Source organism: Xanthomonas prunicola (assembly GCF_025266575.1).
GTDB classification, from domain to species: domain Bacteria; phylum Pseudomonadota; class Gammaproteobacteria; order Xanthomonadales; family Xanthomonadaceae; genus Xanthomonas; species Xanthomonas prunicola.
Map to the genome: position 1 here is coordinate 4,484,494 of NZ_CP096142.1, position 56,229 is coordinate 4,540,722.

The 56,229-nt window shown below is 64.4% G+C and carries 52 protein-coding genes, 2 tRNA genes and 2 other RNA genes (1 of these 56 only partly in view); 44 read left to right on the forward strand and 12 right to left on the reverse strand.

Going from position 1 to position 56,229, the window contains the following annotated elements:
- Positions 1-396: 396 nt before the first annotated feature.
- Genes M0D43_RS19165 through M0D43_RS19175 form a run of 3 tightly spaced genes read right to left on the reverse strand, consistent with a single transcriptional unit; the run spans position 397 to position 1,685 of the window.
- Positions 397-564, reverse strand: coding sequence for a LiaI-LiaF-like domain-containing protein (locus M0D43_RS19165; protein ID WP_008577498.1), 168 nt, complete (start codon positions 562-564; stop codon positions 397-399).
- A gap of 27 nt (positions 565-591) precedes the next feature.
- Entirely contained in the window at positions 592-1,026 is a 435-nt protein-coding gene (locus M0D43_RS19170; protein ID WP_101361465.1) for an HIT domain-containing protein, read from the reverse strand.
- Positions 1,023-1,685, reverse strand: a complete 663-nt coding sequence (locus M0D43_RS19175) for a dienelactone hydrolase family protein (protein WP_252162628.1) — start codon at positions 1,683-1,685, stop codon at positions 1,023-1,025. Before M0D43_RS19175 ends, M0D43_RS19170 begins: the two co-directional genes overlap by 4 nt.
- 175 nt (positions 1,686-1,860) lie before the next feature.
- Here M0D43_RS19175 and rimO point away from each other — a divergent pair, with 175 nt between their 5' ends.
- On the forward strand, positions 1,861-3,234 hold the full coding sequence (gene rimO, locus M0D43_RS19180) for a 30S ribosomal protein S12 methylthiotransferase RimO (protein WP_252162629.1): 1,374 nt from the start codon (positions 1,861-1,863) through the stop codon (positions 3,232-3,234).
- A 149-nt stretch (positions 3,235-3,383) separates the two neighbouring features.
- Here rimO and greB read toward each other — a convergent pair whose 3' ends face one another.
- A complete protein-coding gene (gene greB, locus M0D43_RS19185) occupies positions 3,384-3,890 on the reverse strand; it encodes a transcription elongation factor GreB (RefSeq protein WP_101362407.1) in 507 nt (168 codons plus the stop codon).
- A gap of 110 nt (positions 3,891-4,000) precedes the next feature.
- Between greB and M0D43_RS19190 the strand changes: the two genes are divergently transcribed.
- Complete coding sequence (locus M0D43_RS19190) at positions 4,001-5,467, forward strand: rhomboid family intramembrane serine protease (protein WP_252162630.1); 1,467 nt, start codon at positions 4,001-4,003, stop codon at positions 5,465-5,467.
- A 278-nt stretch (positions 5,468-5,745) separates the two neighbouring features.
- Here the strand turns inward: M0D43_RS19190 and M0D43_RS19195 are convergent, their stop codons facing one another.
- A complete protein-coding gene (locus M0D43_RS19195) occupies positions 5,746-7,020 on the reverse strand; it encodes a hypothetical protein (RefSeq protein WP_252162631.1) in 1,275 nt (424 codons plus the stop codon).
- A gap of 437 nt (positions 7,021-7,457) precedes the next feature.
- Between M0D43_RS19195 and nudK the strand changes: the two genes are divergently transcribed.
- Positions 7,458-8,057 carry a GDP-mannose pyrophosphatase NudK gene (gene nudK / locus M0D43_RS19200; RefSeq protein WP_252162632.1) on the forward strand — a complete coding sequence of 200 codons (600 nt, stop codon included), beginning with the start codon at positions 7,458-7,460 and terminating at the stop codon, positions 8,055-8,057.
- Between the two features lie 75 nt (positions 8,058-8,132).
- Here nudK and M0D43_RS19205 read toward each other — a convergent pair whose 3' ends face one another.
- Both M0D43_RS19205 and M0D43_RS19210 read right to left on the reverse strand, forming a co-directional pair.
- Positions 8,133-8,405, reverse strand: a complete 273-nt coding sequence (locus M0D43_RS19205; RefSeq protein WP_252162633.1) for a hypothetical protein — start codon at positions 8,403-8,405, stop codon at positions 8,133-8,135.
- Positions 8,406-8,437: 32 nt separating this feature from the next.
- A complete protein-coding gene (locus tag M0D43_RS19210) occupies positions 8,438-9,943 on the reverse strand; it encodes a helicase HerA-like domain-containing protein (protein ID WP_252162634.1) in 1,506 nt (501 codons plus the stop codon).
- Between the two features lie 294 nt (positions 9,944-10,237).
- Here M0D43_RS19210 and M0D43_RS19215 point away from each other — a divergent pair, with 294 nt between their 5' ends.
- Positions 10,238-11,818: a transglycosylase SLT domain-containing protein gene (locus tag M0D43_RS19215; RefSeq protein WP_252162635.1), complete on the forward strand. Its 1,581-nt coding sequence runs from the start codon at positions 10,238-10,240 to the stop codon at positions 11,816-11,818.
- A 176-nt stretch (positions 11,819-11,994) separates the two neighbouring features.
- On the opposite strand, the gene asd is transcribed toward M0D43_RS19215, so the two are convergent.
- Both asd and M0D43_RS19225 read right to left on the reverse strand, forming a co-directional pair.
- The gene (asd, locus tag M0D43_RS19220) at positions 11,995-12,843 is read right to left on the reverse strand and encodes an archaetidylserine decarboxylase (RefSeq protein WP_252162636.1); all 849 of its coding nucleotides are present in this window, start codon (positions 12,841-12,843) and stop codon (positions 11,995-11,997) included.
- Entirely contained in the window at positions 12,840-13,490 is a 651-nt protein-coding gene (locus M0D43_RS19225; RefSeq protein ID WP_101361456.1) for an SCO family protein, read from the reverse strand. Before M0D43_RS19225 ends, asd begins: the two co-directional genes overlap by 4 nt.
- 80 nt (positions 13,491-13,570) lie before the next feature.
- On the opposite strand from M0D43_RS19225, the gene prmB reads away from it, so the two are divergent.
- The 9 genes from prmB (at position 13,571) to M0D43_RS19270 (ending at position 22,433) form a co-directional block, all read left to right on the forward strand.
- A complete protein-coding gene (prmB, locus tag M0D43_RS19230; RefSeq protein ID WP_252162637.1) occupies positions 13,571-14,497 on the forward strand; it encodes a 50S ribosomal protein L3 N(5)-glutamine methyltransferase in 927 nt (308 codons plus the stop codon).
- A 10-nt stretch (positions 14,498-14,507) separates the two neighbouring features.
- On the forward strand, positions 14,508-15,611 hold the full coding sequence (gene aroC, locus M0D43_RS19235; RefSeq protein ID WP_260807486.1) for a chorismate synthase: 1,104 nt from the start codon (positions 14,508-14,510) through the stop codon (positions 15,609-15,611).
- Entirely contained in the window at positions 15,604-16,677 is a 1,074-nt protein-coding gene (locus M0D43_RS19240; protein ID WP_260807487.1) for a 2-hydroxyacid dehydrogenase, read from the forward strand. The genes aroC and M0D43_RS19240 overlap by 8 nt, the downstream gene beginning before the upstream one ends.
- Positions 16,678-16,761: 84 nt before the next feature.
- Complete coding sequence (locus tag M0D43_RS19245; RefSeq protein WP_260807488.1) at positions 16,762-17,787, forward strand: aspartate-semialdehyde dehydrogenase; 1,026 nt, start codon at positions 16,762-16,764, stop codon at positions 17,785-17,787.
- A gap of 59 nt (positions 17,788-17,846) precedes the next feature.
- Positions 17,847-17,921: non-coding RNA, sX9 sRNA (locus M0D43_RS19250), on the forward strand.
- A gap of 549 nt (positions 17,922-18,470) precedes the next feature.
- Positions 18,471-20,417, forward strand: a complete 1,947-nt coding sequence (locus tag M0D43_RS19255; protein ID WP_484637006.1) for a type IV pilus assembly protein FimV — start codon at positions 18,471-18,473, stop codon at positions 20,415-20,417.
- Positions 20,414-20,821: a VOC family protein gene (locus M0D43_RS19260; RefSeq protein ID WP_252162641.1), complete on the forward strand. Its 408-nt coding sequence runs from the start codon at positions 20,414-20,416 to the stop codon at positions 20,819-20,821. Before M0D43_RS19255 ends, M0D43_RS19260 begins: the two co-directional genes overlap by 4 nt.
- A gap of 173 nt (positions 20,822-20,994) precedes the next feature.
- On the forward strand, positions 20,995-21,768 hold the full coding sequence (truA, locus tag M0D43_RS19265) for a tRNA pseudouridine(38-40) synthase TruA (RefSeq protein ID WP_252162642.1): 774 nt from the start codon (positions 20,995-20,997) through the stop codon (positions 21,766-21,768).
- On the forward strand, positions 21,765-22,433 hold the full coding sequence (locus M0D43_RS19270; RefSeq protein WP_101361449.1) for a phosphoribosylanthranilate isomerase: 669 nt from the start codon (positions 21,765-21,767) through the stop codon (positions 22,431-22,433). The genes truA and M0D43_RS19270 overlap by 4 nt, the downstream gene beginning before the upstream one ends.
- 231 nt (positions 22,434-22,664) lie before the next feature.
- On the opposite strand, the gene M0D43_RS19275 is transcribed toward M0D43_RS19270, so the two are convergent.
- Positions 22,665-22,739: non-coding RNA, sX9 sRNA (locus M0D43_RS19275), on the reverse strand.
- 113 nt (positions 22,740-22,852) lie between these two features.
- Positions 22,853-23,779, reverse strand: a complete 927-nt coding sequence (locus M0D43_RS19280; RefSeq protein ID WP_252162643.1) for a LysR family transcriptional regulator — start codon at positions 23,777-23,779, stop codon at positions 22,853-22,855.
- 105 nt (positions 23,780-23,884) lie between these two features.
- Between M0D43_RS19280 and trpB the strand changes: the two genes are divergently transcribed.
- From trpB to M0D43_RS19330, 10 genes are all read left to right on the forward strand, one after another.
- Positions 23,885-25,102, forward strand: a complete 1,218-nt coding sequence (gene trpB / locus M0D43_RS19285; protein ID WP_252162644.1) for a tryptophan synthase subunit beta — start codon at positions 23,885-23,887, stop codon at positions 25,100-25,102.
- 47 nt (positions 25,103-25,149) lie between these two features.
- The gene (locus tag M0D43_RS19290) at positions 25,150-25,617 is read left to right on the forward strand and encodes a hypothetical protein (protein WP_252162645.1); all 468 of its coding nucleotides are present in this window, start codon (positions 25,150-25,152) and stop codon (positions 25,615-25,617) included.
- Positions 25,614-26,432 carry a tryptophan synthase subunit alpha gene (gene trpA, locus M0D43_RS19295; RefSeq protein WP_252162646.1) on the forward strand — a complete coding sequence of 273 codons (819 nt, stop codon included), beginning with the start codon at positions 25,614-25,616 and terminating at the stop codon, positions 26,430-26,432. The genes M0D43_RS19290 and trpA overlap by 4 nt, the downstream gene beginning before the upstream one ends.
- A gap of 622 nt (positions 26,433-27,054) precedes the next feature.
- Entirely contained in the window at positions 27,055-27,942 is an 888-nt protein-coding gene (gene accD, locus M0D43_RS19300) for an acetyl-CoA carboxylase, carboxyltransferase subunit beta (protein ID WP_252162647.1), read from the forward strand.
- Positions 27,939-29,288 (forward strand): phosphoglucosamine mutase, encoded by a 1,350-nt coding sequence (gene glmM / locus M0D43_RS19305; RefSeq protein ID WP_252162648.1) that lies wholly within the window; start codon positions 27,939-27,941, stop codon positions 29,286-29,288. Before accD ends, glmM begins: the two co-directional genes overlap by 4 nt.
- A gap of 124 nt (positions 29,289-29,412) precedes the next feature.
- Positions 29,413-30,351, forward strand: a complete 939-nt coding sequence (locus M0D43_RS19310) for an isopenicillin N synthase family dioxygenase (protein WP_252162649.1) — start codon at positions 29,413-29,415, stop codon at positions 30,349-30,351.
- Between the two features lie 258 nt (positions 30,352-30,609).
- Positions 30,610-31,293: a methylamine utilization protein gene (locus M0D43_RS19315; protein WP_252165127.1), complete on the forward strand. Its 684-nt coding sequence runs from the start codon at positions 30,610-30,612 to the stop codon at positions 31,291-31,293.
- A complete protein-coding gene (locus tag M0D43_RS19320; RefSeq protein ID WP_252162650.1) occupies positions 31,290-33,656 on the forward strand; it encodes a putative bifunctional diguanylate cyclase/phosphodiesterase in 2,367 nt (788 codons plus the stop codon). Before M0D43_RS19315 ends, M0D43_RS19320 begins: the two co-directional genes overlap by 4 nt.
- Positions 33,653-34,525: a DUF3034 family protein gene (locus M0D43_RS19325; protein WP_252162651.1), complete on the forward strand. Its 873-nt coding sequence runs from the start codon at positions 33,653-33,655 to the stop codon at positions 34,523-34,525. Before M0D43_RS19320 ends, M0D43_RS19325 begins: the two co-directional genes overlap by 4 nt.
- Entirely contained in the window at positions 34,525-34,953 is a 429-nt protein-coding gene (locus M0D43_RS19330) for a group I truncated hemoglobin (RefSeq protein ID WP_252162652.1), read from the forward strand. The genes M0D43_RS19325 and M0D43_RS19330 overlap by 1 nt, the downstream gene beginning before the upstream one ends.
- 202 nt (positions 34,954-35,155) lie before the next feature.
- On the opposite strand, the gene M0D43_RS19335 is transcribed toward M0D43_RS19330, so the two are convergent.
- Positions 35,156-35,956 (reverse strand): SDR family NAD(P)-dependent oxidoreductase, encoded by an 801-nt coding sequence (locus M0D43_RS19335; RefSeq protein WP_252162653.1) that lies wholly within the window; start codon positions 35,954-35,956, stop codon positions 35,156-35,158.
- Positions 35,957-36,068: 112 nt separating this feature from the next.
- On the opposite strand from M0D43_RS19335, the gene tpiA reads away from it, so the two are divergent.
- The 21 genes from tpiA to infB all read left to right on the forward strand — a co-directional run.
- Positions 36,069-36,824 carry a triose-phosphate isomerase gene (gene tpiA / locus M0D43_RS19340; RefSeq protein ID WP_252165128.1) on the forward strand — a complete coding sequence of 252 codons (756 nt, stop codon included), beginning with the start codon at positions 36,069-36,071 and terminating at the stop codon, positions 36,822-36,824.
- A 33-nt stretch (positions 36,825-36,857) separates the two neighbouring features.
- Positions 36,858-37,331, forward strand: coding sequence for a preprotein translocase subunit SecG (gene secG / locus M0D43_RS19345; protein WP_252162654.1), 474 nt, complete (start codon positions 36,858-36,860; stop codon positions 37,329-37,331).
- 49 nt (positions 37,332-37,380) lie between these two features.
- Positions 37,381-37,465: transfer RNA gene (locus tag M0D43_RS19350), tRNA-Leu, on the forward strand.
- A 102-nt stretch (positions 37,466-37,567) separates the two neighbouring features.
- On the forward strand, positions 37,568-37,924 hold the full coding sequence (locus tag M0D43_RS19355; RefSeq protein WP_005991364.1) for an NADH-quinone oxidoreductase subunit A: 357 nt from the start codon (positions 37,568-37,570) through the stop codon (positions 37,922-37,924).
- The gene (locus M0D43_RS19360; RefSeq protein WP_039420570.1) at positions 37,915-38,469 is read left to right on the forward strand and encodes a NuoB/complex I 20 kDa subunit family protein; all 555 of its coding nucleotides are present in this window, start codon (positions 37,915-37,917) and stop codon (positions 38,467-38,469) included. The genes M0D43_RS19355 and M0D43_RS19360 overlap by 10 nt, the downstream gene beginning before the upstream one ends.
- A gap of 36 nt (positions 38,470-38,505) precedes the next feature.
- Positions 38,506-39,258, forward strand: coding sequence for an NADH-quinone oxidoreductase subunit C (locus M0D43_RS19365; RefSeq protein ID WP_252162655.1), 753 nt, complete (start codon positions 38,506-38,508; stop codon positions 39,256-39,258).
- Entirely contained in the window at positions 39,255-40,562 is a 1,308-nt protein-coding gene (locus M0D43_RS19370) for an NADH-quinone oxidoreductase subunit D (protein ID WP_252162656.1), read from the forward strand. Before M0D43_RS19365 ends, M0D43_RS19370 begins: the two co-directional genes overlap by 4 nt.
- On the forward strand, positions 40,559-41,086 hold the full coding sequence (gene nuoE, locus M0D43_RS19375; protein ID WP_005991372.1) for an NADH-quinone oxidoreductase subunit NuoE: 528 nt from the start codon (positions 40,559-40,561) through the stop codon (positions 41,084-41,086). The genes M0D43_RS19370 and nuoE overlap by 4 nt, the downstream gene beginning before the upstream one ends.
- Before the next feature lie 3 nt (positions 41,087-41,089).
- Positions 41,090-42,424 carry an NADH-quinone oxidoreductase subunit NuoF gene (gene nuoF / locus M0D43_RS19380; RefSeq protein ID WP_252162657.1) on the forward strand — a complete coding sequence of 445 codons (1,335 nt, stop codon included), beginning with the start codon at positions 41,090-41,092 and terminating at the stop codon, positions 42,422-42,424.
- The gene (gene nuoG, locus M0D43_RS19385) at positions 42,421-44,655 is read left to right on the forward strand and encodes an NADH-quinone oxidoreductase subunit NuoG (RefSeq protein WP_260807493.1); all 2,235 of its coding nucleotides are present in this window, start codon (positions 42,421-42,423) and stop codon (positions 44,653-44,655) included. The genes nuoF and nuoG overlap by 4 nt, the downstream gene beginning before the upstream one ends.
- Positions 44,652-45,743 carry an NADH-quinone oxidoreductase subunit NuoH gene (gene nuoH / locus M0D43_RS19390; protein WP_252162659.1) on the forward strand — a complete coding sequence of 364 codons (1,092 nt, stop codon included), beginning with the start codon at positions 44,652-44,654 and terminating at the stop codon, positions 45,741-45,743. The genes nuoG and nuoH overlap by 4 nt, the downstream gene beginning before the upstream one ends.
- A gap of 3 nt (positions 45,744-45,746) precedes the next feature.
- Complete coding sequence (nuoI, locus tag M0D43_RS19395) at positions 45,747-46,235, forward strand: NADH-quinone oxidoreductase subunit NuoI (RefSeq protein ID WP_101361428.1); 489 nt, start codon at positions 45,747-45,749, stop codon at positions 46,233-46,235.
- Between the two features lie 4 nt (positions 46,236-46,239).
- On the forward strand, positions 46,240-46,902 hold the full coding sequence (locus M0D43_RS19400) for an NADH-quinone oxidoreductase subunit J (RefSeq protein WP_207759582.1): 663 nt from the start codon (positions 46,240-46,242) through the stop codon (positions 46,900-46,902).
- The gene (gene nuoK / locus M0D43_RS19405) at positions 46,899-47,204 is read left to right on the forward strand and encodes an NADH-quinone oxidoreductase subunit NuoK (protein ID WP_005914274.1); all 306 of its coding nucleotides are present in this window, start codon (positions 46,899-46,901) and stop codon (positions 47,202-47,204) included. Before M0D43_RS19400 ends, nuoK begins: the two co-directional genes overlap by 4 nt.
- Before the next feature lie 7 nt (positions 47,205-47,211).
- On the forward strand, positions 47,212-49,371 hold the full coding sequence (gene nuoL, locus M0D43_RS19410) for an NADH-quinone oxidoreductase subunit L (RefSeq protein ID WP_260807494.1): 2,160 nt from the start codon (positions 47,212-47,214) through the stop codon (positions 49,369-49,371).
- Between the two features lie 20 nt (positions 49,372-49,391).
- Positions 49,392-50,894 (forward strand): NADH-quinone oxidoreductase subunit M, encoded by a 1,503-nt coding sequence (locus tag M0D43_RS19415; protein ID WP_252162661.1) that lies wholly within the window; start codon positions 49,392-49,394, stop codon positions 50,892-50,894.
- A 36-nt stretch (positions 50,895-50,930) separates the two neighbouring features.
- Positions 50,931-52,391, forward strand: coding sequence for an NADH-quinone oxidoreductase subunit NuoN (nuoN, locus tag M0D43_RS19420; RefSeq protein WP_003485567.1), 1,461 nt, complete (start codon positions 50,931-50,933; stop codon positions 52,389-52,391).
- A 163-nt stretch (positions 52,392-52,554) separates the two neighbouring features.
- A tRNA-Met gene (locus M0D43_RS19425) sits at positions 52,555-52,631 on the forward strand.
- Positions 52,632-52,828: 197 nt separating this feature from the next.
- A complete protein-coding gene (gene rimP, locus M0D43_RS19430; protein WP_260807495.1) occupies positions 52,829-53,419 on the forward strand; it encodes a ribosome maturation factor RimP in 591 nt (196 codons plus the stop codon).
- A gap of 4 nt (positions 53,420-53,423) precedes the next feature.
- On the forward strand, positions 53,424-54,935 hold the full coding sequence (gene nusA, locus M0D43_RS19435) for a transcription termination factor NusA (protein ID WP_101361424.1): 1,512 nt from the start codon (positions 53,424-53,426) through the stop codon (positions 54,933-54,935).
- Positions 54,936-55,030: 95 nt separating this feature from the next.
- A protein-coding gene (gene infB, locus M0D43_RS19440) for a translation initiation factor IF-2 (protein WP_260807496.1) crosses the window boundary here: on the forward strand, positions 55,031-56,229 show its 5' end (the start). It continues 1,516 nt past the right edge of the window; only the first 1,199 of its 2,715 coding nucleotides appear in the window; its start codon is at positions 55,031-55,033; its stop codon lies beyond the right edge, outside the window.

Genomic DNA, 56,229 nt, shown 5'->3' on the forward strand with positions numbered 1-56,229 from the left:
CCGTTGCCGACGCGACGGCCGATGCAGTCTGGTCGCAGACGTCAAGTTTCGAAGCGCAAGCGACAGCGTTCCAGGCGTTGCCCGTACCCTCATCCGCCCCTTCCGGGCACCTTCTCGCGATGCGAGAAGGGCGCTGCGGTGAGCGAAAGACTGCACTGGCTCTGCTCAGGACAGAGCTGAACCCGTCCAACCCTGCAGCAACCGATGCGTACGGAAAGCGTGGGTAAGAGATCGATCGTTGATTGAACTGCCACGAGCGCAATAGCAACGACGCGATCAAGCGTCGCGCCTGACCTCAACGCGCAAGCGCCAATCCTGCCCAGCCGCTGGAATATCAGCAGCGCCAGCAGCCCGCTCTAATCACTCACAATCTCAACTCCCCCCTCCCGGTCCCGCCTACTTTCCGCGCCCGAACAGCATGCCGATTCCGCAAGCAACCAAGGCGGCCGGCCACCAGGTAGCGATCAGACGACCAATACTCAGATTGGTCCAGCCCAGGTTGTTGGCCAGGAACAGCAGGCCGACGAGGATCAGGATCAGCGCGGCGACGACATTGGATTTCATGCGGGAGACTGGTTGAAAGACAGGCGCCTATCGTAGCCGCTGCGCCCACGCTGCGACATGGTGCTGCAACGTGTCGGGCGCAAAGCGCTGCGCACTGCCGCTGCCCCAGACGGGACCCGGCCAGGCCGCATCGCCGGGATGGCGACCGACCAGATGCACGTGCAGCTGCCGCACGATATTGCCCAGCGCGCCAATATTGAGCTTGCTGACCGCAGGTTCGACGCGCAGCAACTGCGAGAGCTGGTTGACTTCGGCCAGCAACAAACGCTGCTGGCCACCATCCAGATCGATCCACTCACTGACATCGGCCACCCGCGGAACGAGCACCAGCCACGGGAAGCGCGCATCGTCCATCAGCCGCACCTGCGACAGCGGTCCGTCGGCGACGAACACGCTGTCCGCCGCCAGGCGCGGATCGAGCTGAAAACCGCCCGCAGGCGCGCCTGGTGCGGTGTCGCTCATCCCAGGTGCGCTGCGAAGAAGCCCAGGGTGCGCTCCAATGCACGCTCGGCGCTGTCGGCATCGTAGTGGGTCGGGTCGATGCTGCGGTTGAAGGCGTGCCCGGTCGGATACACGAAGGTTTCCATCTGCGGCAGCTTCTCGCGATGGGCCTGGATCGCCTCGGGCGGGATGCTGGCATCGCGCTCGCCAAAGTGGAACATCACCGGTGCCTTGGGGGTTTCGTCCAGCAGCTGGGTGTTGCGGCCGCCGTAATAGCTCACCGACGGCAGGCCCAGGCGAATCGCCGACAGCAGTGCCACCGAGCCGCCCCAGCAATACCCCACCGTGCCGACCTTGCCGGCGCGGGTCAGCAGGGTCGCTGCGGATTTCACTACTTCCACCGCGCGCTCGAGGCCCACTGCATTGGCCAGCGCCAGGCCGCGCTGGACGCTTTCCTGGTCGTACGGCAGCTGCACGTCTTTTTCTTCGAGGTCGAAGAAGGCCGGTGCCAGCACTTCATAGCCGCGTGTGGCGTAATCATCGGCCACTGCGCGGATGTGTTCGTTGACGCCGAAGATCTCTTGAATCACCACCAGGCCGCCGCGCGGGCTGGAAGCAGGTGTGGCGTGCCAGGCGGCAACCTGGCCGTCGGGGGTGTCGAGCGTGGTCCAGTGACCCATGGAAACTCCTGCTGAAGGACGGGGGCGCATTATCGACCGGATTGGCGGCGCGGAAGGTGAGGGTTCCGCTAAGATGAACTCGCTTGCGCGGCATGCGGCTCAGAGCATTGCTCACGCACCGCTATAATTGGGCCGCTCAGGCCCCAGGCCGCTCCGTTCCCAGGCTCCTGCTTCCATGTCCCAGCTGAACCCCAAAGTCGGCTTCGTCAGCCTTGGCTGCCCGAAGGCGCTCGTCGATTCCGAACGTATCCTCACCCAGTTGCGCGTGGAGGGTTACGACATCGTGCCCAGTTACGACGCTGCCGATGTGGTGGTGGTCAACACCTGCGGTTTTATCGATTCTGCGGTGACCGAGTCGCTGGACGCGATTGGCGAGGCGATGAACGCCAACGGCAAGGTCATCGTCACCGGCTGCCTGGGCAAGCGCCCGGAGCAGATCCGTGAGGCGTACCCGCAGGTGCTGGCGGTGTCCGGCCCGCAGGACTACCAGAGTGTGATGGAGGCGGTGCACGCTGCCTTGCCGCCGCGTCACGACCCCTTCGTGGATTTGGTGCCGGACTACGGCATCAAGCTGACCCCGCGCCATTACGCGTATCTCAAAATTTCCGAAGGCTGCAATCACCGCTGCAGCTTCTGCATCATCCCGTCGATGCGTGGCGATCTCGTCTCGCGTCCGGTGGATGAAGTCTTGCGCGAGGCCGAACGGCTGGTCCGCGGTGGCGTCAAGGAATTGCTGGTGGTCTCTCAGGACACCTCGGCTTACGGCGTGGATCTGAAATATGCCGAGCGCCCGTGGCGCGACCGCATGTACCAGACCCGCATGAAGGCGCTGTGCGAGGGCCTGTCGGAGCTGGGCGTGTGGACGCGCCTGCATTACGTGTATCCGTATCCGCACGTGGACGACGTGATTCCGCTGATGGCCGACGGCAAGCTGCTGCCGTATCTGGACATCCCGTTCCAGCACGCCAGCCCGCGCATCCTCAAGTTGATGAAACGTCCGGGTGCAGTGGAAAAGACCCTGGAGCGCGTGCAGCGCTGGAAGGCGATGTGCCCGGAGATCACCGTGCGTTCGACCTTCATCGTCGGTTTCCCCGGCGAGACCGATGCCGAGTTCGAATCCTTGCTGGACTTCCTGGATCAGGCGCAGCTGGACCGCGTCGGTGCATTCGCGTATTCGCCGGTCGATGGCGCCAGCGCCAACGCCTTGCCGGACCCGGTTCCGGAAGAAGTGAAGCAGGAGCGCCTGGCACGCTTCATGGCCAAGCAGGCGGAGATCTCTGCGTTGCGTCTGGAAGCCAAGATCGGCAGCGTGCAGCAATGCCTGGTGGATCTGATCGAAGACGACATCGCCGTGGCGCGCTCACGCGCCGATGCGCCGGAGATTGATGGGCTGGTGCATATCCAGAACGGCGGCGAGCTCGGGTTGAAGGTGGGCGATCTGGTCGACGTGGAAATCACCGACAGCGATGAGCACGACCTGTTCGGTGATGCACTGCCGGCGAACGCCGCAATCCAGCAAGGGCGCCCGTTGAATCTGCAGATGGTGTGATCGGCGTGTGCTGCAACGCCGACGCGCTCCGGTTAAACCCAGAACGTGTTGCTCTGTAGGAGCGCGCTGGCGCGCGATGCAGGCTGACCGCTAAAGCCACATCGCGCGCAGGCGTTTCGATAGGTCAGCCATTTGCGGGCAGCTGCCGACTACGGAGTTGCGTAGTCCACCGACACCACCACAAAGGTGTGCTTGCCGGCCGGTAATTGCGCGTCGAATTCGTCGTCCACGCGCTTTTTCAGCAGCGCGCGCGCCAGCGGCGAATCGATGCTGATCCAGCCGCGTCCGGCATCGGTTTCGTCCGGGCCGACGATGCGGTAGCGCAGCAGCTCGCCGCTGTCGGCATCTTCCAGTTCCACCTGCGCGCCGAAGAACACCGCATTCGGGTCGGTGGGCGCCGTATCCACCACCCGCAGCGCTTCCAGGCGCTTGCTCAGATAGCGCACACGGCGGTCGATCTCGCCGAGCTGCTTCTTGCGATAGGTATATTCCGCATTTTCCGAGCGGTCGCCTTCTGCGGCTGCCGCCGCCAGTGCGCGAACCACCTCGGGCCGACGCACGCGCCACAAGTCGTCCAGCTCGGCCTTGAGGCGGGCATGGCCTTCGGGCGTGATCAGCGCGGTGCTTTTTTCGGCAGGTGGGCGCCAACGGCTCATGGGCTGGGTAGGTTCGGACGGCGGGGCCGCGATGCTAGCGCGCATGACGTGCTTGCGCATCTGCCGCCGCACAGCGAAGCTTTGCGCCATTCTCGGACACGGACGTCGTCATGTTGATCATGCCGCTGCACAAACCCTGGTCGCGCCAGAACATTCCCTGGGTGACGCTGCTGCTGGTGCTGATCAATGTGGCGGTCTACCTAGGCTACCAGCGCAAGGACGACAGCCTGGTCGAGAGTGCCGTGCACTATTACGTGCACTCCGGATTGGGCGCGCTGGAGGCCGATGCGCATACCCGTTACCTGCAGCAGACCGCTGACGCCAAGCTGCGCGCGGCACGCCAGGCAATGCTGGACACTGTTCCCGCGCAGCAGCGCAGCGCATATCTGGCGCACCTGACGATGCACGATGTCGCCTTCGAACAGGCGCTGCGCAGCGGTCGCTTGTTCCAGGATGACGAGCATCTGCGCGAATGGCGAGCCTTGCGTGCGCCTTACGACACGCGGCTGTCCAAGATATTCACGCTACGCCATTTGCAGCGCAGCTCCGAATGGTCGCCAGCGCGCATGCTGACCGCCACGTTCCTGCATGGCAGTTTCGACCATTTGTTGGGAAACATGCTGTTTCTGATTGCGCTAGGCACGTTGTTGGAAGGGGCGATTGGCAGTGGCTGGTTCCTGCTGCTGTATCTGCTTGGCGGATTCGGTGCCAGCCTGGCAAGCCTTTGGTGGCGTTGGGGCGAGCCGGGTGGCGGCTTGGGTGCTTCCGGTGCCATCGCCGCCTTGATGGGCGCGTTTTGCGTGGTCTGGGGACGGCGCAAGGTGCGCTTTTTCTATTGGTTTTTCGTGGTCTTCAACTACGCGCGTGGCCCGGCGATCCTGCTGCTGCCCCTATGGCTGGGCTGGGAGTTGTACAGCCTGGCATCCAGCGACAACGGTGCGGTTGCCTTCGAAGCGCATGCCGGCGGCCTGGTCAGCGGTGCACTGCTGGGCGCGTTGCTGGTGCTGCTGCGGCGAACCCGGCCGGCATTCATGGAGGAGGGCGATGCGGTAGAGGCGGACGATCGCTGGGAGCGTGCGCAGCGGCATCTGGGCCGGATGGAAAACGCCGAGGCCGAGTCTCTCTTGGCAGAGTTGGCCAGTGAGCAGCCGCACAATCGTGACGTTGCGCTTGCGCGCTATCGGGCCGCACGTCATGCAGGACGTCGCCAGGACAGCCTGCGCCATGCCGAGACTTTGCTGACACTGCAGACGCACAACGCGGAACAGACGCGTGTCCAACTGGCGGTCGCCGACGACCTCAGCAAGGCCAAGATCGCCTATGGTCTTCCGGCACGCAGGGCGCTGATCGCTGCGTGCATACGCAACGGACTGCTGGCCGATGCCGAGCGCTTGTTGAAGGAAGGCGCGCTGAGTGCGCCACGCGACGAACTGGCGCAACAGTGGTTTGTGCTTGCCTTGCGTCACGGCGAGCTGCAGGCAGGCGAGCAGCGCACGCGCCTGCTGCGTATGGTCGCAGAGCAGTTTCCCGAGCAAGGTCCGGCCACCAAGGCACGGTTTCTGCTCGACAATGGGTAATCCGTTTCAGCCTGCTGGCGTGCTGCACCAAGCCAAACATGCACCGCCATCGATCGTCTGTCGATAATAGAGCGGATGCTCTGTGGCTGGTTGCAGTGCCCGTGCGCCCCCATCGCAGCGAACGCTGCAACTACGTCCATGCACGCTCTTATGCGGCATCCATTCCGTCTAAAGCTTCGCGACGGCGAGCACGCAAGGATCCGTCGCGTTGGCTGGCCCCTGCGCGCAGTCTCGATGCGCGCTGTTTGATCAGAGCCCTCAACAGGTTTGACAGCCGCTTAAGCAGGTTGAATTGTCACAGCTTTCAACGCTGTATCCAGCTTCGCGCGGAGTGCATCGTCTTCGCAGCGATCCATTGCGTTCTGCAGCACGCCACGTGCCTCGTCATCGCGACCGAAGCGCTCGGCCAGCAGCAAACCGGCGTCCAGCGACCAGGTTGGCAACATCGGGTCGCGTGGCCATGCAGCGATGGCGGCCAGCAGGCCGTCGGTTGCCAATTGGAACTGTCCGGCCATCTTTGCGCGCTCGGTCAGCACATTGGCCTGCTCGGGCGTCAGCGGTGTAAATGTGGAGTCGATGTCCAGTGCCTCGCGCTGTAGTGCAAGCGCGCGCCGTTCCTGCTTTTCCTGCAGCAGGCGATGGATGTACTGGCGCGTGTGTTCGCGTAGCTCGTCGTTGCGGTGATGTTGGTGGAGCAGACGCTGATACAGCTCGTGCACCGCCAGACTCACCGCACGCGAGCGCACCGCACCACGCAAGGCCTGGAAGGCTTCATCGGAGTGGCCGTCGCGCACATACTGTTCCGCCTCGTCGAGCAGGCGCTGATCCGGGTCGCTGCGTGCGTGCGCCGCTCCGCTGCTGGGCTCGTAGCCGAGCTCCTCGTGGTACTGGTAGACCAGATAGCCCAGCAGGTGAAAGCTGGCGAACAGGGACCAGATCGAGGTCATGACCACCGTCGCTTCGCGCACCAGTGGGGGCAGATAGTGCATCGCGACGAAGATCGCTGCCGTGCCGCTGCCTTGGATGACATAGAGCAGGCCGTAGGCGGCCAGATACGGCCAGCCGATCCGCAGCGCCATGTCGATCGAGACGGCGGGATTGAGCGCGCGACGCAGGCTGCCGTCGATGGCAAGCGAGATCAGCATGCCGGGCAGCAGCAACATGGTGCCCAGATAGGCAATGGTCAGCCCGAACCGACCCGCGATGGCGGCAGCCACGCCGATCACGATGCCAAGTGCAATGGCCAGCAGGATCAAACGCAGCACGGCACTATCGAAGCTGTTGTAGCCCAGGCGGGGTGCGTCGGTCTCGCCATCGGCGGTATGGCGCAGGATGTCGAACGCATAGGTGTAGGTGGCCATGCCCAGCACGCCAGCAATCACCAGCGTCACGATGCCCGGCAGCACCAATAACGCGCTACATAACGTCAGTGCGATCAGCGCGTACAGCGCCGAGCCACGCAGCGGGTAGGTGGCGATGGAGGGAATGCGGGTCCAGAACGGTGCAGGCGCAGCCTGCGCGGCCACCTTGCGTGCGCGAAAACGGTCTTCCATGACGCTCCCCAGGCGTGTGATGTGAAGGGATTGTGAGGTGATGCGCGACCGGGCGCAATTGCGGCATCGCGTCTGGCGCGTTGAGGTCCGCTTGAGTGGGGTCGGGGGCGGCCGCCTCTCACCCGGCGGCTGCACCGCGCTCGGCGGTGGACTGCGTGACGCAGGCAGCTGGTGGAGACGGGCCTGCCCAGTCGACCGTGCGAACGCACACCGATGGTGCCGGCACACGCAGTGCTCACGACGATTGCGATCATCGCGATCATTGCAATGGGCGGGCCGTGGGCCATCATGCCCACCGGCCGCGCATGGACTTCTGCGCAGAACCTGTGGTCCGCTACCTGTCGGCCGCCCGCCATGTGGCGAGGTTGCCGCAGGCGGCATGCGCTTGCGCGCAATCGCGAAGGCGCGGCCCGTCCCTCTCTCGCAAGGAATCTCGCTTGAATCCATCCGTCGCCGACACCCCGCAGGTTCGCATTCGCAGCATCGATGTGCTGTCGGACAACTGGTATGTGCTACGCAAGGTCACCTTCGACTTTCAGCGCAAGGACGGCCGCTGGCAGACCTTGTCGCGCGAGGCGTATGACCGCGGCAATGGCGCCACCATCCTGCTCTACAGCCGCGCCAGGCAGACGGTGATGCTGACCCGGCAATTCCGCCTGCCGACGCTGCTCAACGGCAACCCGGATGGCATGTTGATCGAAGCCTGCGCCGGCCTGCTCGACCAGGACGATGCGCTGACCTGCATCCGCAAGGAAACCGAAGAAGAGACCGGTTACCGCATCGACAACGTGCGCAAGGTGTTCGAGGCCTTCATGAGCCCCGGCTCGGTCACCGAACGCCTGTACTTCTTCGTCGGCGAGTATTTCGACGGCGACAAGGTGAGCGCTGGCGGAGGCGTCGAAGAGGACGGCGAAGAGATCGAGGTACTGGAGCTGTCACTCGATGCCGCGCTGGCGATGATCGCGTCCGGTGAGATCGCCGACGCCAAGACCATCATGTTGCTGCAGTACGCCAAGTTGCATGGCGTGCTGGAATGACGGGCCGCGTTGCTCATTCCAGAGTTCGGCGCGAACGGACGGACACCGCCTGTTATCCGGGTGCAACTTGCCGGCCTAGTGGCCGGCGAGCAGATGTTGCCGGTTCAATGGCCAGTCGGTGGGGGCATCTTGATTTGCTCTCTTCTCAGCCTGTGCCGAGCTGACGCCGCTGACTAACAGGACGAACAATACGGAGCGGGCGATGGTCAGGTGCGCGTGCGCAACACGCAGCAGCCGGCGCGCACGATTGCGATCTGTCGATTCGGTGTGCCTGCCGCGCTCGTCCGACAAGCCCGCAGTCGGTTGGTTGGCGGTTTCAAGTGCGGCCACAGCTGCATCTGCCTGCATGTTGTAGTTCCCGTCACTGTGTGGCGCTGTACTCAGCGCCTCCCACCAAAAATACTGCCGAAAATGCCGCGCACGATCTGCTGGCCGATCTTGTTGCCCACCGTGCGCGAGGTCTGCTTGGCCATCGCCTCCAGCATGCCCTGGCGACGGCTGGTGCCGAAGACCGCGTCCTTGACCGCCTGGCCGAAGCCGCTGTCGTGCGCCTCGTCGTCTTCGCGGGTGCGGGCGGCTGGGGCTGCGCTGTGTTCGGCCACCTGTTCGACGCGGCGGGCGAGCAGTTCTGCGGCCGATTCGCGATTGATGGCGGTGTCGTAGCGCGTGCCGACCGGGCTGGTGGCGCGCACCTGCGCGCGTTCGGGTGCGGTGATCGATCCCATCCGGCAACGCGGTGGTGCAATCAGGGTTTGTTGCACCGGCGCAGGCACGCCTTTGCCCTGCAGCGGCGACACCAGCGCCTCGCCGGTGCCCAGGCTGGAGATGGCGGTGGCGACATCGAGCTTGGGGTTGCCCACGAAGGTCTGCGCGGCGGTCTTGACCGCCTTCTGGTCGCGCGGGGTGTAGGCGCGCAATGCGTGCTGCACGCGGTTGCCGAGCTGGCCGAGAATGTTGTCGGGAATGTCGTCGGGAAACTGCGAGCAGAAATACACGCCCACGCCCTTGGAACGAATCAAACGCACCACCTGTTCGATCCGCTGCACCAGCGCAGGCGGCGCATCGTCGAACAGCAGGTGCGCCTCATCGAACACGAACACCAGCTTGGGTTGTTCCAGATCGCCCACTTCCGGCAAGCGTTCGAACAATTCCGACAGGAGCCATAGCAGGAACGTGGAATACAGCTTCGGCTTGAGCACCAATTGGTTGGCAGCCAGGATGCCGATCACGCCGCGGCCATCGGGCGCAACGCGCATCAGCTCGGCCAACTCCAGTGCGGGCTCGCCGAAGAAGTGTTCGCCGCCATCGTGCGACAAACGCAGCAAGGCGCGCTGGATGGCAGCCACCGATTGGCTGGAGACCAGCCCGTAACTGGTCGAAAGCTCCTTGCGTTGCTCGATCACCAGTGCGAGCAGCGCGCGCAGGTCGTCCAGATCCAGCAGTAGCAAACCTCGGTCATCGGCCAGCTTGAAGACGATGTCGAGCACGCCGGACTGGGTGTCGTTGAGTTCCAGAATGCGGGCGAGCAGGGTGGGGCCCATTTCGCTGACGGTGGTACGCACCGGGTGCCCGAGCTGCCCGTACAGGTCCCAGAACACGACCGGGTTGGCGGCCGGGGCGTAGTCGGCAATGTCCATCTCTTTGGCGCGCTGCAGCACACCAGGCGCGCCATTGCCAGCCACGGCCAGGCCGGCGACATCGCCTTTCACATCGGCCAGGAACACCGGCACGCCCAGTCGCGAGAATCCTTCGGCCAGGGTCATCAGCGTCACGGTCTTGCCGGTGCCCGTGGCGCCGGCCACCAGCCCGTGGCGGTTGCCGAAGCGTCCTTCCAGCACAACCGGGATGTCGTCGGTGACGCCTTTGCCGAGCAGGAACGAGGCCATAGCGCAGATCCGGTGGGAAAGTGCGGATTCTAGCGGGCATTCCCGGCGGGCAATGCCCGTCTGCAGATCAGCGGCTTCTGGCCCGGCAGCCTGGATGGAACCGGCCGGTCACGCGCACGCCACGCTGTATCCGTGGGCTCAGTCACTCGTCGCCGCGGCGAGCCGGTTTGCAGGTGCCGCAAGCATCGATCACTCCCACCAAGCTAACGGCCCACTGACCCCGGCGACCCCGCCGCCTTGCCCCGGTGTCGCCCCGGCGGCTACCCTGCCTGCCTTTCCGCTGTACTGCCTACGATGCCGCTCGCTCATTTTGGTTTGCGCCCATGGCCGGTTCTGGTCGTGGTTGCGTTGATGTCTGTCGTCCCCGCCGCCCACGCTATCTCCAAACGCGACACGGAGAAGGCCGCCGCGCTTGACGCGCGCATGGCCGCCGCCGAAAAGCGCTATCGCGATGCGCTGGTGCTGGTGAACAACTCCGATCCCAAGGGCACCGCCGAAGGCGACGCCGCGCTGGAGGATATGGAAGACATCATCGACGCCTGCATCAAGCAGCGCGGCTGCCTGGTTTCCAATCAATTGGCCACCTACAAGCGCCTGCTCAAGGCGCGCGCCGATGCCGAAGCGCCGGCCGCTGAAGATCCGGAAGACGACGACACGCTGCTGCAGGCCGACCCTGACCATCTCGGCCCGGCGTCGAACGGCGTTCCCGAGGCCGCGCGTGCCGCCACGCTGCTCAACGACCAGCGCCACGACTTCGACAAGATGGTGCAGTACAACCCGGCCGTGCAGGCCGGCATCCGGCGCTGGCTCACCGATATGCGCCCGGCGCTGCTCACCAGCTACGAGAACTACGGCAACCTGCGCGGCGTGATGTGGCCGGAATGGCAGAAGCGCGGCCTTCCCGAGGCGCTGCTGTTCGGCATCATGGCCAAGGAATCCAATGGCAAGGTGCATGCCAGTTCGCGTGCGGGCGCAGCCGGGCTGATGCAGTTCATGCCGGCCACTGGGCGTCGCTTTGGACTGGGCCCGGACGGCACCGGTTTCGACACGCGCTTCGATGCACGCAGCGCCGCCGAAGCCAGCGCCGCCTATCTCAACGAGCGCATGGCCGAGCTCAACCGCAGCATCGAACTGGCGCTGGCCGCCTATAACGGCGGCGAAGGGCGTGCCGCGCGCGTGTTCTCGCAGAGCGGTGGGCGCGGCTTCTGGGATCAGGACGTCTACAACCAGTTCCCGGCCGAAACCAAGGACTACGTGCCGATGGTGATCGCGGCGGCGTGGATCTTCCTGCACCCGCGCCAGTACGGCGTGGACTTCCCCAAGCTCGATGCGCAGCCGGCCACGCTCAAGCTGGCCAAGTCGACCACCATCTACGAGCTCACCATCTGCCTGGGCAGCATGGGCACGCGCGACGGCTACATGCGTGCGCTGCGCAATCTCAACCCGCGCTACGAATCCGATGGCTGGATTCCGGCCGGTACCGTCATCAACGCCACCAACCGCATCGTCAGCCTGTACACGCGTTACTGCGTCAACGGCCCGCGCGCGGATCTGGCGCGGACCTTGATCACCGCCGACCTCAACAACGCAATCGTGCGCAGCAGCGCGCCTGAGTACGTGCCCAGCGTGGCGGTGGGCGATGTCAGTCAGATGGCCGGCGTGCCGACCACCGTGGCCACCGGCAAACCGGCAGTGGCCAAGCCCAAGGCCAAGCAGGTGCGCAGTTACACCATTGCCAAGGGCGATACGCTCGGGCGCGTCGCACAGAAGTACCAGTGCGAGATCAAGGAACTGGCGAAGGCCAACGGCTTGAAAGCGCCGTCGTACGCGCTGAAGCCGGGGCAGAGCATCAAGCTGGCGGGCTGCGATCGCTGATGCGACGCAATCGGTGCCGACGCAGCGAGCGATGCGTCGGCAAGCGCGTGCTGGCCGGGCTCTTGCAGCAGCCGGTTGCCCCGGTGGAGTTGTTACGGTAGCTCCCTGCAAGCCGCGCCTGCAGGGGGGCGCTAGGCCGCAGGCTAAGCCGATGCTGCTGCGCGCGCCGCTGCGCGTCAGCCAGGCTGACGACGTGCGAGTGCCTGGCCAAGGCGAACCGCTGTTTCGGCACGAAGTCCGCCATCGAGCTTGGCCACACCCGGCGGCAGCAGCACGATCACCGTCGAGCCGTAGTTGAAACGCGCCATCTCCGCGAACTTCTCCAGCACGATGCCCTTGCCGCGGTAATCCTTGCGCGTGATGCGGTCGCCATAGCGCGGAATCTCCACGCCGCTCCAGACCGTCTCCACCCCGGAAACCAGGAGCGCGCCCACCATCACCGAGGCCATCGGGCCGAAGTCGGTGTCGAAGTGGCACACCAGCCGCTCGTTGCGCGCGAACAGGCGTGGCACGTTGCGCACTGCATCCGGGCCCACGCTGAACAGCCGCCCGGGCACGTGCACGGTTTCGCGCAAGGTGCCGGTCCACGGCATATGCACGCGGTGGTAATCCTTGGGCGAGAGGTACACGGTGGCGAACAGGCCGTCGTTGAACGGCACTGCCGCTGCTGCGTCGCCGAGCAATTCGGCAGCGGTGAATGACTGCCCCTTGGCCTGGAAAATGCGGCCGTTCTCGATCGGGCCGAGCTGGCTGATGCGGCCGTCCGCCGGCATCAGCAACGCCTCCGGGTCGACATCCGGCACGCGGGCATCGGGCTTCAAGGCGCGGGTGAAGAACGCGTTGAAGCTGGGATAGGCGCGCGGATCCGGCTCCTGCGCTTCGCTCAGGTCCACGCCGAACTTGCGCGTCACCGTGTCGATCAACCACTGCTTGGTGGAGGGTGTCTCGGAATACGCCAGCGCGCGCGCCAGTGAAGACAGCAACCGGTGCGGCAGCACGTAGGTCAGGGAAGTGACGAGACTCACGGTGCGGTTACCTTGGTCAGTTGTTGGAGGTCGGCGGCAATCGCCTTGGGGTCGAGCGGGGGGCGAATCAGCCCGGCCAGGCGGCCTTGCGGATCGAGCACGGCGATGGCGGCCGAATGATCCATGCTGTAGTCATTGGGATTCTGTGCGTAGCCCTTGCCCGGCACCTTCTGGAACACGAAGCCCAGCGCGGTGGCAAAGCGTTCCAGTGCCGGCACGTCCGCGGTGGCGGCCAGGGTGTCCTTGTGGAAGGCGTGCGCGTACTCGCCCAGGCGCGCAGGCGGGTCGCGCTGCGGGTCTATCGAGACGAACAGTACGCGCGGGCGCAAGCCATCGGGAATGCTCTCCCATTGCTGCTGCGCCACTGCCAGGTCGGTCAAGGTGGTCGGGCAGACATCCGGGCAAAAGGTGAAGCCCAGAAACACCAACGTCCAATGCCCCTTGAGCTCGCCTGGCACCAACTGAGTGCCGTCGGACTGGCGCAGGCTGAATTGCGGCAAGGGGCGCGGCTGCGGGTAAAAGGTGATGGTCTGGGTGGGCGGCCAAGGCGAGCGGGGCGCCCCGCCGAAGAACTTCTGACCCAGCAACAACCCAAGACCGGCGGCCAGCGCCACCAGTAGCACGATGCCGGTATTGCGATTGAACATGGCGGTTTCCAGTGCAACGGACGCTCATGATACCGATCCGACCTCTATAATCGGGGGCCGATTCCTCTTTAGTTGTTGCCATGACTGCCGCCGCGGCCGACGAACTGCACACCATCATCGACCTGATCCGCTACGGCACCAGCCGTTTCAACGCAGCCGGTCTGACCTTCGGCCACAGCTACGACAATGCGCTGGACGAGGCCACCCAACTGGTTCTGCACAGCCTGCACCTGCCGCACGATCTGGGCCCGGCTTACGGCCAGGCGCGATTGCTGCGCTCGGAAAAAGAGCGGGTGCTTGGCTTGTTCGAGCGCCGCATCACCGAGCGTGTGCCGGCCGCTTACCTCACCGGCGAGGCCTGGTTTGCCGGCCTGAGTTTCAAGAGCGATGCACGCGCCCTGGTGCCGCGTTCGCCGATCGCCGAATTGATCGAAGCTGGCTTCGAGCCCTGGCTGGGCGGCCGCGAAGTGACGCGTGCGCTCGATCTGTGCACCGGCTCGGGCTGTATTGCCATTGCGATGGGTCACTACAACCCGCAGTGGGATGTGGATGGCGTGGACATCAGCGACGATGCGCTGGTGCTGGCTGCCGAAAACAAGGCGCGCCTGCATGCCGACAACGTCACCTTGCTCAAGTCGGACCTGTTCGCCGGGCTGGGCAGTCGCCGGTACGACCTGATCGTCACCAATCCGCCGTATGTCACCAACGATGAAACCGACGCGCTGCCCCAGGAGTATTCCTACGAGCCCGAACTCGGCCTGCGCGCTGGCGAGGACGGTCTGGACCTGGTGCTGAAGATCCTGCGCGATGCGCCGCAGCACTTGAGCGAAGACGGCTTGCTGATCTGCGAAGTGGGCGAGTCCGAGCAGCATCTGATCAAGCTGCTGCCGGAAGTGGACCTGGCCTGGGTCGAGTTCAAGGTCGGGCAGATGGGCATCTTCGCGGTGGAATGCCGCGAATTGATCGCACACGGCGCACGCATCGCCGAGCTGGCCGCGCAGCGATGAGCCTGTGCGCATGAGTGCCAATTCCTTCGGCAAGCTGTTCACTGTCACCACCTTTGGCGAATCGCACGGGCCGGCGATCGGCTGCGTCGTCGATGGCTGCCCGCCCGGTCTGGAGATCGCGCCGGAAGAGTTCACCCACGATCTGCAACGGCGTGCCAGCGGCAAGAGCCGGCACACGTCGGCGCGCCGCGAAGCCGATGAGATCGAGATCCTGTCCGGCGTCTACGAAGGCCGTACCACCGGCACGCCGATCGGCTTGCTGATCCGCAATACCGATCAGCGCAGCAAGGACTACAGCAACATCGCCCAGCAGTTCCGCCCTGGGCATGCGGACTACACCTATTGGCAGAAGTACGGCATCCGCGATCCACGCGGCGGCGGGCGCTCGTCGGCGCGCGAGACCACCATGCGCGTGGCCGCCGGCGTCATCGCCAAGAAGTGGCTCAAGCAGCGTTACGGTGTGCTGGTGCGCGGTTACCTGTCGCAGTTGGGCGAGATCCGTCCGACCGGTTTCGATTGGGATGCGGTCGAAGACAACCCGTTTTTCTGGCCGCATGCCGCGCAGGTGCCAGAGCTGGAAACCTACATGGACGCGCTGCGCAAGTCCGGCGATTCGGTCGGCGCGCGCGTGGACGTGGTGGCCGGCGGCGTGCCGGCAGGCTGGGGCGAACCGATCTACGGCAAGCTCGATGCCGAGCTGGCTGCTGCATTGATGAGCATCAATGCGGTCAAGGGCGTGGAGATTGGCGACGGCTTCGCCAGCGCCGTGCAGAGGGGCACCGAGCACCGCGACCTGATGACCCCGGAAGGCTTTCTCAGCAACCATGCCGGCGGCATTCTGGGCGGCATTTCCACCGGTCAGGCGGTCACCGCCTCGATGGTGCTCAAGCCCACCTCCAGCCTGCGCCTGCCCGGCGCGACCGTGGACGCGGACGGCGCGGTGGTCGATGTGATCACCACCGGCCGCCACGACCCGTGCGTGGGCATCCGTGCCACCCCGATCGCCGAGGCGATGATGGCCTTGGTGTTGATGGACCAGGCGCTGCGTCATCGCGCGCAATGCGGCGATGTCGGCGAGGTGTCGCCGCGCATTCCCGGTCAGGTCGATGTCTGAAGCAACGCGCCCCAAGGTGTGGGTCAGCCAGCCGCTGTTCGATGATGTCCTCGCGCCGCTGGGCGAGCATTTCGAGCTGACGACCACTGAGCACGTCAGCGCGTATTCGCCGGCAGAGCTGGCCGCGCACCTGGCGCCGCTGGACGGTGCCCTGATCACTCTCAACGAGCGTATCGGCGCGGCCGAAATCGCCTCGGCGCCGCAACTGCGTGCGATCGCCAATGTGGGCGTGGGCTACAACAATCTGGATCTGGATGCGCTGAGCGCCGCCGGCATCCTGGCCAGCAACACGCCGGATGTGCTCACTGAAACCACGGCCGATCTCGGCTTTGCGTTGCTGATGGCCACCGCGCGCCGCATCACCGAATCCGAGCGCTGGCTGCGTGACGGGCAGTGGGGGCAGTGGTCGTTCAAGACCATGCTCGGCGCCGACATCCACGGCAGCACGCTCGGCATCCTGGGCATGGGCCGGATCGGGCAGGGCATCGCGCGGCGCGGTGCGCATGGCTTCGGCATGCGCGTGCTGTACCACAACCGCAGTCAGCTGCCGGCCGCCACCGAACAGGCGCTGGGCGCGCACTACGTGGATTTCGATACGTTGCTGGCGCAATCCGATCATCTGGTGCTGGTGTTGCCCTACACCAAGGAATCGCACCACATCATCGACGCCGCGGCGCTGGGCAAGATGCGCGCCACCGCCACGCTGGTGAACATCGCCCGCGGCGGTATCGTCGATGAGCTGGCGCTGGCCGATGCGCTGGCTAACGGGCGTCTGGCCGGTGCCGGCCTGGATGTGTACGAGGGCGAGCCTCGCGTGCGCCCGGAGCTGTTGGCGCTGCACAACGTGGTGCTCACCCCGCATATCGGCAGCGCCAGCCTGGCCACGCGCCGCGCGATGGTGCAGTTGGCGGTCGACAACCTGATCGCTGCGCTGGGCAAAGGCCCCCATGCCGGCCATCCGCCGAGCGCGCTCAATGCCGATGCGGTTGCCGCTGCCAACCATGGCGGTACCGACGCGGACGCGAAAAAAACCGGCGTCACCGGCACCATTTCGAGCAAACGATAGGGAACCTCCGCGGCCAGCTTTGGAGGTTCCCCGAACCCAGCGCGCAGTGCTTCCTCTTTCCCCTTTTCGATAAAGACAAACCTCATGAGCAACGAAAACCGTCGTTTCAACGTCGCGGTCGTGGGCGCCACCGGCGCTGTCGGCGAGACCATGCTGAGCATCCTGGCCGAGCGCAACTTCCCGGTCGCCACCCTGTACGCCCTGGCGTCGTCGCGCTCGGCGGGCGGGCAGGTCGAGTTCAATGGCGGCAAGGTCGACGTGCTGGATCTGGCCGACTTCGACCCGACCGGCGTGGACATCGCGCTGTTCTCCGCAGGCGGCAGCGTGTCCAAGGAATATGGCCCCAAGTTCGCCGCCGCCGGCGCGGTGGTGATCGATAATTCCTCTGCGTTCCGCTACGACGACGACGTGCCGCTGGTGGTGTCGGAAGTCAATCCCGAAGCGCTCAAGCAGCGCCCGCGCGGCATCATCGCCAACCCCAATTGCTCGACCATGCAGATGCTGGTGGCACTGGGGCCGATCCACCGCAAGTACGGCATCGAACGCATCAATGTGGCGACCTACCAGTCGGTGTCCGGCGGCGGCCGTTCGGCGATGGAAGAACTGGGCAAGCAGACCAGCGAGCTGCTGAGCTTCCAGCAGATCGATCCGCAGCGGTTCCCGGTGCAGATCGCCTTCAACCTGATTCCGCACATCGACGACTTCCAGGACAACGGCTACACCAAGGAAGAAATGAAGCTGGTCTGGGAGACCCGCAAGATCCTCGGCGACGACAGCATTCAGGTGAACCCCACTGCGGTGCGCGTGCCGGTGTTCTACGGCCACTCCGAAGCGGTGGCGATCGAAACCCGCGACAAGATCACCGTGGAAGCGGCGCGCGCGCTGCTGGAAGCATCGCCCGGCGTGGAAGTGGTGGACGAGCGCAAGCCTGGTGGCTACCCGACCCCGGTCACCCACGCTTCCGGCAAGGATGCAGTATTCGTCGGCCGCATCCGCGAAGACCTCTCGCATCCGCGTGGTCTGAACCTGTGGATCGTCTCCGATAACATCCGCAAGGGCGCTGCGCTCAACGCCGTCCAGTTGGCCGAATTGGTCGCCCAGGAAGGCTGAGAGCCGCTACAAAAACGCCTGCGCAGCCGCCGCGCAGGCGGCCGGTGCCCGGGATTGGTCGGTGCCACGCGTGCACTGCATTCCTGTGCGCTGTCTGCAGGCGCCTGACGACCGCTCGCTGCGTTTCGTTAGGCGCTCCAGGCCGCCGCCCACGTGCAGGAGCGGGCCTGCGCGATGATGTGTCCCGGGGATGCCTCATCGCCCCAAGCGCTCCCGCAGGTGCAAACCGGCGCATCGATCGAAGGAAGTGGCTACCTTCAACGAAAGGTTCAACGTGCAGGCGCGCGGTCATCGCGCGCCTGCCTGCATGCGTGGCCTGCACGTGTCAGTTCATAGTGAGGGGCCTACGTGTTGACGGAGCGGCAGGTTGCGCTACCGCGGTCACGCTGCCTGCATCTTGCGCACCCTTCGCTTGCTCACGCGGCAAGTCATGACGCTGCCATCGACGCAATGTCATGGCATCACGCACGTCATTGTGCATCACGCGAGCTGCTGATGAGCCGCTGCACGCGTGAGACGCAGCGCAGTGTTGTCGCCCATCAATGGGCACCGGTCTGCATCGGCCGTGCATGCATGCCGCACTGCGGCAGTCGCACTCTCGCATCGCTCTGCATCACGGCGCCGACTTTTTCGCTCATCCAGCGGCTATATTGATGCCCATGAAACATAGGGGCGGGGACGCGATGCGTCCGATACAAGGGATAGGTGCGTTGCTGCTGATGGCCTGCAGCGGCGCTGCCATGGCGTTGGGGCTGGGGGATATCCGGGTGCTGTCCAAGCCTGGGCAACCGCTGGTGGCCGAGATTCCGGTCATCTCCAACGAGCCGGGCGAACTCGACAACGCGCGCGTGGCACTGGCATCGGCTACCACGTTTGCGCGGGTCGGTCTGGAACGCCCGCAAGGCTTGGTCAGCAATCTACAGTTCCAGTTCGCGCAGGACGCGCGCGGGCGTGCGGTGATCCGCGTGACCAGCAGCCAGGCGGTGGACCAGCCGGCGATCAACTTCCTGATCGAAGTGGAGTGGGGCCAGGGCCGACTGGTACGCGAATATTCCGCCTTGGTCGATGCACCCAACACCGCGGCCGCGATCGCCGAGCCGGCCATCGAAGCGCCGCGCGCCGGTTCCAGCAACACCATTGCGCGCGCGCCGGCAGCTGCGCCGGTTGCCAACCGCGATGCACAGGACAACGCCAGAGCCGAGCCTGTTGCACGTGCAGCCGCCAGTGCGTCGGCTGCATCTCCCACGCAGGCTGGCGATGCGTTGCCGGCCGTGCGCTCGGGCCAGACCTTGTCGGAGATTGCGGCGGTGGTGGCACGTTCCAGCGGGCATTCGCTGGACCAGACCATGCTGGCCTTGCTGCGCACCAATCCGGATGCCTTCATCAACGGCAACATCAACCGCCTGAAGCAGGGCGCGGTGCTGCGCACGCCGCAGGAAGACGCGCTTGCACAAGTCGGCGCGGCCGAAGCGGCAGTGATGGTGCGCGAGCAGGCTGCTCAGTGGCGGCAGGCACGCTCGGCGGTGCCGCAACCGGCCGAAGCCGGCGCTGCTGCCGCACCAACCCCGCCACCTGCCACGCCTGCCGCAACGGCCGGTGCCGGTGCGCGGCTCGAAATCGCCCCTGCAGTGGCGAGTCAGACCAACACCGCCGGCGTCACGTCCGGTACCAGTGCCGAAGGCGAGGGCGAGATGGCGGCCAACCAACAGTTGCAACAAGCCAAAGAAGATATCGCCACCCGCGATGCGGAATTGCAGGATCTACGCACCCGCGTGGCCGACCTGGAAAAGCTCAAGCAGCAACAGCAAGCGCTGATTGCAATGAAGGATACCGATCTGGCGGCCGCACAGAAGCGTCTGTCGGAAGTCCCGGTGGCCGCGCAACAGGGCGGTGGTTTTCCGATGTGGTTGATCGGCGCGCTGGTGTTGATCGTCGCTGCGGTGGTGGCGTGGTTGGCCGCCCGCCGTCGCAAACCGTCGCCACTGCCGCCGTTGCCGCGCCGGCAGTACGACTTCGTCCTGCCTGGCGCGCCAGTGCAGGCCGCCGAGCCGCAAGACGAGGCGCAGGCCACGGAGCCGAGCGAACGTGATGTGGTGCACGAGACCGAATTTGAGCAGGCCGATCTGCGCGAAGACGAGCGCGCCCACGACGTGCACCACCCGTTGTCGGACGTGCTGCGTCGCGAGCCGCTGCTCTCCGAGCCGGCTGCTGCGCCAGTGGCGGTCAACAGCGACGATTGGCGCGCGCTGCGTGCCACGCCGCCGGTGGTGACGCAGTCGCAGCACACCGCGCCCATTGACGAGCCGCCGCACTCTCCGGCGCCCGAGGTTGTGGCGCCGAACCATGCCGAAGTCGCACCCGCACCCAGCGAAGGGCCGTCCGCTGCTCCATCGGTATCTACGCAGAACAGCCTGGATTTCGACTCATCCTCTGTAGCGCCGATTGCTGCGCCCAGCACCTCGACCAGCCGCGAATTTGCCTCGGCCGGGCGCGATCGCCTGGAGCTGGCAGTGGCCTACATGGATCTGGGCGACAAGGACACTGCTCGCGGTCTGTTGCTGGAAGTTGCTGCCACCGGCGATGACGCTACCCGCGCCGAAGCCGCCAAGCTGCTGGAAGGCCTGGCATGAGCCCGGCGATCGACCATCTCGTCCCGCACGAAAGCACCGCACGCGAGCGCCGGATCGACTACGTGGAGTTCGCCTCGGTCGATCCGGACGCCAGTCGCGCGTTTTTCGAAATGGTGTTCGGTTGGCGGTTTCAGGCTTATGGCCCGGATTACCTGGCCTTCAACGACGGCCGCCTGGACGGTGGCTTCTACCGTGCGGCCGCGCCAGCGCCGGCCGAAGGTGGCCCACTGGTGGTGCTGTATGCCGATGACCTGGCGCCGGTGCTCGAGCGGGTGCGTGTTGCGGGCGGAGAGATCGTCAAGCCGGTGTTCGGCTTCCCTGGCGGCAGCCGCTTTCACTTCCGCGAGCCCGGCGGCACCACGCTTGCCGTGTGGTCCGAGCGGACCGTCGCGTTCAACGCCTGACACCCCGCCTGCGCGTTGGCCGCACGCGCGACGCCGCTGCTCGGCATCGGACGATGCTGCTCGTACACTTCACGTTCTTCGCAGCGGCGGGGCCGTGCCGACCATTGCCTGCGATGGCGTGGTCTGCATGCCCTGTGCGCGCATTCCATCGATTCATTAAGAGGCAGGTACCGATGCGTTACGCGCTGGGCGTGGAGTACGACGGCAGCGAGTTCCAGGGCTGGCAGCAGTTAGGCGAGCATGGCGGCCCCAGTGTGCAAGCCAGCCTGCAGGCGGCATTGTCGTCGGTCGCCGATGCGCCGGTGCAGGTGGTCTGCGCCGGACGCACCGACGCGGGCGTGCATGGCGAATGCCAGGTGGTGCATTTCGACAGCGACGCACGCCGCGAGCCGCGCGGCTGGATGCTGGGCACCACCGCGCGGCTGCCGCCGTCGATCGCCGTGCGCTGGTGCGTGCCGGCAGCCGACGACTTCCATGCGCGCTTTTCCGCGCGCGCGCGCCGTTATCGCTATCGCCTGCTCAATCGGCAGATTCGCCCGGCGCTGTATCGGCACACCTTGAGCTGGGAGCGTCGCCCGCTCGATGCCGATGCCATGCATGCGGCGGCGCAGGCCTTGCTGGGCGAGAACGACTTCAGCGCTTTCCGCAGCGTGCAGTGCCAGGCGTTGCATGCGCGCCGCAACTTGCAGACCATCCACGTGCAGCGCATCGGCGAGGTGGTGGAGGTGCAGGTCCAGGCCAATGCATTCCTTCATCACATGGTGCGGAATATTGTGGGCTCGCTGATTTTGGTCGGGACCGGCGAGCAGCCGGCCGACTGGATCGCGACGTTGCTCGCCGGACGCGACCGCACTGTGGCCGGCCCGACAGCGCCGCCACAAGGTCTGGTATTTATCGGACCTCTGTATCCTGCAGAGTGGCATCTGCCCGCTGAGGTGACCCAATGAATCGATCGCTGTACCGCACCCGTATCAAGTTCTGTGGCATGACCCGCGCCGGAGACATCCGACTGGCCGGGGAGCTGGGTGTGGACGCGGTGGGTTTCATCTTTGCGCACGGCAGTCCGCGGCGCGTGGCACCGGCTGAGGCGCGCGCGATGCGCCAGGCCACCGCGCCGATGGTCGATGTGGTGGCGTTGTTCCGCAACAACTCCAAGGAAGAAGTACGCGAAGTGGTGCGCACTGTGCGCCCGACCTTGCTGCAATTCCACGGCGAGGAGGACGACGCGTTCTGCCGCAGCTTCAATCTGCCGTATCTCAAGGCGGTACCGATGGGCAGCACTGGCATGAATGGCGAAGACGCCAATGCGCGCACGCTGCAGTTGTCGTATCCCAATACCGCTGGCTTCCTGTTCGACAGCCATGCGCCCGGCGCAGGCGGCGGCACCGGCAAGACCTTCGATTGGTCACGCTTGCCCACCGGCCTGCATCGTCCGTTTCTGCTGGCAGGCGGCATCAACGCCGATAATGTGTTCGACGCCATCGTGGCCACACTGCCCTGGGGCGTGGACGTCTCCAGCGGCGTGGAGCTGGCGCCCGGCATCAAGGATGGGCACAAGATGCGCAAGTTCGTTGAGGAAGTGCGACGGGCGGATTGTCACGAGATGTCGTGAGGCCGGGATTGGGAGTCGGGATTCGTAATAGCAGGTGCGTAACGCGGCTGGTTTGTCGGGCGTTTGGCTCGTTGGCCCAGTGCGTCAGCGTTGGCATGCTTTCCGAATTCCGGTTGACGATCAGCCATTAGTGGCGTGTCCGCTTTGCGTCTTCTTGCCAGTGGCGCCGATGCGAGGTGTTTGCGCTCCGTACACATGGCTCCTGGCGGCAGGCGTGCCCGTGGTAAGAACGGCGAACAAAATATAGCGAGCAGTCGTCATGTGGGCGTGGATGGCGCTCACAGCCACAGTGTACGCGTGGTGCATGTCGATTCCGGGCACAGCCCCCGCCCGCCTGGCGGTAAGTGCAGTCGTTTTGTTAGCTGCTCTAAGTCATGGGCTGGCGATGCAGGTTTGCACCGAGCATCCGCAATTGCCGCTCAGGCGTTCCCTGCCTGCATGGCCGGTGAGGTGCGCTGGTCGTTGGCCAAGGCTTTTTCTAGCCACTCCGCCAGCCGTTCGATGCGTGGGTCCGGGTTGCGCTTTGCGGCACACAGTACCCAGCGGCCGCGCGTGGCGGTAAATCCCCACGGCGCCAGGAGGCGTCCGGCCGCCAGATCAGCCGCCACCAACGGCTGCGGCGCGATCGCGATCCCCAGGCCGGCGGCAGCGGCTTCCAGTAGATACACCAGGTGTTCGAATTCGGTGCCGAAGCGCAGGGCGTCGGGTGCCAGGCCCTGCGCCTGCGCCCATTCTGGCCAGGCTTGCGGGCGCGAGCGGGTGTGCAGCAGGGCGTGATCGCTCAGTGTGGCCGGGTCGTTCCCGTCGATCTGCAAGGTCGATGCGCGCTGCGGGCTCAGCACCGGTCCGATCCACTCCATGCCCAGCACATGCACCTGCCATTCGCTTGGCCAGGGCGGGGTGTCCAGCAGCAGGGTGGCATCCAGGCCGTCCAGGTCCGGGCCGGGCGGCTGTTCGCTGGCTGACAGGTGCAAGCGCACGTCAGGCAGGTCGTGCTGCAGCAGGTCCAGGCGCGGGATCACCCAGCGCGCCAGCAGGCTGCCGGAACACCCCAGCACCAGCGGCGCCTCGGCGACCGGGCGCTGCAACGCTGCCCAGGTCTGGCCGATCACACCAAAGCCTTCGCTGGTGGCATCGCGCAGCCGGGCGCCCGCCGCGGTCAGCACCAGGCCGCGGCCCTGGCGCGCAAACAGCGCAGTACCCAATGCGTGTTCCAGCGAACGCACGTGCCGGCTGATGGCGCCATGGGTGACGTGCAACTCCAGTGCAGCGCGGCTGACGCTCTGCAGACGAGCGGCAGATTCGAATGCACGCAGCGCCGCCAGCGGCGGAAGGGAGATGGTCATATGTGATTCCAGATCACAGGTGGCGGCAATCTTATCGATTTATCACACACTGCGGCTGCGCTAAAGTGACGTCTCTCGTATGACGCATTGCTGCAGAGGATTTCCATGTCGGCCCAGCCCATCAGTGACTTTTACGCCTATCCGGATGCTGCCGGCCATTTCGGCAAGTTCGGTGGCCGGTTCGTCGCCGAAACCTTGATCGGCCCGCTGCAGGAACTGGCCGCCGCCTACGATCAGGCGCGTCAGGACCCGGCCTTCATCGCCGAATACGACAAGGACCTCAAGCACTACGTCGGCCGGCCTAGCCCGATCTATCACGCCGAGCGGCTCAGCCGCGAAGTGGGCGGGGCGCAGATCCTGCTCAAGCGCGAAGACCTGAACCACACCGGCGCGCATAAGATCAACAACACCATCGGCCAGGCGCTGTTGGCCAGTCGCATGGGCAAGACCCGCATCATTGCCGAGACCGGTGCCGGCCAGCACGGCGTGGCCAGCGCCACGGTGGCGGCGCGGCTGGGCCTGGAATGCGTGGTCTACATGGGCGCCACCGATATCGAACGGCAGAAGATCAACGTCTACCGGATGCAGCTGCTGGGCGCGAAAGTGGTTCCGGTGACGTCCGGCTCGGCCACGCTCAAGGATGCGCTCAACGAAGCGATGCGCGACTGGGTCACCAATGTGCGCGACACCTTCTACATCATCGGCACCGTGGCCGGCCCGGATCCGTATCCGCGCATGGTGCGCGACTTCAACGCGATCGTGGGCCGCGAGGCGCGCGAGCAGATGCTGCAGGACTATGGCCGGCTGCCGGATGCGATCAGCGCCTGTGTCGGTGGCGGCAGCAATGCGATCGGTCTGTTTCACGCCTTCCTCAACGACCCGGGCGTCAAGATCTACGGTGCCGAAGCCGCCGGCGACGGCATCGCCACCGGCCGCCATGCCGCGTCCATCGCCGCCGGCCGCCCCGGTGTGCTGCACGGCAACCGCACCTACGTGATCTGCGACGACGACGGCCAGATCATCGAGACCCATTCAATCTCCGCCGGTCTGGATTACCCCGGCGTCGGGCCCGAGCACGCGTTCCTGTCCGACAGCGGCCGCGCGGTGTACCAGGGGATTACCGACGACGAAGCGATGGCCGCGTTCCATCTGCTGGCGCACACCGAGGGCATTCTCGCGGCGCTGGAATCCAGCCACGCGGTGGCGCAGTCGATCAAGCTGGCGCGCGAGCTGCCCAAGGACGCGCTGATCCTGTGCAACCTGTCCGGGCGTGGCGACAAGGACGTCCATACCATCGCCGCACGCGAAGGCATGGTGCTGTGATCGCAGCGCAGATGCGCACGCTGGGCGGCGGTGCGGCACTGCTGTGCATGTCTGCCCTCGCCCTGGCCGCGACGCCTGTGCCCGAACTGGATCGCAGCGGCGCCGTGCGGGTCGGTCAGCGCTTCAGTGCGTTGCAGGCAGGCGCGCGCTGGACACCTCTCAATGTGGGGCCGTTGGGACCGTGCGGCTATGTGGAAGCGGGGCTGCTACCCGATGCAGTGTCGATGATGGTCGAAGACGATCGCATCGTCCGGTTCGACGTCAGCGACCGAGGCGCGGTGGGCCCGTTCGGCATCCGGGTGGGCGACAGCGAAGCCGCCGCGCGGGCGCGCCTGCCGTCGGGCTACAGCGTCCAGCTGCATAAGTACGGCCGCGACGGCGGCAACGATCTTTATCTGACTTGGCGCGACCCGCAAGGCGAGTTCGCCGTTCGTTACGAAACCGGAGAAGGCACTGTGACATCGATGTACTGGGGAAGCTGGGATGCCGTGCAGTTGGTGGAGGGGGACGCATGAGCCGCGCGCCAGACCGTATCGCCACGCGTTTTGACGTCCTGCGTCAGGCCGGACGCAAGGCACTGATCCCCTTCATCACCGCCGGCGACCCGTCGCTGGAAGCCACCGTGCCGGTGATGCACGCGTTGGTGCGCGCCGGTGCCGACGTGATCGAACTCGGCGTGCCGTTTTCCGACCCGATGGCAGACGGCCCCACCATCCAGCGCAGCTCCGAACGCGCGCTGCGCCGCGGCGCCGGCCTGGCCTACGTGCTGGAAGCGGTGCACGAATTCCGCCGCGAAGACGCCACCACCCCGGTGGTGCTGATGGGCTACCTCAACCCGGTCGAGATCCACGGCACGCGTCGCTTTGCCGAAGCCGCAGTGGCTGCTGGCGTGGACGGTCTTCTGCTGGTGGACCTGCCGCCGGAAGAGGCCGACGAGACGCGCGCCATCTTTACCGAGGTCGGGCTGGCGCTGATCGCGCTGGCCTCGCCGACCACCAGCGAGCAGCGGCTGGACATGCTGTGCAGCACCGCGCAGGGCTATCTGTATTACGTCAGCTTTGCTGGCGTCACCGGCGCCTCCAACCTGCTCGACACCCACGCCGCCAGCGACCGCCTGCGCCAGCTGCGCCAGCGTGCCGGCGCACCGGTGGTGGCCGGCTTCGGCATCAAGGACGCCGCCAGCGCCGCCGCCATGGGGGTCGATGCCGATGGTGTCGTTGTCGGCAGCGCCCTGGTCGCGGCCCTGGCCGACGCCACCGACGTGCGCACTGCGCGCGAATGCGCCGAGGCTTTTCTGACGCCGCTGCGCCAGGCGCTGGATAAGGACTAGGACTAGAGCGTGTTATGCACTTTGAGATGAGATGCGTTGACCGTCAGCGGTGCGGAGCGGGCGCTCCGTGCCGCTGACGGCCAACCCTCAGGGAAGCGCCCTGTGGCGCGCCGATACCGCGTTGCGCGCCTTGCCCAGGCGGCCAGCCTGGGCCGCAGCGCACGCCTTGTCTCGACGCGCCACAGGACGCTTCGCACTCACCTCAAAGTACATAGCACGCTCTAGGGCAAGGCCCGTTTTCCGGCTGCTATGGGCTGTGTGGATCGCCAGGCGCGAGCGATGCCCCCATCCGCCCTTCGGGCACCTTCCCCCGCAGGCGGGGGAAGGCAGGTAGGTCAACTGTTGCGCTGAAGCCCCTCTCCCGCGCAGGAGGCAGTCGACCGTGGAGCACCTCCCCGCGCGCGCGAAGCCCCTCTCCCGCACGCGGGAGAGGGGTTGGGGTGAGGGCACCGGACGCAGGCAACGCCCCCGCGCACCCAAGAAGCAGCGCACCTGGCCACCCTCCCAACTGCCGCCCCACGCCCACATTCACCCGCCGCGCTACCTGGGCCTTCGCGCAGCGCGTTAGACTGTCGCCCCTCTGCGGCCCGCCAGGCCGCCCTGCATGGATTGTCATACACGCATGAGCTGGCTCAGCAAATTGATGCCCTCCGGCATCCGCACCGAAAACACTCCGGCCAAGAAGCGCAGCGTCCCCGAGGGCCTGTGGGAAAAGTGCAGCAACTGCGGGAGCGCGCTCTACGGCCCGGAACTCGAAGAAAACCTCGAGGTATGCCCGAAGTGCGATCACCATATGGCGATCCGCGCCCGCGCGCGCCTGAATTCCCTGTTCGACCCGGACACTGCGACCACCGAAATCGCTGCCCAGCTCGGGCCGGTCGATGTGCTCAAGTTCAAGGACCAGAAGCGCTACGGCGAACGCATCAAGGCCAGCCAGAAGGCCAGCGGCGAATACGACGCGCTGATCGCCATGCGCGGCACGCTCAAGGGCAATCCGTTGGTCGCCGCTGCGTTCGATTTCGCCTTCATGGGTGGCTCGATGGGGTCGGTGGTCGGCGAACGCTTTGCGCGTGCAGCCGAAGTGGCGCTGGAAATCGGTTGCCCGTTCGTGTGCTTCTCCGCCAGTGGCGGCGCCCGCATGCAGGAAGGCCTGTTCTCGTTGATGCAGATGGCCAAGACCTCGGCCGCGCTCGGTCGCCTGCGCGAAGCGGGCTTGCCGTACATCTCGGTGCTGACCCATCCCACCACCGGTGGCGTGTCGGCCTCGTTTGCGATGCTGGGCGACATCAACATTGCCGAGCCGCATGCGTTGATCGGCTTTGCCGGCCCGCGCGTGATCGAGCAGACCGTGCGCGAAACGCTGCCGGAAGGCTTCCAGCGCTCCGAGTTCCTGCTCGACCACGGCGCCATCGATCAGATCTGCGATCGCCGCGAGATGCGCGACCGCATTGCCGAGCTCACCGCGATGATGATGCGTCAGCCGCGTCCGCAGGACGCTGACGCCGCATGAGCGCACGCAAGTACTTCGGCACCGACGGCATCCGCGGTCGGGTCGGGCAGGGCGTGATCTCGGCCGATTTCGTGCTGCGGCTGGGAAATGCGCTCGGCCGCGTACTGACCCAGGGCCGCAGCAAGCGGCCGTTGGTGTTGATCGGCAAGGACACCCGCATTTCCGGCTACATGTTCGAAGCAGCGCTGGAAGCCGGCCTGGTTGCCGCAGGTGCCGACGTGCAGCTGATCGGCCCGATGCCAACCCCGGCCATCGCCTTCCTGACCAGCACGCTGCGCGCCGATGCCGGCGTGGTGATCAGCGCCTCGCATAATCCGCATTACGACAACGGCATCAAGTTCTTCTCTGCCGAAGGCGAGAAGCTCGATGACGCCACCGAAGCGGCGATCGAAGCGGCACTGGACGAGTCGTTCCACACCGTGGAATCCGAACGTCTGGGCAAGGCCATCCGCACGCGTGATGCGATCGGCCGCTACATCGAATTCTGCAAGGCCAGCGTGGCGCGTGGCTTCACCCTGCATGGGCTGAAGATGGTGCTGGACTGCGCGCATGGCGCCACGTATCACATCGCACCAATGCTGTACCGTGAGTTGGGCGCCGAGGTGGTGGTCATTGGCGCGGCGCCGGACGGGCTCAATATCAATGCCGGTGTCGGCTCGACGCATATCGACAACCTCGCCGCCAAGGTGCGCGAGTGCGGTGCGCATCTGGGCATCGCTTTCGACGGTGACGGTGACCGCGTGCTGATGGCCGACGATCAGGGCAACCCGGTCGATGGCGACGATCTGCTGTATGTGCTTGCGCGCTCGTGGCAGGCCAGTGGCCGGCTGACAGGCACCGTGGTCGGCACTTTGATGACCAATTACGGTCTTGAACAGGCATTGGCTGCGCTGAATATTCCGTTTCAGCGCGCCAAGGTCGGCGACCGCCACGTGCATCAGGCGCTGGTCGAAGGCGGCGGCACCTTGGGCGGCGAAACGTCCGGCCATCTGCTGTGCCTGGACCGCGCCACCACTGGCGACGGCATCGTCAGCGCACTGCAGGTGCTCGAAGCGCTGGGTCGCGATGGGCAGAGCTTGCGCCAGGCGCTCAGCAGCCTGAGCAAGGTGCCGCAGAAGACCATCAATGTGCGCCTGGATGGCGGTGCGGCCAAGGCCATTGTGGAAGCGGCCAACGTGCAACAGGCATTGCAGCAGGCGCAAGCCGCCGTTCAAGGCCGCGGCCGCGCGTTCCTGCGCCCCTCCGGCACCGAGCCGGTGGTGCGCGTGACCGTGGAAGCCGATGACGCGAGCCTGATGCAGGACACGCTTGATCGTCTCTCGGGTGCAGTGCGTGACGCGGCGTGAGTCAATCGTCATTGGCGTGTGCGTGGTCATCGCCAAGGCCGCGACGTTTTACCTGTTGTATCGCCTGCTGATCTGACCAGCAGGCTTTCTCTGGACCTTTTCGATTTCGACTGCAGACATCCGTATGAGCGCGCGCATCCCCACCCTGGACATCACCCGTTTCGACACCGACCGCGACGCCTTCGTCGCCGAGCTCGGAGCGGCCTATCGGCAGTGGGGCTTTGCCGGCATCCGCAATCACGGCATCGCGCAGACCGATATCGATGCGGCCTACGATGTGTTCAAGGCATTTTTCGCGTTGCCTGAAGAGGTCAAGCGCCGCTATCACGTGCCGGGCAGTGGCGGCGCACGGGGCTACACCGCCTTTGGCGTGGAAACCGCCAAGGATTCCAGACACTTCGACCTGAAGGAGTTCTGGCACATCGGTCGCGAGATTCCGGACCATTCGCCGTACCGCGACGTGATGGCGCCGAACCTGTGGCCGGAGGAAGTGCCAGGATTTCGCGAGCGCGGCTACCAGTTGTATCAGCAGCTCGACCAACTGGGCTCGCGCGTGCTCTCGGCGCTGGCGCTGCATATCGGTTTGCCGCAGGACTATTTCGTCGACAAGACCAACAACGGCAATTCGATCCTGCGCCCGATCCACTACCCGCCGATCACCAGCGACGACATCCCCAATGTACGCGCCGGTGCGCATGGCGACATCAATTTCATCACCTTGCTCGTCGGTGCCAGCGCGGCCGGGCTGGAAGTGCGCTCCAACGATGGCGAGTGGGTGCCGTTCACTGCCGACGCCGACACCATCGTGGTCAACATCGGCGACATGCTGCAGCGCCTGACCAACCACGTGTATCCGTCCACGATCCACCGCGTGGTCAATCCGCCGGGCGAAGCGGCGCGCAAGCCGCGCTATTCGGTGCCGTTCTTCCTGCATCCGAATCCGGATTTCCTGATCGATGTGCTGCCCTCCTGCATCAGTGCCGACAACCCCAGCCGTTACCCCGAACCGATCACCGCCCACGGCTTCCTGGAAGAGCGTCTGCGCGAGATCAAGCTGAAGTAACTCGGCGGTTATCGTGACCGTTGGCGATCGGGTTATTCATCGCCGAGCGCGCAACGCGCGGCTGCTCGCCTAAGCCGCGCATGGCCGCGTCCGCAACGCGTGCCATGACAGAGCCCACAGTTCTGTTCATGAAATTCCTCTCGTGTCTGGTTAAAGCTTGCGTTCACCCGCGCCGATAACTCAGGCTGATTGTTAGCGTGACGTCGGATTTGCCTGGCGTACGCTGCCGATTGCACGACATAGGGGGCGCGCATGCGGATGCGGTGGTTACAACAACTAGGTGCGGTGTCGTTACTGGCGCTGAGTGGCGCAGTGGCACCGGCCGCAGCGACGCCGGTCAGCGTCACCGTGACCGATGCAAACGGTGTCCTGGTCGATGCGGTGGTCAGTCTGGAATTGCCGCACCCCGCCGCAGCCAGCGCGGGCAAGGTGTTGGAGATGGATCAGGTCAACTCGCAGTTCGTGCCGGCGGTCTTGGCGGTGCGCACCGGGACCTCGGTGCGCTTTCCGAACAACGATCAGATCCGCCATCAGGTGTATTCGTTCTCGCCTGCCAAACGCTTTGAACTGCCGCTGTTTCAGGGCACCACCGCTGCGCCGGTGCGGTTCGATCAGGCCGGTCTGGTCACGGTGGGCTGCAACATCCACGACTGGATGCTGGGCTATATCGTGGTGCTGGAAACGCCGTACTTCGGCAAGACCGGCAGCGATGGTCGCGTGCAACTCGATGCCCCGGCAGGAAACTACACGCTGCGCGTCTGGCATCCACGCATCAAGGGCGCTGCGGTGGGCGAGCCGCTGGTGATTGCGCGCGATGCCGTGCAACGCAAGGTCACCCTGCAGACCACCGGCGCCGCCCCGGTCGCCGCGCCGCCGGACCAGCGCGTGCGCGCGCTGCAGGACAAGTTCCGTCGCGCCGATCCCAAGAAGCCGCACCCATGAGGGCGATGCGCCTGCATACGCGCATCGCGGCCTTGCTGGTGCTGGTCGTGCTGGCCACGCAGGCGTTGACCTTCATCGCCGTGCAGCTGGCGACCGAGCGCAGCGTCAAGGCGCAACTGGGCGAAGAACTGCAGATCGGCGAACGCGTCTGGGAGCGCATCAATCTGCGCCGCGATGAGCAATTGCTGCAGTCGGCATCTGTGCTGGCAGACGACTTCGGGTTTCGTGCCGCAGTGGCCAGCGGCGATGTGCCCACCATGCAGTCGGCGCTGCGCAACCATGCCGCGCGCATGTCTGCGCAGACCGCCGTGCTGCTCTCGCCAGATGGCCAATTCCTGACCGGGCTGGCCGACCTTCCGCAAGCCGAACAACTGCGTGCGGTGCAGGCGTTGTTGCAACAGGCGCAGCGCGATGGGCGCGCGGTCGGCGTGGTTGCCCTGGATCAACACATCGTGCGCCTGGCCGTGGTGCAGGTGCTGGCGCCCAGCCGCGTTGGCTGGATCGCGATCGGCAACGAATCCGGCGACGGCCTGGCACAGGATTTCCGTAGCACGACGGGACTGGATGCCACGTTCTTTACCGATGGACCGCCGGTCCGCGTGCTGGCATCCACTCTGGAGCCGGCGATGCGCGGCGAGTTCGCGCAGCAGTTGCCGGCTACCGAGCACACGCCGGCGGCGGCGATTCCGCTCAATCTGGGGCAGTCGCGCTACCTGGTCAAACTGCAATCGATCCAGGGCGGCAGTGACGTGCGGGTGGCCTTGCAGGCCTCGCTCGATCGCGCGGTCGCGCCCTATCGCATTCTCAAATTGCGCATCCTGCTGCTGGCCGGTCTGGCGACTGCTGCCGCGCTAGCGGTGGCGATCTTTCTGGCACGCAGCGTCAGCAAGCCGGTTGCGCAACTGGTGCAGGCGGCGCGCCGCATCCAGCGCGGCGATTATCAGACGGCGGTGGACGTTCCGCCCGGTCGCGAGCTCGCAGAGCTGGCCGATAGTTTCGGGCGCATGCAGCATCAGATCGCCAGCCGCGAGCAACACATCCTGCATCAGGCGCGGCACGACGCATTGACCGGGCTGCCCAATCGGGTCTGGCTGCTGGAACGGTTGAAAGAAGTGGTGGAGCAGACCGTGGCATCCGGTGGCACCGCAGCGGTGCTGATCCTGGATCTGGAGCGCTTCAAGGAACTCAACGACAGCCTGGGCCACGACTTCGCCGACCAAGTGTTGGTGGAGGCCGGGCGCCGGCTGGTGGAGGTCGTGCAGGAGCCCAATCTGGTGGGCCGGTTGGGCAGCGATGAATTCATGGTGGTCGTGGCGCAAGCCGATGCGGCCAGCGTGCAGCAGGATGCGCAGCGCCTGCTGCTACAGCTGCGTCGCCCGCTGGTATTGCCGCAGGCGCGTATCCAGCTCGAAGCCAGCATCGGCATCGCCCTGATTCCCGACCATGGCGCCGACCCGGATACCTTGTTGCGCCGCGCCGATATCGCGCGGCGCCAGGTCGGCACCACAAACGCTATCGGTCCCAGCGTCTATCGCCTGGGCCAGGACGAACAGCATCTGCGGCGGCTGCGCCTCACTGGCGATCTGCGTCAGGCCATCGGCGGTAACGAATTGACCCTGCGCTTCCAGCCCAAGATCTGCCTGCGCAGCGATCGCGTCGAACAGGTCGAAGTACTGGTGCGCTGGCATCACCCGGTGCTTGGCCCGATCGGCCCGGACGAATTCATTCCGCTCGCCGAGCACTCCGGCGTGATTCATCCGCTCACCCGTTATGTGCTGGACGAAGCGCTGCGCTGCCAGGCGCAATGGCGCGAGCAAGGGCTGGTACTTGGCATGGCAATCAACCTGTCCGCGCTCGATCTCTCCGACCCCGGCTTGCCCGACTTCGTGCGCGGCCGTCTGGAGCATCACGCCGTGCCGGCACAGTTGGTCACACTGGAACTGACCGAAAGCGCCTTAATGCGCGATGTCGAATTCGCACTGCACATGCTGCATCAGTTGCGCAGCGTGGGCGTGCGTCTGTCCATCGACGACTTCGGTACCGGTTATTCCTCGTTGGCCCAACTCAAGCGCATGCCGGTGAACGAATTGAAGATCGACAAGAGTTTCGTCATGCAGTTGGCCGAAGGCACCGACGATGCCTTCATCGTCCGCAGCACGATCGATCTGGGGCATAACCTGGGCCTCAGCGTCATCGCCGAAGGTGTCGAGAACGCCACCGCGCTGGCACTGCTACATGGCTACGGTTGCGACATGGTGCAGGGCTATCTGTATTCGCCACCGCTGGAAGAAGCGCCGCTGGTGGCCTGGTGCATGCGCCAACTCGGCATGACGTCTGCCTCTCATGCAGGTGCGCAGCGATGAGCGTGCGCCTGCGTGTTGTAGTGCTCGCTGCATCCGTTGCTGGTGCATTCGCGCCAGTACACGCAATGGCCGGCGACGGCCGCCTGCTCGCCACCGGCGGCGTCTCGATGATCGAAGGCAGCAGCGGTGGCGGCATCGTGCCGTGGGCCACGTTGTCCGGGTATGGCACGCGCGATGAACTCGGCACCGTGCTGTTCGCCACGCATGTGGACAGCGGCGATTACCGGCTCGATGTGCAAGGCGCCGCGCTGACGGTCGGCAATCGGCTGGAGCTGTCGCTTGCCCGCCAACGTCTGGACTTGGGCACCTTGCAGGACCGGCTTGGCTTGCCGTGGAATGCGCTCGGCCAGGACGTGTTTGGCGCCAAGTTGCGTCTGGCCGGTGATCTTGTGTACGGACATGCGCCGCAGGTCAGTCTGGGCGTGCAATACAAGCGCTTGCGTAACGGCACCTTGCCATTGGCGATCGGTGCGCGCGACGACCACGGCACCGACGTCTACGTCAGCGCAAGCCGCTTGTTGCTGCATGGCGCCGGCGGGTGTCAGTTGCTGCTCAACGGCACTTTGCGCGCCACCCGCGCCAACCAGACCGGCTTGCTCGGCTTCGGCGGCGATCGTCGCAACAGTTATCGTCTGGTCCCCGAGGCCAGTGCTGCGGTGGTGCTGTCGCCGTCCTGGGCGGTGGGCGTGGAATATCGCGACAAACCGAATAACCTCGGTTTCGCGCGCGAGCAAGCGTGGGCAGATGCATTCGTCGCCTGGTTCCCAAGCAAGCATGTCTCGTTGACTGCTGCATTCGCCGATCTTGGCGACATCGCCACGCTTGCCGATCAGCGCGGTCCTTATCTTTCCTTGCAGGTGGCGTTCTGATGAACCGATGGTTGCGCTGGTCCTTGCTGTGCATGCTCGGCCTGACCAGCGCCTGCGCCAGCACGCAATCGCGCCCCACGCTCTACGACGAACTCGGCGGGCAGGCCGGGATCGAAGCGCTGGTGGAAACCATGCTGTCGCGCATCGCCGACGACCAGCGCATCGTCGACAAGTTCGCGCGCGTCAACATCGTCATACTCAACGAGCGCCTGGTGCAGAAGTTCTGCCATGTCGCCGACGGCCCTTGCCCGGATACCGCCAAGTCGATGCAGCAGGCGCACGCGCACCTGGCCATTCGCGAAGGCGACTTCAATGCGCTGGTGGAGGATCTGAACTGGGCGATGGATCAGCGCAAGATTCCACGCCGCACGCAGAACCGCCTGCTGGCGCGGCTGGCGGCCATGCATGGCGAGATCGTCAATCACTGAGAGGCGCGATTGGTTTTCGCGCGTGTGGTTAGGCGCGTGAGCCGATGTTGGTGTGGACCGACATGCGCGTGCATCCACATCATTCGATGATCGATGCATGCGCTTGCGTGGTCATCCCACGCGCTCCAAGCACCGAGGTTGCAGGTAGGCACGAAGCGCCGCTGAGCACCGGCGATATCTCCCGCACGCGCAGCCTGCCGCCTCAATCCAGCGGTCGCACCCGATGCGAGCCGCGCGCCATCAGGCGCAAGGCAAACGCATGCGGCAGCAGCCGCAGTGCGGCATTGACCAGCCGATAGTGCCAGCCAGGGACCGCCAGCACCTGGCCGCGTTCCATTGCATCTATTCCGTACTCCGCTACGGCGTCGGCCTGTAGCCAGGCCCAGGCGGGCAGGGCGGACATCGCTTCGCGGGTGCCGGTCACGTCGTGGAATTCCGACCAGGCAAAGCCTGGACAGAGCGCGCACACCTTGACGCCGCAATCGGCGTTTTCCAGCGCAAGCGACTCGCTGAAGCGCAACAGAAAGCTCTTGCTGGCCGCGTACAGGGTCTGCCCATCGGCGCTCGGCGTCAGCGCCGCGAACGAGGCGACGTTGAGAATGCGGCCCTGGCCGCTGGCGCGGATCATCGGCAGCAACCGCCAGGTGAGTTCGCAGACCGCAGTCACCATCACCTGCAGAAAGCGCGCATGCGTGGCCCAGTCGTTATGCAGGTAACGACCCGGCACGCCGTACCCGGCGTTGTTGACCAGTGTGCCCACGGTCCAGCCATTGCGCTGGATCTGCGTCGCCAAGGCGTCGGCCGCGGCCGGGTCGGCCAGATCGGCCGGCAGCACTTCCACCCGCACCGCGCTGCGCAACTCATCGGCCAGTGCCTGTAGCCGATCCTCCCGGCGCGCGGTCAGGATCAACGGCACCCCACGTTTGGCATATGCCCGTGCGATCTCACGGCCGATGCCGCTGGAAGCGCCGGTGATCAACGCGAAGACAGGTGAAACGGACATGGCAGGTTCCTGTAGGGGGAGGTGTAAGACATGTGGCGGACAGAAGTGTGCCGGTTGCCGACAGGGCATGGGCTATTCTGTGGCCTGTCTTCAACTCAGGAACCTGCGCCTGATGCGTCGAAAGATCGTTGCCGGAAATTGGAAGCTGCATGGCAGCCGCGCCTTCGCCACCGAGTTGGTGGCCAAGCTCGCCGCGCACATGCCCCTGGAGGGTGTCGAGGTCGTCATCCTGCCGCCACTGCCTTACCTCGGCGACCTGATCGAGGATTTCGAGGCCCATCACCTGGCGTTCGGAGCCCAGGACGTCAGCAGCAATGAGAAGGGTGCTTACACCGGCGAGGTGTCGGCCTCGATGCTGGTCGATGTCGGTGCCGTGTACGGGTTGGTCGGCCATTCCGAGCGCCGTCAGTATCATCAGGAGAGTAGCGAACTGGTGGCGCGTAAGTTCGCCGCCGCCATCCATGCTGGGCTGATTCCGGTGCTGTGCGTGGGCGAATCGCTGGAACAACGTGAAGCTGGTCAGACTGAGGCAATCCTCCGTGCCCAGCTCGAGCCGGTCCTGGCGCTGGTTGGCAGTGACGGTTTCGCAGGCGCAGTGCTGGCCTATGAACCGATCTGGGCCATTGGCACCGGCCGTACCGCCACCCCGGAGCAGGCCCAGGCCGTGCACGCCTTCCTGCGTGGCGAAGTCGCGAAGGCGGATGCTAGAATTGCCGATTCATTGCCCATCCTGTACGGGGGCAGTGTCAAGCCTGATAACGCCGGCGAGCTGTTCGCACAGCCCGATGTCGACGGCGGGCTTGTCGGAGGCGCCTCCTTGGTGGCCGAAGACTTCCTGGCCATTGCGCGTGCGGCGGCCGCTTGTTAACCCATTAAGTTTTGTCCGGGGACGGATTTCGAGATGCTGATGTTGATCCTCAATGTGGTCTACGTGCTGGTCGCGCTGGCGATGATTGCGCTGATCCTGATGCAGCGTGGCGCAGGTGCGGCGGCCGGTTCCGGCTTCGGTGCTGGCGCTTCTGGCACCGTGTTCGGTTCGCAGGGGGCGTCGAACTTCCTGTCCAAGTCGACCAAGTGGTTGGCGGTGGTGTTTTTCAGCATCAGCCTGTTCATGGCGTGGTATGCCACGCACGGCGCTCGTCCGACTGATCAGAACCTGGGTGTGATGTCGCAGTCGGCAACGCCGGCTCCGGCTGCCGCCGGCGAGCTGACCCAGCCGTTGCCGCAGGCGCCTGCCGCCGGTGCGGTACCGACCGCTCCGGCGCAGCCGGTTCCTGCCGCCGCGCCGGCAGCAGCGCCAGCGCAGTCCGCACCGGCGCAGCCGGCGCCTGCAGCACGCGAAGAAAACGCTTCAGAACCAGCACAAAAACGCTGAAGCCGGTTACAATACGCTGCGCACTGGGATGCCCAGCGGCGCGACGTATGCCCAGGTGGCGGAATTGGTAGACGCACTACCTTGAGGTGGTAGCGACTTAGGTCGTAGGGGTTCGAGTCCCCTCTTGGGCACCATTGTTTGGCTGCAGTTCCTGCGCATCGTTCGTCGCGCGCGGGGTCTGCCTATACCCCATGCCGGCACGCGGCGCGTGTGGGCAGAGGCAAGAGAGAATCGCTGTGCTGGCCGAATATTTGCCGAGTCTGCTGTTTCTGATCGTCGCCACCGGTATCGGCATCGTGCTGATGTTGATTGGTCGGTTCCTCGCTCCGCGCAGCCCGGACGCGCGCAAGCTTTCTCCGTACGAGTGTGGCTTCGAGGCATTCGAAGACGCGCGCATGAAGTTCGATGTGCGCTACTACCTCATCGCGATCCAGTTCATCGTGTTCGATCTGGAAATCATCTTCATCGTGCCGTGGACGCAGGTGTTCATGGAGATCGGCGCACGTTCGCTGGTCACCATGGGGCTGTTCGTCGGCATGTTGTTCCTGGGCTTTATCTACGTGTGGAAGAAGGGAGCGCTGGAATGGGAGTGATTCAGACCCTGGATCGTCTGATGACCAACCCGATGCCGGAAGGCCGGGTGGAAGACATCCTGCGCCCGGACGGCGAAAACCCGCTGCTCGAAAAGGGCTATGTGACCACCAGCGTCGATGCGCTGCTGAACTGGGCGCGTACCGGCTCGATGTGGCCGATGACCTTCGGTCTGGCCTGCTGCGCGGTCGAAATGATGCATGCGGGCGCCTCGCGCCTGGATCTTGACCGTTACGGCGTGGTGTTCCGCCCGTCGCCGCGTCAGTCCGACGTGATGATCGTCGCCGGTACCCTGGTCAACAAGATGGCCCCGGCGCTGCGCAAGGTCTACGACCAGATGCCGGATCCGAAGTGGGTCATTTCGATGGGCAGCTGCGCCAATGGCGGCGGCTACTACCATTATTCGTATTCGGTGGTGCGCGGTTGCGATCGCATCGTGCCGGTGGACATCTATGTCCCGGGCTGCCCGCCGACCGCCGAGGCGCTGGTCTACGGCATCTTGCAGCTGCAGAAGAAGATCTGGCGTACCCAGACGATCGCGCGCTGACACCCGTCTTCTTCCACCGAGAGCAGCCAAGCCCCCATGGCAGAGCAAGCATCCTCCTTCACTGACCGACTTGCGGCACGTTTCGCCGGTGCGCAGATTGCCGTGGCCTTGCCGCGCGGCGAAGTGACGCTGGAAGTCGCTGCGGCCGATTGGCACGCCACTTGTCTGGCCCTGCGCGACGAGCTCGGTTTCGAACAGCTCAGCGATCTGTGCGGCGTCGATTACCTGGGCTACGGCAGCGACGAGTGGGATACCGCCGACGTGTCGTCGCAGGGCTTCAGCCGCGGCGTCGAGGGCAAGGCCGTCGGTCGTTTCGCCTGGGGCGAATTTCCCAGCCAGGAAAGCTCCACCGGCGCCCATCCGCAGCACATGCCCAAGCAGCGCTTTGCGGTGGTCGCCCAGTTGATCTCCTACCAGCACAACCAGCGTCTGCGCGTGCGGTGCTACGCACCGGACGAACAGGTGCCGGTGGTGGCGTCGGTGACCGATATCTGGCCGGGCGTGAACTGGTTCGAACGCGAAGCCTTCGACCTGTTCGGCATCGTCTTCGATGGCCATCCGGACCTGCGCCGCATCCTGACCGACTACGGATTCGTCGGCCACCCGTTCCGCAAGGATTTCCCGCTGATCGGCAACGTCGAAGTGCGTTATGACGAAGAGCGCAAGCGTGTGGTGTACGAGCCGGTGACGTCGGTCGAGCCGCGCGTCGGTGTGCCGCGCGTGATTCGCGACGATGCCCGTTATGAGACTGCCGCTGGTGAAGTGGGCAAGTCGGAGACTGCCAAGTGAGTGAGTTCCGCCAGGCGACCGATGCCTTCGCGAGCAATCCTGTCGAAAGCAAGCAGGAAATCCGCAATTACACGATGAATTTCGGCCCGCAGCATCCTGCGGCGCACGGCGTGCTGCGCCTGATCCTGGAAATGGACGGCGAAACCGTGGTGCGTGCCGATCCGCATATCGGCCTGCTGCACCGTGGCACCGAGAAGCTGGCCGAGTCCAAACCGTTCAACCAGTCGGTTCCGTACATGGATCGCCTGGATTACGTGTCGATGATGTGCAACGAACACGCTTACGTGCGCGCGATCGAGTCCCTGATGGGCATCGAGGCGCCCGAGCGTGCGCAGTACATCCGCACCATGTTCGACGAGATCACCCGCATCAAGAACCACCTGATGTGGGTCGGTTCCAACGCGCTCGATCTGGGCGCGATGGCGGTGATGCTGTACGCGTTCCGCGAGCGCGAAGAATTGATGGACGTCTATGAGGCCGTCAGTGGCGCGCGCATGCACGCTGCCTACTACCGTCCCGGCGGCGTGTATCGCGATCTGCCCGATCGCATGCCCAAGTACAAGGAATCCCGCTGGCACAAGGGCGGGGCACTGAAGAAGCTCAATGCAGCGCGCGAAGGCTCGATGCTGGACTTCCTCGAGGATTTCACCAATACCTTCCCGTCGCGTGTGGACGAGTACGAGACGCTGCTGACCGATAACCGTATCTGGAAGCAGCGTACCGTCGATGTCGGCATCATCAGCCCGGATCTGGCGCGTGCCTGGGGCATGACCGGCCCGATGCTGCGTGGTTCGGGCATCGAGTGGGATCTGCGCAAGAAGCAGCCGTACGCCAAGTACGACGCAGTGGAGTTCGATATCCCGGTCGGCACCAACGGCGACTGCTACGACCGCTACCTGGTGCGCGTGGCCGAGATGCGCGAATCCAACCGCATCATCAAGCAGTGCGTGAAGTGGCTGAAGGCCAACCCAGGCCCGGTCATGGTCACCAATTTCAAGGTCGCTCCGCCAAGCCGCGAAGGCATGAAGGACGACATGGAAGCGCTGATCCATCACTTCAAGCTGTTTAGTGAAGGTTACTGCGTGCCGGCCGGCGAAACCTACAGCGCGGTCGAAGCGCCCAAGGGCGAGTTCGGTTGCTACCTGATGTCCGATGGCGCCAACAAACCGTTCCGCGTGCATCTGCGCGCGCCGGGTTTTGCGCATCTGTCGTCGATGGACGCAGTGGTGCGTGGCTATTTGCTGGCCGACGTCGTGGCGATGATCGGCACTTACGATTTGGTTTTCGGTGAGGTTGACCGATGAAGGCGACGGGTAATTTCGAAGCGGCGCGCGACGTCGATCCGCAGGTGGTGCTGAGCGACAAGACGCGCGCGCACATCGATCACTGGCTGGCCAAGTTTCCGCCCGATCGCAAGCGTTCGGCGGTGCTGCAGGGCCTGCATGCTGCGCAGGAGCAGAACCAGGGCTGGCTGACCGATGAGCTGATCGTCGGTGTGGCCAAGTATCTGGAACTGCCGCCGGTGTGGGCTTACGAGGTCGCCAGCTTCTACTCGATGTTCGAGACCGAGAAGGTCGGCCGCCACAACGTGGCGTTCTGCACCAACATCAGCTGCTGGCTCAACGGCGCCGAAGATCTGCTGGCGCACGCCGAGAAGAAACTGGGTTGCAAGCTGGGGCAGTCGACGGCCGATGGTCGCGTCTACCTCAAGCGCGAAGAAGAATGCCTGGCGGCCTGCTCCGCGGCGCCGATGATGGTCATCAATGGCCACTATCACGAGCACCTGACGAAAGAGAAGGTTGACGCGCTGCTGGACGGGCTGGAGTAAGACATGGCACATCATCACGCACCTACAGGTCCGGTCGGTCCGGCGCCGTTGCCCCATCAGGTCGTCTATACGACGCTGCATTACGACACCCCTTGGTCGTATGAGAGCTATCTGAAAACCGGTGGCTACGCTGCGCTACGTAAGATCCTCGAAGAGAAGATTCCGCCGGCCGACGTCATCGAAATGGTCAAGGCATCGAACCTGCGCGGCCGCGGTGGCGCAGGCTTCCCGACCGGTCTGAAGTGGTCGTTCATGCCCAAGGGCAACATGCAGAAGTACATCCTGTGTAATTCGGACGAATCCGAGCCGGGCACCTGCAAGGACCGCGACATCCTGCGTTACAACCCGCACTCGGTGGTGGAGGGCATGGCGATCGCCTGCTACGCCACCGGCTCTACCGTGGGCTATAACTACCTGCGTGGCGAGTTCCACCACGAGCCGTTCGAGAACTTCGAGCTGGCGCTGGCCGATGCCTATGCCAACGGCTGGCTGGGCAAGAACATCCTCGGCAGCGGCGTGGATATCGATATCTACGGTGCGCTGGGTGCCGGCGCTTACATCTGCGGCGAAGAAACCGCATTGATGGAATCGCTGGAAGGCAAGAAAGGGCAGCCGCGCTACAAGCCGCCGTTCCCGGCCAACTTCGGCCTGTACGGCAAGCCGACCACCATCAACAACACCGAAACCTACGCGTCGGTGCCGGCGATCATTCGCAACGGCCCGGAGTGGTTTCTGGGCTTGAGCAAGACCAAGAACGGCGGCCCGAAGATCTTCTCGGTGTCCGGTTGCGTGCAGAAGGGCGGCAATTTCGAAGTGCCGCTGGGCACCACGTTTGACGAACTGCTGGAAATGGCCGGCGGCCTGCGTCCGGGCCGCAAGCTCAAGGGCGTGGTGCCCGGCGGCGTGTCGATGCCGGTGCTGAAGGCCGACCAGGTCGCTGGTCTGCAGATGGATTACGACACCTTGCGCGCGCTCGGTACCGGCCTGGGATCGGGTGCGATCGTGGTGCTGGACGACAGCGTCTGCTGCGTGCGTTTCGCTTGCCGCATCTCGCAGTTTTTCCACAAGGAATCCTGCGGCCAGTGCACGCCGTGCCGCGAAGGCACCGGCTGGATGCACCGCGTGCTGGAGCGCATCGTCGCCGGCAAGGCCACGATGGAAGACCTGCACCAGCTGCGTACCGTGGCCGGCCAGATCGAAGGCCATACCATCTGCGCGTTCGGTGAAGCGGCGGCATGGCCGATTCAGGGCTTCCTGCGCCAGTTCTGGGACGAGTTCGAGTACTACATCGTCAACGGTCGTTCGATCGTCGATACGCACGTCGGAGTGGCTGCATGAGCGCCCAACCAGTGAACCCGAACGTGCCACCGGACCATGTCACCGTCGAAATCGACGGTCAGTCTCTGGTGGTGCCGAAGGGCTCGATGATCATCCAGGCGGCCGACAAGGCCGGCATCCCGATCCCGCGCTTCTGCTACCACGAGAAGCTGCCGATCGCGGCCAACTGCCGCATGTGCCTGGTCGATGTCGAAAAGTCGCCGAAGCCGTCGCCCGCCTGCGCCACGCCGGTGATGGACGGCATGAAGGTCACCACGCGGAGCGAAAAGGCGCTGAAGTACCAGCGCAGCGTGATGGAGTTCCTGCTGATCAACCACCCGCTGGACTGCCCGATCTGCGATCAGGGCGGCGAGTGCGAGCTGCAGGACGTCTCGCTCGGCTACGGCCGTTCGGTCAGCCGTTTCAACGAGCGCAAGCGCGTGGTGCCGGACGAGGATATCGGTCCGTTGGTCGCCACCGAGATGACCCGCTGCATCCAGTGCACCCGTTGCGTGCGCTTCACTGCAGACATCGCCGGTACCTACGAGTTGGGTGGCATGTATCGCGGTGAAAACCTGCAGATCGGCACCTACGACGGCAAGCCGCTGACCACCGAAATTTCCGGCAACGTCATCGACGTGTGCCCGGTGGGCGCGCTGACCAACAAGGTGTTCCAGTTCCGCGCACGTCCGTGGGAATTGATGGCGCGCGAGTCGCTGGGCTACCACGATGCGATGGGCTCGAACCTGTTCCTGCACGTACGTCGCGGCGAAGTGCTGCGCACCGTGCCGCGCGAGAACGAGGCGGTCAACGAGTGCTGGCTGTCCGATCGCGACCGTTACTCGCATCAGGGTCTGTACTCCGAAGACCGTGCGGTCAAGCCGCTGACGAAGATCAACGGCGAGTGGACCGAAGTGAGCTGGACCGAAGGTCTGGCCGCTGCGACCCAGATCCTGCGCGACAACGCTGGCGATCAGCTTGGCGTCCTGGTGCATCCATCCACCTCCAACGAGGAAGGCGCGCTGCTGGTGCGTCTGGCCGAAGGTCTGGGTAGCGGCAATCTGGATCACCGTCTACTCACTCGCGATTTTTCCGACGCTGCGGTGGCCGAAGCCTTTGCAACGCCGCTGGCCGAGATCGAACAGGCCGATGTGGTGGTGTTGTTCGGCACCAACGTGCGGCATGAATTGCCGTTGCTGCATGCACGTCTGCGCAAGGCGCAGGTGCAGAACCGCACCCAGATTCACTCGGTCAATCCGGTCGATTTCGATTTTGCTTTTACTCAGGCGAGCCGCACCGTGGTGGCGCCGTCGCAGCTGGCAGCTGCGCTCGACGACGCAACACTGCGCGATGCGGTCAAGGGCGCAAGCCGGGCCGTCATCGTGGTCGGCGGCTTGGCCGAAAACCATCCGCAGGCTGCGGCGCTGCGTGCTGCTGCACGCGATTTTGCCGCCGCAACCGGCGCATCGTTGTGCCGCATCCCGCAGGGTGCCAATGCCGTCGGTCTGGTGTCGCAGGGCGTGCTGCCCACCGCGCGCGATGTCGCCGGCATGCTGGCTCAGCCGCGTCAGGCCTACGTGTTGTATGGCATCGAGCCGGGTCTGGATTTTGCCAATGCCGCCGCTGCACGCAGTGCGTTGGCTGGTGCCAAGGTCGTTGCATTCAGCCAGTTCGCCTGCGCGTCGACGCGCGATGTGGCCGATGTGATCCTGCCGATCGGTGCGTTGCCGGAAATCGATGCATCGCTGACCAATCTCGATGGTCGCGTGCAGACCGCACGTGCTGCAGGCCGCCTGCCGGTCGAAGCGCGCGAGGGTTGGCGCGTGTTGCGTGCACTCGGTGGTGAGCTGGGTCTGGCCGGGTTCGAATTCATCGACCTGGTTGGCCTGCGCGCCGGCATGCAGAACCGCGATGTGCGCCCGGTGGCCTCGGCTCAGCCGCAGGCCACCCATGACGGGCTGGAGGTTGCGGCAACCGCTGCGATCTATCGCACCGATGCGGTGGTACGTCGCGCCGCTGCGCTGCAATCGCATCCGCTCAACATCGCACCGTGCGTGGCGATGCATCCGGAGCAGGCTGCGCAGTTGCAGGTCCAGGCCGGTCAGATGGTCAAGGTCGGTACCGACGCCGGCAAGGCGACGTTGCCGGTGGTGCTGGACAAGCGCGTCGCACCGGGCACGGTGTGGATCGAATCCGGCCATGGCGCAACCGCGCCGCTCGGTGCCGGTCGTGTAACGGTGGTGGCTGCATGAACGAATTGCTGTTGAACCTGGTCGACCCCTTGCACCAGTGGTTTCTGGGACTGGGCGATGGCGGCGTGGTGCTCTGGTCGATATTGAAGATCCTGCTGATCGCCGTGCCGGTGATTATCTCGGTGGCCTTCTACGTGGTCTGGGAGCGCAAGCTGATTGGCTGGATGCACGTGCGCCACGGGCCCATGTATGTGGGTATGGGCATCTTCCAGGCCTTCGCCGACGTGTTCAAACTTCTGTTCAAGGAGATCCTGCAGCCGAGCAGCTCGCACAAGGCGATGTTCATCATCGCCCCGTTGCTGACCCTGGCACCTGCATTCGCCGCGTGGTCGGTGGTGCCGTTCGATGCGAAGCTGGTGTTGTCCAACGCCAATGTTGGTTTGCTGTATCTGCTGGCGATGACCTCGCTGGGCGTGTACGGCATCATCCTCGCCGGCTGGGCCTCCAACTCCAAGTACGCCTTCCTGGGTGCGATGCGCTCGGCAGCGCAGGTGGTCAGCTACGAAATCGCGATGGGCTTTGCGCTGGTCGGCGTCATGATCGCTTCCGGCAGCGTCAACCTCAGCCAGATCGTGTTTGCGCAAGCGGGTAACTCCGGCTTCTTCGACTGGTTCCTGATTCCGCTGTTCCCCTTGTTCATCGTGTACTGGGTCTCCGGCGTTGCCGAAACCAACCGCGCGCCGTTCGACGTGGTGGAAGGCGAATCGGAAATCGTCGCCGGCCACATGGTGGAATATTCGGGCGGTGCATTCGCACTGTTCTTCCTGGCCGAATACGCCAACATGATTCTGGTCAGCTTCCTGATCTCGATCTTCTTCCTCGGCGGCTGGCTGAGCCCGATCCAGGGTTGGGTCACTGCGGATATCTCGCCGTGGGTCAATTGGGTGTGGACCGGCGGTTGGCCGTGGCTGCTGATGAAGGTGTTCTTCTTCGCCAGCGCCTACATCTGGTTCCGTGCCAGCTTCCCGCGCTACCGCTACGACCAGATCATGCGTCTGGGCTGGAAGGTGTTCATTCCGCTCACGATCGTGTGGATCGCAGTGACGGCATTGATGGTGTTTTACGGCGTGATCCAGAAGGGCGTGTAATTGATGAACAAGATCACCCATTACTTCAAGAGCTTGCTCCTGCTCGAACTGCTCGGAGGCTTGTGGCTGACGTTGAAATACACGTTCAAGCCCAAGTACACCGTGCTGTATCCGATGGAGAAGTTCCCGCAATCACCGCGTTTTCGTGGCCTGCATGCGCTGCGCCGCTACCCCAACGGCGAAGAGCGCTGCATCGCCTGCAAACTGTGCGAAGCGGTGTGCCCGGCGCTGGCAATCACCATCGATTCGGCCAAGCGCGAAGACGGTAGTCGCCGCACGACGCGTTACGACATCGACCTGTTCAAGTGCATCTTCTGCGGTTTCTGTGAGGAAAGCTGCCCGGTGGACTCGATCGTCGAGACGCACATCCTCGAGTATCACTTCGAGAAGCGTGGCGAAAACATTATCAACAAGCCGCAGTTGCTGGCGATCGGAGACCGGTTAGAAACCGAGATCGCCGAGCGTCGCGCTGCCGATGCCGCCTTCCGTTGAGGTCATGATGGACTGGGTCTCTATTGCTTTTTACGCCTTCTCCGCCGTCGCGGTCGTGTCCGCCGGTGCGGTGATCAGCGTGCGCAACCCGGTGTACGCCGTGTTGTGCCTGATCCTCACCTTCTTCTCGATGGCCTGTATCTGGCTGCTGGTCGGTGCCGAGTTCCTTGGCGTCACCCTGGTGCTGGTCTACGTCGGCGCGGTGATGGTGTTGTTCCTGTTCGTGGTGATGATGCTGGACATCGACACCAGTCGGCTGCGCGAGGGCTGGGTCAAGTACATGCCGCTGGGCGTGATCGTTGCGGTGGCGATGCTGGCGCAGATGGTCACCTTGATCGGGGTCAAGTCGCGCACTGCCACGCCGTTTCCGGTCGACAATGCAGCAGCGCAGGCTGCCGACAGCTCGAACCTGACCTGGCTGGCCAAGAGCCTGTACACCGAGTTCCTGCTGCCGTTCGAATTTGCTGCGGTGATTCTGACCGTGGCGGTGGTGGCTGCGGTGATGCTGACCCTGCGCAAGCGCACCGGCATCAAGCTGCAGAACGCCGGCGAGCAATCGCGAGTGAAGGCTGGCGACCGTTTGCGCATGGTCAAAATGGCGGTTGAAAAGCCGGTACAGGTTGCGCCGCAGAGTGACGCGGCCGACGGACAGGAGGCGAAGTCTTGATTACCTTGGGCCACCTGCTGGGACTGGGCGCGGTGCTGTTCTGCATCTCCCTGGCCGGCATCTTCCTCAACCGCAAGAACGTCATCGTTTTGCTGATGTCGATCGAGTTGATGCTGCTGTCGGTCAACGTCAACTTCATCGCGTTCTCGCGCGAGCTTGGCGATACCGCCGGTCAGTTGTTCGTGTTCTTCATCCTGACCGTTGCCGCCGCAGAGGCCGCCATCGGTCTTGCGATCCTGGTGACTCTGTTCCGTACGCGCCGCACGATCAATGTGGCCGAAGTCGACACGTTGAAGGGCTGACCCGTAGATGGAAATCACTCTCTCCAAGAGTCTGCTGATCGCAGTGGTGCTTGCACCGCTGGTCGGCAGCATCATCGCCGGCCTGTTCGGTCGTCAGGTGGGGCGCAAGGGCGCGCAGTACGTCACCATCCTCGGCGTGGCGGTCAGCTGTGTGTTGTCGTGCCTGACCCTGTATCAATTGGTGGAGCAGGGCGCCAGCCCGTTCAACCAGAACCTGTACACCTTCTTCGACGTCGGCAATTACTCCGCGCATGTCGGCTTCATGGTTGATCGCCTGACCGCGATGATGATGGTGGTGGTGACCTTCGTGTCGCTGCTGGTGCACATCTACACCATCGGCTACATGGAGGAAGACCCGGGTTACCAGCGCTTCTTCAGCTACATCTCGTTGTTCACCTTCTCCATGCTGACGCTGGTGATGAGCAACAACTTCCTGCAGCTGTTCTTCGGCTGGGAAGCGGTGGGTCTGGTGTCGTACCTGCTGATCGGTTTCTGGTTCAAGCGCCCGACCGCCGTGTTCGCCAACATGAAGGCCTTTCTGGTCAACCGCGTCGGCGATTTCGGCTTCATCCTCGGCATTGCCGGCGTGCTGCTGTGGTTCGGTTCGCTGGATTATTCCACCGTGTTTGCCAACGCGACCACCATGGCCGGTGCCAAGGTGCAGCTGTTCGCAGGCCACGAGTGGAGCGTGATGACGCTGATCTGCATCTGTCTGTTCATCGGTGCGATGGGCAAGTCGGCGCAGGTGCCGCTGCATGTGTGGTTGCCGGACTCGATGGAAGGCCCGACCCCGATCTCGGCGCTGATCCACGCTGCCACGATGGTCACCGCCGGCATCTTCATGGTGGCGCGTATGTCGCCGCTGTTCGAGCTGTCCGAAACCGCGCTGAACTTCATCCTGTTCATCGGTGCGACCACGGCTTTCTTCACCGGCCTGATCGGCATCGTGCAGAACGACATCAAGCGCGTGGTCGCATATTCGACGCTGTCCCAGCTTGGCTACATGACCGTGGCGCTGGGCGTGTCGGCCTATTCGGCCGCCGTGTTCCACCTGATGACGCATGCCTTCTTCAAGGCGCTGCTGTTCCTGGCGGCCGGCTCGGTCATCATCGGCATGCACCATGAGCAGGACATGCGCAAGATGGGCGGCCTGCGCAAGTACATGAAGGTGACTTACTGGACCAGCGTGATCGGTACCTTGGCACTGGTCGGTACGCCGTTCTTCTCCGGCTTCTACTCCAAAGACACCATCATCGAAGCGGCCGCGCACCATGCGCATGAGTCGCATAGCTGGATCGCGACCTACGGCTACTGGGCAGTGCTCGGCGGCGTGCTGGTCACCAGCTTCTACAGCTTCCGCCTGCTGTTCCTGACCTTCCACGGCAAGGAACGTTTCCGCGATGCCCATGCGCACGATGCGCATGCACACCACGACAGCGCGCACACCGATGCCGAGGCGCAGGTCCACGCGCACGACGCACATGCACACGATACGCACGGCCACGACGACCACGGTCATGGCCACCATGGTGCGCACGAGCCGCACGAATCCAAGTGGGTGGTGACGCTGCCGTTGATCCTGCTGGCGATCCCGTCGGTGGCGATCGGCTTCTTCACCATCGGCCCGATGTTGTTCGGCACCGATTGGCAGGGCCATCACGCGGCGCACGCGCTCAAAGGGCAGGCCGTGTCGTTCTTCACCGGCATCGTCGACTTCTACGACCCGGCACGCGATACCGTCGGTGCGCTGGCCGAAGAATTCCACGGCCCGGTCGCGTTCGCGTTGCACGGCATGATGGCGGCGCCGTTCTTCCTGACGGTCGCCGGTCTGTTGCTCGCTGCGCTGTTCTATCTGTGGAAGCCCGACCTGGCCACCAAGTCGCGCAAGGCGTTCGCGCCGGTGGTGTGGCTGCTGGAAAACAAGTACGGCTTCGACAAGCTGTGGATCAATGGCTTCGCCGGTGGCGGCGTGGTCCTTGGCAAGGCGTCACGCGCCATCGATACCCATGTGGTCGACGGTGTCGTCGTCAATGGTTCTGCCCGACTGATCGACCTGGCTGCAAATCTGCTGCGTCGCACGCAATCCGGTTTCCTCTATCACTACGCCTTCGCAATGATCATCGGTTTGATCGCCTTGTTGGCGGTACTGATGCATTTCTGGCGTTGACCTGTACGGAATAAGAAAACGTGTCGAACTGGCCTTTACTGTCTATCTTGATCTGGCTGCCGATTATCGGTGGCGCCTTGATCCTTGCGTTGCGCAACGCCGAGACTGCCCGCTGGGCATCCCTGGCGGTGGCGGTGGCGACCTTTGTGCTGAGTCTGCCGCTGCTGGGCTACGACACCGCCAATGACGCCATGCAGTTCATCGAACTGCATGCCTGGATCCCGGCCTACAACATCGGCTACAACCTGGGCGTGGACGGCATCGCGGTCGCGTTGATCGTGCTGACCACGCTGGTGACGGTGCTGGCGCTGATCGGTGCCTGGCGCTCGATCGACAAGCGCGTCAATCAGTACGTCGCCGCCTTCCTGATCCTGGAAGGCGTCACGGTCGGCATCTTCGCTGCCACCGACGCGATGCTGTTCTATGTCTTCTTCGAAGCCATGCTGATCCCGATGTTCCTGATCATCGGCGTCTGGGGCGGTCCGCGGCGTATCTACGCGGCGATGAAGTTCTTCCTCTACACCTTCCTCGGCTCGGTGCTGATGCTGGTGGGTCTGGTCTACCTGTACCTGAAGGGCGGCAGCTTCCAGCTCGCCGACCTGTATGCGCTGCAGCTGACCGCCAAGGAGCAGACCTGGATCTTCTTCGCGTTCCTGATCGCGTTCGCGGTCAAGGTGCCGATGTTTCCGGTGCACACCTGGTTGCCGGATGCGCACGTCGAAGCACCGACTGCCGGTTCGGTGATCCTGGCGGCGATCGCGTTGAAGATCGGTGGCTACGGCTTCCTGCGCTTCAATCTGCCGATCGTTCCCGATGCCAGCCATGAGTTCGCGTGGCTAGTGATCACGCTGTCGCTGATCGCGGTGATCTACGTCGGCCTGGTGGCATTGGTGCAGGACGACATGAAGAAGCTGGTGGCGTATTCGTCCATCGCGCACATGGGTTTCGTCACTCTCGGCACCTTCATCGCCTTCACCCTGGTGCGCGAGTACGGCAGCACCGATGCGGCCCGCCTCGGCCTGCAGGGCGCGATGGTGCAGATGATTTCGCACGGCTTCGTGTCCGGCGCGATGTTCTCCTGCATCGGTGTGCTGTACGACCGCATGCACACGCGTCGCATCGCCGACTACGGCGGCGTGGTCAATGTGATGCCGTGGTTCGCCACTTTCTCCATGTTGTTCTTCATGGCAAACGCCGGTTTGCCGGGCACCAGTGGTTTCGTCGGTGAATTCATGGTGATCCTGGCCAGCTTCCAGAAGCACCCGCTGGTTGCCTTGGCTGCTGCCACCACGTTGGTGATCACCGCTGCGTACACGCTATGGCTCTACAAGCGCGTGTTCTTCGGCGAAGTGGCCAACGCACACGTGGCCGAGCTGAAGGACATCAATGGCCGCGAAGCATTCGTGCTGGGGGTCTTCGCCGCTGGCGTGCTGGCCCTGGGCCTGTACCCGAAGCCGCTGACCGATCTGATGGAACCCTCGATCGCCAAGCTGGCTACCCAGATTGCCGCGACCAAGCTCTGACCGCTTGCCGTACGTTTTGATTTCCAGGATTTAATGATGACCACGCCAACGCTCGCGCCGTTGACTACCGCTGACCTGGCTCCGCTCGTACCGGAGTTGGTGTTGATTGGCGGCGCCTTCGCACTGCTGATGCTCGACCTGTTCGTGAGCCAGCGGAACAAGGTTTGGACCCACCTGTTCTCCGTCGCCGTTCTTGCCGTGGTGCTCGTGTTGTTGGCGACCGGCACGGGCGGGCAGGGCGACATCTTCAACGGCATGTTCGTTCGCGACACTGCGGCTGATGTCATGAAGACCGTGATCGTGCTGGTCAGCGGACTGAGCTTGGTCTATGGCTGGACTTACTTGCGCGAACGCAATCTCTACCAGGGCGAAATTCCGGTATTGGTGCTGTTCGCCACCGCCGGCATGATGTTGCTGGCGTCGGCCGGTAGCCTATTGATGGTCTATCTGGGTCTGGAGTTGCTGGCGCTGTGCTCCTACGCACTGGTCGCTTCCAACCGCGACAATGGCCTAGCCACCGAAGCGGCGATGAAATACTTCGTGCTCGGGTCGCTGGCATCGGGCCTGCTGTTGTACGGCATGTCGCTGGTGTATGGCGCCACCGGTACGCTCAGCCTGGCCGGCATCCACGACGCGATCGAAGGCTCCAACGAGCGCACGTTGCTGCTCACCGGCACCATCTTCATGATCGCCGGCGTCGCCTTCAAGCTGGGCGCCGCGCCATTCCACATGTGGTTGCCCGACGTGTATCAGGGTGCGCCTGCGCCGATCGCATTGTTCATCAGCTCGGCGCCCAAGCTTGCGGCATTCGGTATGGCGTATCGCCTGCTGGAAGTCGGTATGGGTCCGTTGTCTCCGCAGTGGCATCTGCTGATCGGCGGTCTGTCGGCTGTGTCGTTGGTCGTCGGCAACCTAATGGCCATTGCGCAGAGCAACCTCAAGCGCATGCTCGCGTATTCGACCGTCTCGCATATCGGCTTCCTGCTGATGGGCGTGGCAGGTGGCGGCGAAGAAGGCTATGCAGCTGCGATGTTTTACGCGGTCAGCTACACCATCATGTCCACTGCTTCGTTCGGCGCCATCATTGCGCTGTCGCGTAATGGGTTTGAAGCGGAGAACATCGACGACTTCAAGGGACTCAACGCGCGCAATCCGTGGATGGCTGGCCTGGTGCTATGCATCATGGCGTCGTTGGCAGGTATTCCGCCGTTCCTGGGTTTCTGGACCAAGCTGGCAGTACTGGGTGCGGCAGTGAAGGGCGACATGCTGTGGCTGGCCCTGGTCGGTGTGATCTGTGCGGTGATCGGTGCCTACTACTATCTGCGTGTCATCAAGGTCATGTACTTCGACGAGCCGGTAGGCGAGCCGTTGCCGGCCAATAACGATCGCGTGCTGGGCACTGTGCTCGGCGTCAACGCGCTGGCCCTGCTGGCGCTTGGTCTGGCCTGGAGCCCGATCATGGTGTGGTGCCAGCGCGCATTCGCAGGTCTCGCGTAAGACCGCTGCGTCAGCGCACTGAAATAAAACCGCGCTGAGTGTTTCGTTTTTGTTGCATTGCGGGTATCATTCGCCGCGACGTTGAACAGCCGCCACGCTGTTCAACAGATGAAAAACTAGGGCTTGCAATTTTCGCTCAAGTTCTTCATAATTCCGCTTCTGCTGCGGGGTGGAGCAGTCTGGCAGCTCGTCGGGCTCATAACCCGAAGGTCGCAGGTTCAAATCCTGCCCCCGCTACCAAGTTTCGAATTGTTGCTTCATCGCAGTAATTCAGCTTCTTGGATCGTAAAGACGCATGTTCCCGTCTTTACGCCGGCCCTGAGAGGTCGGGCTTTTTTCACGCAAGGGGCCCATCGGGCCCCTTGTTTTTTCCGGAACCGGAAAGTTTGCTGCCGGTTGCCGGGGTTCTACTGGCAATCATCTGATCAGGGCAGTCTGTGAGCGAAAAAGCGACTGAAATCGCGAATCTGCTGAGTCCAACGGTTGAGTCCTTGGGCTTGGAACTGCTGGGCGTGGAATATCTTCCCGCTCCAGGTGGCGCCACGTTGCGCCTGTATATCGATGTGCCGCTGGCCGAGCAGCCCGAGCGTGTCATCAACGTCGACGATTGCGAGCGCGTGAGCCGTGAAGTCTCGGCCCAGCTCGACGTCGAAGATCCGATCAGCGGCAACTACACCCTGGAGGTGTCTTCGCCGGGTGTGGATCGTCCGCTGTTCACGCTGGAACAGTTCGCGCGCCATACCGGCGAATCCGCAAAGATTGTCTTGAAGCTGGCGCAGGATGGTCGGCGTCGTTTCCAGGGCGAGATTCTGCGGATCGATGCCGAGGCTGGCGCCGTGGTGTTTGCCGTCGACGGCAAGGACGTGCAGATCGGCTTCGATAACATCGACAAGGCGCGCATCCTGCCGGATTGGGTCGCTTTGGGCCTGGCACCGCAGAAACCGAATAAGCCCGGCCCGAAAAAACCCGGGCACGAGAAGAAGAAACCATCCAACGAGTCGGCGGCTGGCAAGCCGCGCGCGGAGTGACGAAATGAGCAAGGAACTTTTGCTGGTAGTGGATGCGGTGGCCAACGAAAAAGGCGTGCCGCGCGAAGTGATCTTCGATGCGATCGAGGCCGCGCTGGCTTCCGCAGCGAAGAAACGCTACCCCGACCAGGACGTGCTGGCCCGCGTCACCATCGATCACAAGGACGGTACCTACGAAACCTACCGTCGTTGGGAAGTGGTTGCCGATGACGTGGTGATGGAATCTCCGGACCGCCAGGTGCGTCTGATGGATGCCATCGACGAAGCCGACGGCGTGGATGTGGGCGACTACATCGAAGAACAGATTGAAAACCCCGACTTCGGCCGTATCGCTGCGCAGGCTGCCAAGCAGGTGATCGTGCAGCGTGTGCGCGAAGCCGAGCGTCAGCAGGTGGTGGACGCGTGGAAGGATCGCGTTGGTGAGTTGATCACCGGTGTGGTCAAGCGTGCCGAACGCGGCAATATCTTTGTCGATCTGGGCGGTAATGCCGAAGCCTTCATTCCGAAAGACAAGGGCATTCCGCGCGATGTGTTGCGCCCGGGCGACCGCGTCCGCGGTTATCTGGCCGAAGTGCGTTCCGAGCCGCGTGGCCCGCAGCTGTTCATCAGCCGCGCCGCACCCGAATTCATGATCGAGCTGTTCAAGCTCGAAGTGCCGGAAGTGGGCCAGGGCCTGGTCGAGATCAAGGCCTGCGCACGCGATCCGGGTGACCGCGCCAAGATCGCGGTGATCGCGCACGACGCCCGCACCGATCCCATCGGCGCGTGCATCGGCATGCGGGGTTCGCGCGTCCAGGCAGTGTCCAACGAGCTCAATGGCGAGCGTGTGGACATCGTGTTGTGGAACGAGAACCCGGCCAACTTCGTCATCAACGCAATGGCGCCTGCGGAAGTGCAGTCGATCATCGTCGATGAAGACAAGCACTCGATGGACCTGGCCGTGGCGGAAGACCGCCTGGCCCAGGCAATCGGCAAGGGCGGCCAGAACGTGCGTCTGGCCAGCCGCCTGACCGGTTGGCAGCTCAACGTGATGACCGCTGATCAGGTGGCCGCCAAGTCCGAGGCCGAGCAGGCAGCGGCGCGCCAGCTGTTCATGGATCGCCTGGAAGTGGACGAAGAAATCTCCGCGATCCTGGTGTCCGAAGGCTTCAACACGGTCGAAGAAATTGCCTACGTCCCGGTCGGCGAGTTGTTGGCGGTGGAAGGCTTCGACGAAGACATCGTCGAAGAGTTGCGTGCCCGTGCCCGCGATGCGCTGCTCAATGCAGCGCTGGCCGAGGAAGAAGGCCTGGAAGGAACTCAGCCCACCGAGGACCTGCTGGCGCTGGAGGGGATGGACGAGGAGACGGCCTTTGCTCTGGCCGAGCACGGCGTGCGTACCAGCGAGGACTTGTCCGATCTGGCCGCGGACGAGATCGTCGACTTCGGCATCGAGGGCATGACCCAGGAGCGCGCCGCGGCGCTGATCCTGGCGGCCCGCGCCGAGGAGATCGCCCGTTTGGAGCGCGGCGAATGAGCCGGCAATGAACCGCGCCCTGACCCCATCAGGGCTTAGAATCAGCGTTTCCCTTGCTCTGGGCGAGGGGGCGCCAACCAGATCATAGGATCCGAATGTCGCAGCAAACCACCATCCGCAAGCTTGCCGAACTGGTCAATACGCCGGTCGATAAACTGCTGGTTCAACTGGCCGAGGCCGGAATGAAGTTCAGCGGTCCCGACCAGGTCGTGACCAGCACCGAGAAGATGAAACTGCTTGGCTTCCTGCGTCGCACGCATGGCAAGGCCGACACGCCCGCCGAAGCGGCGAGCGAGGCAGCCAAGAAGATCACGCTCAATCGGCGCAAGCTGCAGGAAGTCACGGTCAACGCCGGCCGCACCAAGACCACGGTCAACGTGGAAGTGCGGCAGAAGCGCACCTACGTGAAGTCCGAAAACGAAGGCGGCGGCCGTGCCGCGCCGATGACGCCGGACGAAGAGCGCGCCGACATCCTGCGCAAGCTCGAGGAGTCGCGTAAGCGCAACCTCGACGAGCAGCAGCGCCTGGCCGAAAGCGACCGCGTGCGCGACGAAGCAATCCAGCGCAAGCGCGACGAAGAGCAGGCCGTCAAGGACCGCGTGGAGGCCGAGCGCAAGGCTGCCGAGCAGGCCGCTGCGGCTGCCAGTGCGCCGGCCCCGGTTGCTGCTGCGACGACGCCGTCTGCCGCAGCGCCTGCTGCACGTGCACCGTCGTCGCCGTCTTCCGCACCGCGTCCTTCGCGTCCAGGTGGCGCATCGCCTGCCTCGCGTCCGGCCACGCCGGCTCGTCCGGACGACCGCAACAACGCCGCCAAGCACAAGACGCGCGGTTCGCACGTCATGGTGGCTGGCGTCGAAGACGACGATGCGACCAAGCGCTTTGCCGGTCAGCTGCACCTGTCTGCGGCCGATCGTGCGCGTCGTTCCAACGTGCGTGGCAAGCCGACCGGTCGTCCGGGTTCGTCGTCGTCGCGCCGTGGCAACGATGGCGGTCGCGGCAGCAACCAGAGCAATAGCGGCCCGCACGGGTTTGAACGTCCGACCGCACCGGTGGTGCGTGAAGTGGCGATCGGCGAGACCATCACCGTTGCAGACCTGGCGCAGAAGCTTGCGCTCAAGGGCGGCGACGTGGTCAAGGCGCTGTTCAAGATGGGCGTCATGGCGACCATCACCCAGAGCATCGATCACGACACCGCTGCGCTGGTGACCGAAGAACTCGGCCACAAGGCCGTGCGTGCCGACAATGCCGACTTCGAGGACGCGCTGCTGGCGCATGCCGAAGACGCGCAGGGCGA

Excerpts from the sequence above, each read along its gene's own strand:
- M0D43_RS19165 (WP_008577498.1), bottom strand. The coding sequence starts at position 564 with ATGAAATCCAATGTCGTCGCCGCGCTGATCCTGATCCTCGTCGGCCTG.
- M0D43_RS19170 (WP_101361465.1), bottom strand. The coding sequence starts at position 1,026 with ATGAGCGACACCGCACCAGGCGCGCCTGCGGGCGGTTTTCAGCTCGAT.
- M0D43_RS19175 (WP_252162628.1), bottom strand. The coding sequence starts at position 1,685 with ATGGGTCACTGGACCACGCTCGACACCCCCGACGGCCAGGTTGCCGCC.
- rimO (WP_252162629.1), top strand. The coding sequence starts at position 1,861 with ATGTCCCAGCTGAACCCCAAAGTCGGCTTCGTCAGCCTTGGCTGCCCG.
- greB (WP_101362407.1), bottom strand. The coding sequence starts at position 3,890 with ATGAGCCGTTGGCGCCCACCTGCCGAAAAAAGCACCGCGCTGATCACG.
- M0D43_RS19190 (WP_252162630.1), top strand. The coding sequence starts at position 4,001 with ATGTTGATCATGCCGCTGCACAAACCCTGGTCGCGCCAGAACATTCCC.
- M0D43_RS19195 (WP_252162631.1), bottom strand. The coding sequence starts at position 7,020 with ATGGAAGACCGTTTTCGCGCACGCAAGGTGGCCGCGCAGGCTGCGCCT.
- M0D43_RS19205 (WP_252162633.1), bottom strand. The coding sequence starts at position 8,405 with ATGCAGGCAGATGCAGCTGTGGCCGCACTTGAAACCGCCAACCAACCG.
- M0D43_RS19210 (WP_252162634.1), bottom strand. The coding sequence starts at position 9,943 with ATGGCCTCGTTCCTGCTCGGCAAAGGCGTCACCGACGACATCCCGGTT.
- M0D43_RS19215 (WP_252162635.1), top strand. The coding sequence starts at position 10,238 with ATGCCGCTCGCTCATTTTGGTTTGCGCCCATGGCCGGTTCTGGTCGTG.
- M0D43_RS19225 (WP_101361456.1), bottom strand. The coding sequence starts at position 13,490 with ATGTTCAATCGCAATACCGGCATCGTGCTACTGGTGGCGCTGGCCGCC.
- prmB (WP_252162637.1), top strand. The coding sequence starts at position 13,571 with ATGACTGCCGCCGCGGCCGACGAACTGCACACCATCATCGACCTGATC.
- aroC (WP_260807486.1), top strand. The coding sequence starts at position 14,508 with ATGAGTGCCAATTCCTTCGGCAAGCTGTTCACTGTCACCACCTTTGGC.
- M0D43_RS19240 (WP_260807487.1), top strand. The coding sequence starts at position 15,604 with ATGTCTGAAGCAACGCGCCCCAAGGTGTGGGTCAGCCAGCCGCTGTTC.
- M0D43_RS19245 (WP_260807488.1), top strand. The coding sequence starts at position 16,762 with ATGAGCAACGAAAACCGTCGTTTCAACGTCGCGGTCGTGGGCGCCACC.
- M0D43_RS19255 (WP_484637006.1), top strand. The coding sequence starts at position 18,471 with ATGCGTCCGATACAAGGGATAGGTGCGTTGCTGCTGATGGCCTGCAGC.
- M0D43_RS19260 (WP_252162641.1), top strand. The coding sequence starts at position 20,414 with ATGAGCCCGGCGATCGACCATCTCGTCCCGCACGAAAGCACCGCACGC.
- truA (WP_252162642.1), top strand. The coding sequence starts at position 20,995 with ATGCGTTACGCGCTGGGCGTGGAGTACGACGGCAGCGAGTTCCAGGGC.
- M0D43_RS19270 (WP_101361449.1), top strand. The coding sequence starts at position 21,765 with ATGAATCGATCGCTGTACCGCACCCGTATCAAGTTCTGTGGCATGACC.
- M0D43_RS19280 (WP_252162643.1), bottom strand. The coding sequence starts at position 23,779 with ATGACCATCTCCCTTCCGCCGCTGGCGGCGCTGCGTGCATTCGAATCT.
- trpB (WP_252162644.1), top strand. The coding sequence starts at position 23,885 with ATGTCGGCCCAGCCCATCAGTGACTTTTACGCCTATCCGGATGCTGCC.
- M0D43_RS19290 (WP_252162645.1), top strand. The coding sequence starts at position 25,150 with ATGTCTGCCCTCGCCCTGGCCGCGACGCCTGTGCCCGAACTGGATCGC.
- trpA (WP_252162646.1), top strand. The coding sequence starts at position 25,614 with ATGAGCCGCGCGCCAGACCGTATCGCCACGCGTTTTGACGTCCTGCGT.
- accD (WP_252162647.1), top strand. The coding sequence starts at position 27,055 with ATGAGCTGGCTCAGCAAATTGATGCCCTCCGGCATCCGCACCGAAAAC.
- glmM (WP_252162648.1), top strand. The coding sequence starts at position 27,939 with ATGAGCGCACGCAAGTACTTCGGCACCGACGGCATCCGCGGTCGGGTC.
- M0D43_RS19310 (WP_252162649.1), top strand. The coding sequence starts at position 29,413 with ATGAGCGCGCGCATCCCCACCCTGGACATCACCCGTTTCGACACCGAC.
- M0D43_RS19315 (WP_252165127.1), top strand. The coding sequence starts at position 30,610 with ATGCGGTGGTTACAACAACTAGGTGCGGTGTCGTTACTGGCGCTGAGT.
- M0D43_RS19320 (WP_252162650.1), top strand. The coding sequence starts at position 31,290 with ATGAGGGCGATGCGCCTGCATACGCGCATCGCGGCCTTGCTGGTGCTG.
- M0D43_RS19325 (WP_252162651.1), top strand. The coding sequence starts at position 33,653 with ATGAGCGTGCGCCTGCGTGTTGTAGTGCTCGCTGCATCCGTTGCTGGT.
- M0D43_RS19330 (WP_252162652.1), top strand. The coding sequence starts at position 34,525 with ATGAACCGATGGTTGCGCTGGTCCTTGCTGTGCATGCTCGGCCTGACC.
- M0D43_RS19335 (WP_252162653.1), bottom strand. The coding sequence starts at position 35,956 with ATGTCCGTTTCACCTGTCTTCGCGTTGATCACCGGCGCTTCCAGCGGC.
- tpiA (WP_252165128.1), top strand. The coding sequence starts at position 36,069 with ATGCGTCGAAAGATCGTTGCCGGAAATTGGAAGCTGCATGGCAGCCGC.
- secG (WP_252162654.1), top strand. The coding sequence starts at position 36,858 with ATGCTGATGTTGATCCTCAATGTGGTCTACGTGCTGGTCGCGCTGGCG.
- M0D43_RS19360 (WP_039420570.1), top strand. The coding sequence starts at position 37,915 with ATGGGAGTGATTCAGACCCTGGATCGTCTGATGACCAACCCGATGCCG.
- M0D43_RS19365 (WP_252162655.1), top strand. The coding sequence starts at position 38,506 with ATGGCAGAGCAAGCATCCTCCTTCACTGACCGACTTGCGGCACGTTTC.
- nuoE (WP_005991372.1), top strand. The coding sequence starts at position 40,559 with ATGAAGGCGACGGGTAATTTCGAAGCGGCGCGCGACGTCGATCCGCAG.
- nuoF (WP_252162657.1), top strand. The coding sequence starts at position 41,090 with ATGGCACATCATCACGCACCTACAGGTCCGGTCGGTCCGGCGCCGTTG.
- nuoG (WP_260807493.1), top strand. The coding sequence starts at position 42,421 with ATGAGCGCCCAACCAGTGAACCCGAACGTGCCACCGGACCATGTCACC.
- nuoH (WP_252162659.1), top strand. The coding sequence starts at position 44,652 with ATGAACGAATTGCTGTTGAACCTGGTCGACCCCTTGCACCAGTGGTTT.
- nuoI (WP_101361428.1), top strand. The coding sequence starts at position 45,747 with ATGAACAAGATCACCCATTACTTCAAGAGCTTGCTCCTGCTCGAACTG.
- M0D43_RS19400 (WP_207759582.1), top strand. The coding sequence starts at position 46,240 with ATGATGGACTGGGTCTCTATTGCTTTTTACGCCTTCTCCGCCGTCGCG.
- nuoL (WP_260807494.1), top strand. The coding sequence starts at position 47,212 with ATGGAAATCACTCTCTCCAAGAGTCTGCTGATCGCAGTGGTGCTTGCA.
- nuoN (WP_003485567.1), top strand. The coding sequence starts at position 50,931 with ATGACCACGCCAACGCTCGCGCCGTTGACTACCGCTGACCTGGCTCCG.
- nusA (WP_101361424.1), top strand. The coding sequence starts at position 53,424 with ATGAGCAAGGAACTTTTGCTGGTAGTGGATGCGGTGGCCAACGAAAAA.